Below are 55,409 nucleotides of genomic sequence, written 5' to 3' on the forward strand. Positions count from 1 at the left end.
ATGCCACCCATGAAATTATGTGATTTGCGTAAGGCGTCATCCTGCGGTCCTATGGCGGGAAACCGAACGAAGAGGCTTTGATGACCCGACTGCTCTATGCGCTTTCCGGTGCCGACCGGACCCGCCAGTTTTCGCCCCATGTCTGGAAGACGGTGATGTCGCTCGCCCACAAGGGCCTTGCCTATGAGACGGTGCCGGTCGGCTTTACCGAGATCCCGGCCATCGAGGGCGGCAGCACGGCGACGGTGCCGCTCCTGCGCGACGGTGACCGGCTGGTGCGCGACAGTTTCGACATCGCGCTCTATCTCGACGAAGCCTATCCCGACCGTCCGTCGCTGTTCGGCGGGGAGGGCGGAAAGGCGATGGCCCGCTTCATCGAGAGCTGGTCGCAATCGATCCTGCACATGGCCGTCACCCGCATCGCCATCCTTGACATCCACAATCTCCTGGAGCCGGCCGACCAGACCTATTTCCGCCGCAGCCGCGAGGAACGCCTCGGCGCCTCGCTTGAGGAGATCGCGGCGGCCGGCAAGGCGGAGGTCGAGGGCTTTTCCCGAAAACTGCAGCCGCTGCGCAACATGCTAAAGATCCAGCCCTTCATCGGCGGCGAAGGCCCGCTCTTTCCTGATTATATCGTCTTCGGCGCGCTGCAATGGCTACGCACGACGGCGGGCACGAAGGTGCTGGAGGAGGGCGATCCCGTTGCCGACTGGTTTGCCCGCTGCCTTGATCTGCATGGCGGCGTCGGCCACCGTGTGACGGCGGCGTGAAACTTTGCCGCTGGCGGCGCCAATCGCGGCGCCCCTCTTGTTTTGCCGGTCGTTGGCGGCTATGGAACCGGCCACTTTCACCGGAAAACCAAGGGAAACGGGAAAATGGCGATTGAACGCACCTTTTCGATGATCAAGCCGGACGCGACGAAGCGCAACCTGACCGGCGCGATCACCAAGATGCTCGAAGACGCGGGCCTGCGCGTCGTTGCTTCCAAGCGCGTCTGGATGAGCAAGCGCGAAGCCGAAGGCTTCTACGCCGTTCACAAGGAGCGTCCGTTCTTCGGCGAGCTCGTTGAAGGCATGACCTCCGGCCCGACGATCGTCCAGGTTCTGGAAGGCGAAAACGCCATCCTGAAGAACCGCGAAGTCATGGGCGCCACCAACCCGGCCAATGCCGACGAAGGCACGATCCGCAAGACGCACGCCCTGTCGATCGGCGAAAACTCGGTTCACGGTTCGGATGCTCCGGAAACCGCTGCCCAGGAAATCAAGTACTGGTTCTCCGACACCGAAATCGTCGGCTGAATCGGTTTCTCCGGCTCCGGCCGGAAACCTTTGACGGAACTTGAAAACCGGGGCCGAAAGGCCCCGGTTTTTATTGTGCCGGGTCGAACTTGAAGAGCGGCTGGCCGGCCAGGAGCAGTGCTTCGGCCGGGTGGTGCATGTAGCTCTGGCAGCCGCGATCGAGGCGCATTGCAAAATCGGTGGCGATGGCAAGCTTCGTTTCGGCTGGCTCGACGGCAAGGACGAAATCGGCAAGACGGGCATGATCGCCGGCGGCAAACAGCAGCTCTGCGACGATCGGCGCCTTTACAGGGTCTTTTGCAAGCGGCGTCAGCGGTACGGATGTCAGGGATTTTGAAAGCTCCGCCCACAACGGCCATTCCGCCTGGAATTTCAGGCTGACATCCGTCGGCGCCTCCGGGAGGACATCGGACTTGCCGGTGAGGTAGGGAGCAAGCGCGTCGATGGCCACGATCCGGTCGATGAGGTCCCGTATCGAGACATTGCTGGTCGGGGGAACGACGCGGCGCGTATTGATAGGCATGCTTTCGAGCGTCGTATCGACCACGGCGGGATCGGGCACGGCAGCGCGAAGGGTCCGATAGGCCAGCAGCCATGCAGGATCCAGAAGGCCTTCCGGCTTGATCCGCCCGGCCGTGATCTCGGCCAGAACCGCCGTCGCCGCCTTTTCCGCGGAGGCGACATCGCCGGTCTGGTTCAGATAGGTCATCAGGAAATCGCGCTCCGGCTCCTTCGCGGCCATAATCCAGATGGCATGCAGGCTTTTCTGCGTCGCCTGCATTGCGGCATCAGGCACCGGGATTCGCGGCAAGGCCGGGTTGCCGACCAGCGCCGGCGCCCAGCTCCACATGCGCGTCAGGTCCGCGAGCATCGCTGCCTCGGGAAAGCCGGCAACGAAGACCGGCCAGGCATTCGGGTCGCGCTGGCTCGCGACGAGCCCCGCCTGAAGGAAGAACAGCTTGTGGCGGCCTGCCGATGCGGCGAGCTTGGCCTTCTCCTCGTCGGGCCGGTCTGCAATGGCGGGCACGATCCGCCCGCTTATCGGGATCTGCCGTTCCGGCGGTAGGCTGGCGATGGCGGCCAGCAATTTGTCGCCATCGCCATGCACCAGGATTGCCCGCACGGTGGAGATCAGCCCGTTCAGTTGAACCGGATCGGCGTTGCCCAGCGCGTCGAACCCGTCTCGCGCTCCATCGATGGCGCCTGCAAGATCGATGGCTTCGCGCACGCCGGCATCGCGCAGTCCGTGGGCGAGCTTGGTCGCCTCGTCCATGGAAAGGCGGCCGTAGCGGATTTTCAGATAGGCGGCTTCCGCCCCGAAACCGCGCGCTTTCAATCGCGGCAGTTTTTCCCGGTCGGCCAGCACCGTATCAGAAAATGCAAGGATGACGGGCTTTGCTGGACAGGTCGCGGCTTCCTCGGCATAGGCCGCAGGAGAGAAAACGGACAGGCCGAGAACCAGGGCAGGCAGGAATCGCATCGGTCCGATCCTCCGGGAAGCAGCTTTGGAGGGAACGCACGAACCCTGGCGAATATTCGTCAGTCGGTGGGGCAGGTCGCCATTTCGAAATGCGCCGGCGCCTTGCCGTCCTTGAACACCTCCGGGTTCTTGTCGTAGCCGGGGCCGACGACCAGCGCCTTTGCCGGCAGGATGCTCTGGTCGACATTGGACGTAACCTGGGTTTCCAGGCTTTGCAGCACCGCGCCGTCTGGCCCGACGACCCGGATGGTCACCTTGTAGGGAACGCCCTTCTTCACGCAGGAGATGTCCGGACTCTCCAGCGCGACGCGGGTGAGGTTGGCAAACAGCTTGCGCTCCAGCGTCAGCGGCGCGCCGCCCGCCGGGTTTTCGAACTCGGCCCGGACCACGGAGCCTTCCGGCACCGGTTCTGTCCGGTCGAGCGTCACCATGTAGGTGGCGTAGGCGAGGCGGTAGTTGAAGACGAACATCTTGCCCGTCAGCTTGAGCGGATCCGGTCCCGTCTCGCGCTGGCAGGCGGCAAGCGAAAGCAGGAGCGGCAGAAGGATCAGCCAGGACGTTCTCATGGCCCTTTCTCCTCGCGGTTGCGGTGATAGTGGCGGCTGGCCTTTGCCCGGTTGCCGCAGACCGCCATGTCGCACCAGGCGCGCGAACGGTTGCGGCTGCGATCGAGGAAGAGCCAATGGCAGTTCGGGCAGATTTTCAGGCGCTCCGGCTCGGGCTGCGCGAGCAGGAGCAGGGCGGAGCGCGCCGTCGCGGTATCGAGCGCCTGCGGCCTTGTCCCCGAGCGACGCAGCGTGGCGGCGATGGCCTCCAGGAGACCGGCAAGCAGCGCCGGCGTTCCCTGGTCCAGCACTTCGGCACGAAAATGCCGGTCGATCGCCTCGCGCAGCTCTAACAGTCCCGCGCGTGCATCCTCGCGCACCGGTTCGAGCGGGCCGAAAAGCACGCGTTCCGCCCCGTGCCGGCCTGCTCCGGCGGGGAAGGCGTCCATGACGACAGGATCTGCGAAACGGTCGATCCGCCGCTCGGGATCACCGCGCAGCACGACCGAATTGGCGACATCGAGGGCGAGTGCGCCGCCGGAGAAACGATGCGGGGTCCAGGAAAAGGTCATGCGATATTCTAACTGGTAAAAGTATTTTTGCCAGTTATAATTCCGTATGGATCCAGGAGGACGGGGAGCGCCCTTCCGGGCGGCGTGCGTGACAATGCGGGAAACCTGGAACCGCCATGGCCTATTTCCTCCAGCAGATCGCCAATGCCGCGCCCGTGGCCGCGCTCTATGCGGCGCTCGCCTTCGGCTATTCGATCGCCTTTGCCGTAACGCGCCGGGCGGATATCGGCTATGGCGCGCTCTTCGCCTTCGCCGCGCAGATGTTCATCCTGTTTTCCGGGTACGGCTGGGATCGGCTCTGGCTGGTGTTGCCGGCAGCGCTCGGTTTCGGTGCGGTCGTCGCGCTGCTTTACGGTGTCGGAGCAGGCCTCGTCATCGGGCGCCATGTCATGCGCCCGCTCGCCTTCTCCTCGGACAACACGGTGGTGGTCGCCGCGCTCGGCATCGTTCTGGTGCTGATGGAGACGGCGCGGCTCGCCTCGGACACGCGCAGCCTCTGGCTGCCGCCCTTTCTCAACACGCCGGTCGTCCTGTGGAGTGATCCGGCCTTTCCCGTCGCGCTGACGGTGCTGCAAATGGCCAACACCCTTGCCATGGCCGCTATCGTTCTTGCCGGCCACGTCTTCCTCGCGTGGTCCGCCTGGGGCCGGCGCTGGCGGGCTGTTTCGCAGGATCGGCGGGCGGCGGAGCTCTGCGGCGTCGATGCTGCGGGCGTCTACCTTTCGGCCTATGCGCTGGCGGCGCTGATCGCCAGCCTCACCGGCATCCTTGCCGTCTCCTATTACGGCAACATGGATTTCGGCGGCGGCCTCGTCTTTGGGGTGAAGGTGCTGTTCATCGCCGCCATCGGCGGGGCGGGTACGCCGCTGCTCTCCGCCCTCGGCGGTGCGGCCATGGGCCTCGCCGAAACGCTCTGGAGCGCCTATGGCGATTTCCTGTGGCGGGATCTGGTGATCTTTTCCGCGCTGGTGCTGCTGCTGGTGATCTTCAGGCGCGAGCGGCCGTTGCCGTGAGGGACGTTACGACCACTTGTCCCGCGCCCGGTCGTCGCTTTCCTTGGCATCCACCCAGCCGCCCTCGCGGCCGTCGGCAAAGTGCTCCTTCTTCCAGAAGGGTGCGGAGGTCTTCAGATAGTCCATGACGAAGGAGGCGCCGTTGAAGGCGGCATGCCGGTGCGGGGCGAGCGCGATGACGAGCACGATGTTCTCGCCCGGTGCAATCTTGCCGACGCGGTGGATGGTGGTGATGCCGAGAAGCGCGAAGCGCTCGACGGCCTCGCGGCAGATGCGGCCGATTTCGGCTTCGGCCATGCCGGGATAATGTTCGAGCTCAAGGGCGGACAGTCTGCCGCCCTCGTCGCGACAGAGGCCGGTGAAGGTGACGATGGCACCGGTATCGCGCCGGCCGGCAGTCATGCGCGCAGCTTCCGCGGCGGCGTCGAAATCCGCCGGCTGGACGCGCACGGTGACCGGGACGCCGGCCACCGCTCAGCCTCCTGTCATCGGCGGGAAGAGGGCGATCTCGCGGGCGCCGAGAATGGGCTCGTCATGCTCGACATGCTCCTGGTTGATCGCGATTCGGATAACCGTCTCATGCTCCAGCGCGTGGGCATAATCCTCGCCGAGCGTCTTCAGATAGGCGAGCAGGTCGCCGCCGGTCCTGACGGAGGCGGGCAGGTCGATCTCTTCCTCACCCTTGCCGATCCGTTCGCGCACCCAGGCGAAGTAGACGAGCTTCGTCATCTCACTCGTCCACGATGTGCTTCAGGCCGACGCGGAAATAGTCGTAGCCGGTATACATGGTGATGAGGGCGGCGGCCCAGAGCAGGGTGATGCCGATCTCCGTCGTGTATGGCAGGATCTTGTCGCCGGCGGGGCCTGCCAGAAGGAAGGCGATGGCGAACATCTGGATCGCCGTCTTCCACTTGGCGATGCGCGTGACGGGTACGCTGACCTTGAGGTCGGCGAGATATTCGCGCAGGCCCGAGACGAGGATCTCGCGGCATAGGATGATGATCGCGGCCCAGATCGTCCAGCCGGCGATGGTGCCGTCGGCGGCCATCAGCAGCAGCACCGAGGCGACCAGCAGCTTGTCTGCGATCGGGTCCAGCATGCGGCCGATGTTCGACGTCTGGTTCCAGATGCGGGCGAGGTAGCCGTCAAGATAGTCGGTGATCGAGGCGACGACGAACAGCCAGAAGGCCGCCCAGCGTGCAAAGTCCGACGATTCCAGCCGCCCTTCGACGAAGAAGCAGAGAACGATCAGGGGCACGGCCACGATGCGGGCGTAGGTGAGGAGGTTCGGTATGCTGTATGCGCGGGAAGCCATGGATTCTTCAGTCTCGACAGGTTTGCGGCTAGATGAGGTCTTTGTGACATCGCCGTCAACCTTTGTTTCCGGCAATTCTTGGCGATTTTACGGAGCGTGGACGAATGTCGCAGCCATTGTCGCAAAACGCTGCGGATTCTCCTGTTCTGGCGGGTTCACGTCGGAGGTTTTCCGTCCGTCGTGAAGGCGGCGGAAAAGCGCTTGCCATCCGGTAGCGTGCCCTCGCAGGCAATCGTCGCCGGTCCCTTCATCGGGTTGCCGAAACCGCAGGTGCCCGTCGCCGAAAAGACGTCCGGCTGGTCCGGCGTGTCCTTGCGGCTGACGATCACCTTGTCGAGCTTGACCACGTCCGTCTCCGGTGTCGGATTGTCGCCGTCCATGCCGGTGAAGGTAATGATGCGGCTGTCGTCGAGAACGAAATAGAAGCCGACGCGGCCGTCCGGATAGGTAACGTTGAGCAGCTTTTGCGAACAGGCCTTGCTGAATTCCAGGTCGCCGACGATGAGTTCGCTACAGGTTCCGCTGACACCCAGCATCTGCGCATCGCCGACCTGCGTCTGCGCGGCGGCGGCTGTCGCGAGAAGACAGAGGCCGAAGGGCGTTATCCGGCGGAAGGCGGTCATGATGTCGCTCCGGGTGAAGGAATGCCGTGGAGGCACCCTAGCACCCACCGGCAGGGCGGGCCAGCTATCCCGCGGCGTCGTCGTGGAAATGGTTGTAGACGATACGGGCGACGCTTTCGGAAATGCCGGCGACCGCCATGAGGTCGGCCATCGCCGCGCGGGAAACGGCCTTGGCGGTGCCGAAATGCTGGAGCAGGGCACGCTTGCGCGTCGGGCCGATGCCGCCGATCTCGTCGAGCGGGTTCTTCACCATTTCCTTCTTGCGCCGTGCCCGGTGCGAGCCGATGGCGAAGCGGTGCGCCTCGTCGCGCAGGCGCTGCACGAAATAGAGCACGGGATCGCGCGGCGGCAGGGAGAAGTCGGCAAGGCCCTTCATGAAGAAGCGTTCGCGCCCGGCCTCGCGGTCGGCGCCCTTGGCGACGCCGATGGCGACGACCTGGTCGGTGATGCCAAGGTCTTCGAGGATGGCGCGCACCGCCGTCATCTGGCCCTGGCCGCCGTCGATGAGAATGACGTCGGGCCAGGCGGGGAAGGGCAGGTCCGCCGCGTCCGCACTCTGGTCGGCGGTGCGGTCCGGCAGTCCTTCTTCCTTGATGAGGCGGGAGAAGCGCCGGGTCATCACTTCCTTCATCATGCCGAAATCGTCGCCGGGCGTGATGTCGGTCGATTTGATGTTGAACTTGCGGTACTGCCCCTTCACGAAGCCTTCCGGCCCCGCCACCACCATGCCGCCGACGGCATTGGTGCCCATGATGTGCGAGTTGTCGTAGATCTCGATGCGGCGCGGTACGGAGGAAAGCTTAAACGTTGCGGCGAAGCCATCGAGCAGGCGGGACTGCGAGGCCGTCTCCGCCAGCTTGCGGCCATGGGCCTCGCGGGCATTGGCGACGACATGGTCGACGAGGTCCTTCTTCTCGCCGCGCTGCGGCACGGAGATGGCGACCTTGTAGTTCGAGCGTTCGGAAAGAGCCTGGCTGAGCAGGTCCATTTCCTCGACGGATTCGGAGAGAAGAATCTGCCGGGGACAGGGTTTGTCGTCGTAGAACTGGGCGAGAAACGCGTTCAGCACTTCGGCGCCTGAAAGCTGCGGGTCGGCCTTCGGGAAATAGGCGCGGTTGCCCCAGTTCTGCCCGGTGCGGAAGAAGAACACCTGGATGCAGGAGACGCCGCCCTCGTGGTGGATGGCGAAGATATCGGCTTCCTCGACGCCGGCCGGGTTGATGCCCTGGTGGCTCTGGACGTGGCTCAGCGCCGCCAGCCTGTCGCGATAGACGGCGGCGCGCTCGAAATCGAGGTCTTCGGCAGCGGCATTCATGGCCTCGGCCATGTGCGCCTTCACCTTCTGGCTCTTGCCGGAAAGAAAGTCCTTCGCCTCCTGCACCAGCTCCGCATAGTCGGCATCGCGGACCTCATGGGTACAGGGGCCGGAACAGCGCTTGATCTGGTAGAGCAGGCAGGGCCGCGTGCGCGTCTCGAAGACACTGTCCGTGCAGGTGCGCAGGAGGAAGGCGCGTTGCAGCGAGTTGATCGTGCGCCCCACCGCGCCGGCGGAAGCGAAGGGGCCGAAATAGTCCCCCTTCCGGCTGCGCGCACCGCGATGTTTGAAGATTGCCGGCGCACGCGTATCGCCCGTCACGAGAATGTAGGGGAAGGACTTGTCGTCACGCAGGAGCACGTTGAAGCGCGGGCGCAGGCGCTTGATGAGGTTCGCCTCCAGCAGCAGCGCCTCGGTTTCGGTGCGCGTGGTGACGAACTCCATGTTCGCCGTCTGGCGGATCATCTGGGTGATGCGGTTGGAATGGCCGCGGCCCTGCGCATAGTTCGTCACGCGCTTCTTCAGGCTGCGCGCCTTGCCGACATAGAGCACGTCGCCGGCCGTGTTGAACATGCGATAGACGCCGGGGCTGTTCGGCAGGCGCTTGACGAAGTGCTGGATCAGCTCGGCGCCGATGATGCCCTCGGGCGTATCACCGCCTTCGTTCCAATCGATTCCGGGAGTGGCGATGCCGGGCGTGACGGCGCCGGTCGCCGCGGGGGATTCCTGCAGCTCGTCCTCGTCGTCCGTCTCGTTCTCGTCATAGAGGATGCCGCCATCCTCCACCTTCCGGCCATTCATTCGGTTATTCCCCCGACATCGGGTGTTTCCCAGGCGAGATGCTGCCCGCCGTCGAGCGCTATCATTTGCCCCGTAATGGACGGCGTGTCGAACAAAAAGCGAACCGTGCGGCCAAATTCGTCAAGGCCGGGGCCGCGGCGCAGGAGCAGGCCCTCCACCTGCGCCTGGAAGGCGGCGTCGTCCTGCCGCTCGTTCGGCAGCGACGGGCCGGGGCCGATGGCATTGACGCGCACCCGCGGCGCAAAACCCTGCGCCATGGTGCGGGTCGCCATCCACAGCGCCGATTTGGAGAGCGTATAGGAATAGTAGCGCGGCGTCGGGTTCCAGACGCGCTGGTCGATGATGTTGACGATCGACCCCGCTGTGCCCTCGGGAAGCTGGCGAACGAAGTCGCGAGCAAGGATCGACGGCGCCTTCACATGCACGGCGAAATGCCGGTCCCACAAGGGATCGTCGAACGCCTCGACCGTGTCGGGCTTGAAGAGGGAGGCGTTGTTGACAAGGAGGTCGATGGGGCCGAGCGCCGCTGCCGCAGTGCCGATCAGTCGCCCGGTCGCCGCCCCGTCCGCGAGGTCGCATTGCACGGCGACGGCCCTTCCACTGCCGGCATTGACGGCACGGGCCATCGCCTCGGCGTCTTCCAGAGATGTGTTGGCATGGATGGCGACGGCGAAACCGTTCGCGATGAGGTCTTCCACGATGGCCTTGCCGATGCGTTTCGCGCCGCCCGTCACGAGGGCTGTCCTGAGGGGCTTGTTCACGAAAATCCATCCTGCCGATTCATTTGATTAACCGGCCCAAGATATAGACATCCCAGCGCAGGCTTAAACTCCCCCTGACAATTGGTTGCAGAAAAATTAACTGCAAAAGCGACTTCAAAGTAATTTGAAGTATATTTTATTGATTTTTCCGCTTACTGAAATCGTGGTTAACAAATACCCTGGTGCGCAAAAGTCACATCCCATTTGTGCCGCGCCGTTGCCACAATCATTTCACATTTTGGCTCTTTCAATTCCTCAATCTTTATTCAATTTCCGCTCAACCGGGCGGGACTGAATTGGAAATGACGATGCCCGATCGCCTCCCAGAGAGGGCGTCGTTTAGTAAAGGAGAATATCATGCGTACACTTATCGCCACCCTCATCGCTTCGACCGTTTCCATGGTCGCTTTCCAGGCTGCTCACGCTGCTGACGCCATCGACGAAATTCCGCAGGCTCCGGCCGCCGAATATTCCGAGCCGGTTGCCAGCGGCAACTGGGCTGGCGCTTATGCCGGTGGTACGGCAAGCTGGCAGCGCGGTGACTTCAACCGTCAGGGCGACGCCAAGGCGAACGGCCTCGGCGGCGGCGTCTACGGCGGCTACAACATGCAGAGCGGCCAGCTCGTTTACGGCGGTGAAACTGACCTGAACTACTCGGGCGTCGATGCCGAGCGCAACGGCCTCAAGGGCAAGCAGGGCGTCAACGGCTCGATCCGCGGCCGCGTCGGTATCGACCTGAACCCGGTCCTCGTCTACGGCACGGCCGGTATCGCCGGTACCAACGTCGAGATGAAGAACGCCAACGGCAAGGACGACCGCAACATGGTCGGCTGGACCGCCGGTGCCGGTGCCGAAGCCTTCGTGACCAACAACGTCACGGCGCGTATCGAGTACCGCTACAGCGACTACCAGAAGAAGAGCTTCAACCTCGGCGGCGACAAGGTCAAGTCGGGCTTCGAAGACCACAGCGTTCGCGTCGGTCTCGGCGTGAAGTTCTAAGCCTCACGGCTCCAGCAAGACGAAAAGGCCGGGCGAAAGCCCGGCCTTTTCTGTTTTGGAGGGATGGGATTGCCCCTCACCCTAACCCTCTCCCCGCAAGCGGGGAGAGGGGATGTGCCCTGCAAATGGTCATTGCCTGGGGAAATCGGCGCGGTATATCCCCTTCGCCCCGTTTACGGGGAGAAGGTGGCCGGCAGGCCGGATGAGGGGCCTTGCAATCGAGCCGTCAGTCTTTGAACTGCGCATAGTCAGGGAAAACCGCCTCGAAGCGGGAGAGGAAGCGCTTCAGCTTCGGCCGGCCACGCTGCCATTTGCCGGCAAAGCGCAGCTCGATGTAGCGCAGCATGGCGGCGAGCGCGAAATGGCCGGCATTCGGCTTCTTGCCGAGGCGCGGCATGTTCTCTTCGAGATGGTCGAGCGCACGCTCCACCTTCTGCCACTGCCGGTCGATCCAGGGCTGGTGGACCTTCTCTTCCGGTCGCGAGCGGCGCTCGTAGACGATGGCGAGCAGGCTGTCGCAGATACCGTCGGCCGTCGCCTCCAGTATATCCACTTCCGTGCGTTTTGCCGCATTGCGGGGGTAGAGCGTACCCTTCGTCTGGCGGTCGATGTAGTTCATGATCGCACGGCTGTCATAGACAGCAAGGCCCTCGTCGGTCACGAGCGTCGGGATCTTCCCGAGGGGATTGGCGGCCAGCAGCTCCGCCGGGTCGGCATTGGTGTCGGCTGCGACCGACTGCGCGGCAAGGCCTGCGAAATGCGCGGCCATGCGCACCTTGGTGGAATAGGGCGAGGCACTCGAATAGAAGATCTTCATCAGCGGCATCCTGTTCTAGCGAATGGGCGGTTGTTCGATGGATTTGGCGCGGCAGCCCGCGCGGTCGACGGCAGGGCAGGTGCGGAAGGAAAGGTCCGTCGTCATGCAGATGCGGATCTCCTCCAGCCGCCCGTCCTCGCAGGTCACGGCGATGCCCTTGCGATCAAGCCCGGGATTGGCCGCGATGAAGGCGGCCTCCGCCGCATCGGGGGAAAACCGGGCACCGCCGCGCTGTGGCGCGAGGTCGGCGGGAATGTCGATGCGCTCGAAGGCCGCGCGGGTCACGGCAAAATAGTCCTTCTGGCTGAGGCCAGAGCAGGAGCCGTGCTTGCGCCACTGGTGGCCGACCAGCCCCATGGAGGGAATGATGTCGAGCACGGTGCGGCCGAGCTTCTCCGGCACGCGGTCCGGCTGGCGCGTCGGGCAGAATTCCGGGTAGCCGCGGTCGTTCTGCGGCCAGAGCCCGTGCACGATGAAGCCGTTGTTCTCGCCGCGCCGGCACTGTTGCGTCCGGCCGCCTGCATCGTTGTCCGCGCACCAGGTCGGTGACCAGGAGAGCGACAGCACGTAGAAATCGAAGCCCGTGCCGAGCGGCACGGCCGCGCGCGTTTCCGGTGCCTTGCGGCTCGCCTCGGTCTTCTGTTTTTCGGCCGGCTTGTCCTCGCTGCAGCCGGCAAGCGCGGCCAGCCCGGCGAGGAGCAGACACAGGGGGCGGGCGAGGGGGAAGGAAGGCGGGCGGCTCATCGTTCGGCGGCGGCAGGCAAAGGCGTCATTGAGGTCTCCCGGTTCGGCGCGCGATTGTTGCCGCCGGACGGCAAAGGTCAAGAGGCCTTCGTCTCCCCGGCGATCCAGAAGGCGCGGGCCGAGGCGAAGCGGTCCTGCGCCAGCCGTTCCTTGAGGAAGGGCAGCAGAACGTCGAGTTCCTGCTTCAGCGTATAGGGTGGATTGACGACGATGAGGCCGGAGCCCGTCAGTCCCGTCGTCTCGCGGTCGCTCTTCACCGAAAGCTCCGCGCAGAGCATCTTGGGGATGCCTGTCTCCTTCAGCGCCTTGTGGAAGGCGGCGATGGGAGCGTTCTTTTTCAGAGGATACCACAGGCAATAGACCCCGCCGGGAAAGCGGCGCACGGCCTTTTGCAGCCCGTCGACCAGCCGCTCGTACTCGCCCTCGATCTCGAAGGGCGGATCGACCAGCACGATGCCGCGCTTTTCCTTCGGCGGCAGGTGCGCGCCGAGCGACAGCCAGCCGTCGAGCCGGGTGATGCGGCTCTGGAAGTCGCCATCGAACAGGCGATGCAGCGTCTCGTAGTCGTCCGGATGCAGTTCCATGGCGGAGAGCCGGTCCTGCGGGCGGAAGAGCAGGCGCGCCAGTTTTGGCGAGCCTGGATAATAGGTTAGCCCGCCTTGCGGATTCAACTCGTGAACAGCCTTCAGGTAGGGCGCGAGAATTTCCGCAACCGCCGCCGGCAGGTCGCCGTCGAGTAGCCGGCCGATGCCATCGCGCCATTCGCCTGTCTTCTGCGCTTCCCCGCTCGAAAGATCGTAGAGGCCGATGCCGGCATGGGTGTCGAGCACGCGGAACGCCTTGTCCTTGCCCTGCATGTAGAGGACGAGGCGAGCGAGCACGGCGTGTTTGAGCACATCCGCGAAATTGCCGGCGTGATAGATGTGGCGGTAGTTCATTTGAGGCCCCGTGCGACGCCCACGATCATCCGCGCTGATGCGACGATGAATTGTTGCAATGGTAGAATGATTTGCCTTTTGGCACTTCGTGCTCTGCAATATAGAAAAGCCATGAACGTTGCGACCCCCCATCTCGGAAAACCGCGTATCGGCCACTCGGCCTGTCCGCATGACTGTCCCTCCACCTGCGCTCTCGATGTCGAGATCGGCGCAGACGGACGCATCGGCCGCGTCAAGGGCAGCGCCGACAACAGCTACACGGCCGGCGTCATCTGCGCCAAGGTCGCCCGCTATGCCGATCGCCTCTACCATCCGGACCGGTTGATGAAGCCGCTGGTGCGCAGGGGCGAGAAGGGCGGCGGCGAATGGGCCGACATTTCCTGGGAGGCGGCGCTCGACGCCATTGCGGAAAGCTTCGTCAAGGCCGAGCAGGCCCATGGCAGCGAGGCGGTCTGGCCCTATTATTATGCCGGAACGATGGGTCTGGTGCAGCGCGATTCCATCGAGCGCCTGCGTCATGCGAAACGCTATTCCGGCTTCTTCGATTCGATTTGCACCAATCCCGCCTGGACCGGCTTTTCCATGGGCGCCGGAACGCTGCGCGGACCCGATCCGCGCGAGATGGCAAAATCGGACTGCGTGGTGATCTGGGGCACAAACGCCGTCTCCACCCAGGTCAACGTGATGACCCATGCGGTGAAGGCGCGCAAGGAGCGCGGAGCGAAGATCGTCGTTGTCGACATTTACGACAACCCCACGATGAAGCAGGCCGACCTTGCATTAAAACTTCGGCCCGGCACCGATGCCGCGCTCGCCTGCGCCGTCATGCATGTCGCCTTCCGCGACGGTTATGCCGACCGTGCCTATATGGAGGCATTCGCCGATGACCCGGCCGGTCTCGAAACGCATCTTGCCAGCCGCAATCCAGCCTGGGCGGCCGGAATCACCGGTCTGACGGTGGAAGAAATCGAGGCCTTCGCCGCTCTCGTTGGGCAAACAAAACGAAGTTTTTTCCGCCTCGGCTATGGTTTTACCCGCAGCCGCAACGGTGCCGTCTCCATGCATGCGGCGCTCTCCATCGCCACCGTGCTCGGTTCCTGGCAGTATGAGGGCGGCGGTGCGTTCCACAGCAATTCCGCGATCTTCCATCTGCGCAAGGGCGAGTTGACGGGCGCGAAGCTCGTCGATCCCGATATCCGCATGCTCGACCAGTCGCAGATCGGTCGCATCCTGACAGGCGATGCCGTCGCGTTGCGCGGGCGCGGCCCGGTCAACGCCATGCTGATCCAGAACACCAATCCGGCGAATGTCGCGCCGGAGCAACGCCTGGTGAAGCAGGGCTTTCTGCGTGACGACCTTTTCGTGGCGGTGCACGAGCATTTCATGACCGATACGGCGAAGCTTGCCGATATCGTGCTGCCGGCCACCATGTTCGTCGAGCATGACGACATCTATCGCGGCGGTGGCCACCAGCACATCCTGCTTGGGCCGAAGCTCGTCGAGCCGCCCGAAACGGTACGCACCAATCTTTTCGTCATCGAAGAGCTCGCCAGGCGTCTCGGCGTCGGCGACATGCCGGGCTTCGGGCTTTCCGAGCAGGAGCACATCACCCGCATGCTGCCCTACTATGAACGGGATTTCGACGGCCTGAAGGAGGAGAAGTGGATCGACTGTCAGCCGGATTTCGAAACCGCGCATTTTTCCAAGGGCTTCGGCTTTCCTGATGGCAAGTTCCGCTTCCGGCCGAACTGGACGAACACGCCCGCGCCCAACCGGCCGCCGAAGGTGCTTGGCGCCTTCGGTCCGCATGAGGCGCTGCCGACCTTCCCGGATCATGTGGCGATCATCGAGACGCCGGATGCGGATCACCCCTTCCGTCTCGCCACGTCGCCCGCCCGAACCTTCCTCAACTCGACCTTCACGGAGACAAAGGGCTCGCGCGAACGCGAGGGCCGGCCGGAGGTGATGATCCATCCTGAGGATGCGGCGGCGCGCGGTGTAGCCGAGGGCGATATCGTGCAGCTCGGCAATGTCCGCGGCGACATCCGCCTGCACGCCAAGGTGACAGACAGCGTGAAGCCGGGTGTACTGATCGCCGAAGGGATCTGGCCGAATTCCGCCCATCTCGACGGGGAGGGCATCAATGTCCTGACCGGCGCCGACCCGGTCGCGCCCTATGGCGGCGCTGCCTTCCACGACAACCGCGTCTGGCTGCGCAAGGCCTGAACGTCACGCAAGGATTTTTCATGACGTCCGACATGTCCTCCGCCGTCCGTATCGTCGATCAGCAGACGGTCTGGAAGCGCTTCATCCATCTTCGCACTGTCGTGGTCGAGCAGAGGCGGGCGGACGGCCGGGTGGAGCAGCTGGATCGCGAGGTGCACGACCATGGCCCGGCGGCCTGCGTGCTGCTGGTCGATCCGGTCCGCCAGTCGGTCATCCTGGTGCGGCAGTTCCGCCCCGGCGCCTTCTTCGGCGGCCATCCGGACGGTTTCCTTGCGGAAGTGCCGGCGGGTCTGCTCGACGACGATGCGCCCGAGGCGGCCGTCGCTCGCGAGGCGATGGAGGAGACCGGCTATGCGGTGCGCGACGTGCGCCATCTCTTCGACATCTATTCCAGCCCCGGCACGCTGACGGAGCGCGTCGGCTGCTTCGTTGCCCGTATCGACGCGACGGCGCGTGACGGCGAGGGCGGCGGCGTCGACGGGGAGGGCGAGGATATCGAGGTCGTCGAACTGCCGATCGACGAAGCCTACAGCCTCATCGCCACGGGTGGTATCCAGGATGCGAAGACCATCGTCATGCTGCAATGGCTGATGCTGCACCGTGGGGAGTTCGGCTGATTCTTCGCCGGGATTATGTTCGCGGTCGGGATGCAGAACGTTTCCGGGGCGCGGCTGGAAGCAAGGCGTAGCCCCTCACCCTGACCCTCTCCCCGCAAGCGGGGAGAGGGGACGTGCCCCACGAACCGGTGATGACGAAGGAAAACGGTGCGGCATATCCCCTTCGCCCCGCTTGCGGGGAGAAGGTGGCGGCAGCCGGATGAGGGGCGGGGACACGCGGCACCCTCCCGGCAAAAGACCCGCAAGCCTTGACAAACAGCGTCGGCCATGCGCTTTTCCGCGCGATTTTTCTTGGTCGCCGCGCCGGGTTCTTCCCGCGCGGCCTATCAGCATTTCAGGATACCACGATGCACCGTTACCGCAGCCACACCTGCGCCGCCCTCCGCAAGTCCGATGTCGGCCAGACCGTCCGTCTTTCCGGCTGGGTTCACCGCGTTCGAGATCATGGCGGCGTGCTCTTCATCGACCTGCGCGACCATTACGGCATCACCCAGGTCGTCGCCGATCCCGATTCGCCGGCCTTCAAGAAAGCCGAGACCGTGCGCGGCGAATGGGTGATCCGCATCGACGGTCTCGTCAAGGCGCGCACCGAGGATACCGTCAACAAGGGCATGCCGACCGGTGAGATCGAGCTCTACGCGCAGGACATCGAAGTCCTCTCGGCCGCCAAGGAACTGCCTCTGCCGGTCTTCGGCGAGCCGGACTATCCGGAAGACGTGCGCCTGAAGTACCGCTTCATCGACCTGCGCCGCGAGACGCTGCACAAGAACATCGTCAAGCGCACGCAGATCATTTCCTCCATGCGCAAGGGCATGGGTGAGGCGGGTTTTGCCGAATACACGACGCCGATCCTGACCGCCTCCTCGCCCGAGGGCGCGCGCGACTTCCTCGTGCCCTCGCGCATCCACGAAGGCAAGTTCTTCGCGCTGCCGCAGGCCCCACAGCAGTACAAGCAGCTGCTGATGGTTGCCGGTTTCGACCGCTACTTCCAGATCGCGCCGTGCTTCCGCGACGAAGATCCGCGTGCCGACCGCCTGCCGGGCGAATTCTATCAGCTCGACGTCGAGATGAGCTTCGTCACCCAGGAAGACGTCTGGGAAACGATGGAGCCGATGATGACGGCCGTCTTCGAAGAATTCGCCGAGGGCAAGCCCGTCACCAAGAAGTGGCCGCGCATCCCCTATGACGAGGCGATCCGCAAGTATGGCTCCGACAAGCCGGACCTTCGCAACCCGATCGTCATGCAGGCCGTCACCGATCATTTCGCCGGTTCCGGTTTCAAGGTCTTCGCGAACATGATCGCCTCCAACCCGAAGGTCCAGGTCTGGGCGATCCCGGCCAAGACCGGCGGTTCCCGTGCCTTCTGCGATCGCATGAACGCCTGGGCACAGTCGATGGGCCAGCCCGGCCTCGGCTACATCTTCTGGCGCAAGGAGGGCGAGAAGCTCGAAGGCGCCGGCCCGCTGGCGAAAAACATCGGCGAGGAGCGCACGGAAGCCATCCGCATGCAGCTCGGTCTCGATGACGGCGATGCCTGCTTCTTCGTCGCCGGCGATCCCGCGAAGTTCTACAAGTTCGCCGGCGAAGCCCGCACGCGCGCCGGCGAGGAGCTGAACCTCGTCGACCGCGATCGCTTCGAAATGTGCTGGATCGTCGACTTTCCGTTCTACGAATACAACGAAGACGAAAAGAAGATCGACTTCGCGCACAACCCCTTCTCCATGCCGCAGGGTGGCCTCGAGGCCTTCGACAGCAAGGATCCGCTGGAGCTGAAGGCCTACCAGTATGACGCGGTCTGCAACGGCTTCGAAATCGCCTCGGGCTCGATCCGTAACCAGTCGCCGGAACTGATGGTCAAGGCCTTCGAGAAGGTCGGCCTCTCGCAGGGCGACGTGGAAGAGCGCTTCGGCGGCCTCTACCGCGCCTTCCAGTACGGTGCTCCGCCGCATGGCGGTTGCGCCTTCGGCATCGACCGCGTGGTCATGCTGCTCGTCGGCGCGAAGAACCTGCGCGAGATCTCGCTGTTCCCGATGAACCAGCAGGCACAGGACCTCCTCATGAACGCCCCGTCGCCGGCCGCCCCGGCGCAGCTGCGGGAACTGGCGCTGCGCGTCGTTCCCTCGCAGAAGAAGGACTGAGCCTTCGCGGCTGTCTCCTGTGAAAGGGCCGGTGGAAACACCGGCCCTTTCCTTTTGCGCGGACGCCACAATGCCGTGAATTCGCCGCCAGTCGATCCCAATTCCGCGCACAATCAGTCGAAATGCACCCCTAGCGTGAAGATGCGCCCGAAAGAGGCGATTCACGACTGGAGGGACTTTTCATGACATCGACGGAAGCGGACGATCCCATTCCCGTATCGAGCACGCAGATGCCGCCCATCGAGCCGCGCGGCAATCTTGCCACGTTCCTGCGCTCGCCCGGCGTCAAGTTCATCATGATCGGCATCATTTCGGTGGCGCTGCTGGTGCCACTACTTCTGGTCTGGGGCCTGACGGAGGAGCGCGCACAGCGCGCGGCCGATGTCTCGCGGCGCATCGCCAACGGCTGGGGCGGCGACCAGGCGATCAACGGCCCCTATCTTGCGGTACCCTTCGAGGTCGAGCGCAGCCGCACGATGGATGCGCGCACGGTCGTCGAGCGGGTGACCGAATGGGTGCTCGTCATGCCGGAAACACTCGACGTGACGGCCGACCTGAAGGCGGAGGAGCGCAAGCTCTCCATCTACACGCTGCCGGTCTACAACGGCGCGCTGACTCTGAAGGGCCGCTTTGCCGGCAACATCCTGCAGGACCTTGCGCAATTCGACGGCGCGCCGCAGCTCGACCGGGCGGTTCTGGTGCTCAACATCAACGACATCACCGGCATCCGCTCCGATGCCGGTGTGAGGATCGACAACGGGGTCGCGCGTCCGTTCGATCCCGGCATGCGGCAGATTTCCGCGATGGCGAGCACGGGCGTGGAGGGCTATGCCACACCGCAAACGAGTCCAGGCGTGCACCGGTTCATCGAACGCTCGCTCATCGAAAACGGTTTCGTCTTCGAGATCGCCCTGTCGCTCAACGGTTCGCGCAGCTTCGCCGTCGCGCCCGCCGGCCAGACGACGACCTTTTCGGCCAAGGCGAACTGGCCGCATCCCGGTTTCGAAGGCCTCTTCCTGCCGGAGGAGAAGACCGTCACCGCGTCGGATTTTTCGGCCAAGTGGACGATCCCCTATCTCGCCCGTGGCATCGATCGCGTCGCTGCCGGCCCGACCCTGCCGTTGTCGGGCAGCATGATGAGCATCAACCTCGTGGAGCCCGTGCAGTTCTATCAGGTGGTGTCGCGGACGCTGAAATACTCGATCGGCTTCATTTCGCTCGTCTTTCTCGCCGTCTTCGTCGTGGAGCTGAAGGGCGGGCGCATGGTGCACTGGATCCAGTATGTGCTGACGGGGCTTGCGCTCATCGTGTTCTACGTGCTGCTTCTGGCGCTTGCCGAACACACCGGTTTCACCATCGCGTATGCCGCAGCCTCGCTCGCCACGACCCTGTTGATCGCCGCCTATCTCGGCAGCGCGACGGGCAGCCGCAGGAACGGCCTGTCGCTCGGCGCGGTGCTGCTCTCGGCCTATGGCGTCATGTATCTGGTGCTGCGCGAGGACGAATACGCGCTGCTCGCCGGCGCGCTGATCTCCTTCGTCACCATCGCAGCGACGATGTACGCGACGCGCCGCGTCGAATGGTCGGTGCCGCAGGCGGCCCCGGCTCACTGAGGCAAGTCTCTCAACGCAAAAGGCCCGGAGCGTCAGCTCCGGGCCTTTCCTTTTCGGTCGATCAACCGAATGTCTTACATCTCGTCGTTGGCCGTAACCGTGACGCCGAGAACCTGCGGGATGGTCTGCGGTGCACCCATGGCGGCGCCCATGATCATCGGGAACGGTACCGGCTCCTTCGGCTCGGCGCTGATCGTGATGCTCTTGGGATCGTCGAGATAGGCGTTGGCGGCTTCCGCGATCTGGTTCTGCAGATCCGGCATGTTCAGCTGGGCGAGCATGATCGGGATGAGGCCCTTCAGCGACTGGGCCATCTGGTCGCCGGAAACGCCCTGCTCGCTGCCGGCATAGTCAAGCAGCTTCTTGGTGATCGAGGCGTCTTCGAAGGAGATGGAGGCGCTGTTGAAGGTCAGCTGCTGCACGAGGCCCATCATGGACATGCCCATGGCGGCGTTGGCCTCTTCCTTGTTCGGATTGGCTTCGGCGGCCTTGATGGCCTCCTGCATGCTCTTCAGGAAGTCGAGCGTGTAGCCGGAGAACTCCAGCGCCAGGTTGAGACGGCCGACATCCTTGAAGTCGAAGGCGTATTCGTCGACGGCGAGCTTGCCGCTGGCAAGTTCCCAGCTGCCCGACATCGAGACCTTGCCTTCCAGTGTCTGCATGTTCAGCTTGGCGAGCGTGTCCTTGGCCTTCGGGTCTTCGACCGAGGTGAGGTCGGCCTTCAGGTCCGACAGCGTGGCGTCGAATTCGAGGCCGGCATCGGCGTCCATGCGCTTGATGTTCGCCTCCATGCCGGACATGGAGAAGACTTCCTTGCCCTTGGAGGTGACGGAGACCGGGCCGGCGGTGGCCGATTCGTACATCAGCAGCGATTCCAGCGTGCCGGGAACGACCGTGCCGGGAATGATGACGCCGTTGATGGCGATGTCCTTGGCCGAAACCGTGGCATCCGCTTCGGTGACGTTGATGTCCTGGAACGAAACGGTCTCGACGGTGTAGCCGCCTTCGCCGTCTTCCTCGACGCCATCCATGGTGATGGTGCCGAGCTTGACCGGGGCTTCCGAGCCGGTGGCCTTCAGTTCGGCGCTGTCCAGCGTCACGGTCGAGCCGTCGACGGCGACGTTCGAGGAGCTGATGGTGACGCCGCTCGTGGCATAGGTGGCATTCAGCTTGGCCAGCAGATCCGCGCCATCGAGCGCGAAGGCGGGGCTTGCCAGGGAGGCGAGCGCGGCGCCGGCGAGGAGGGTGCGGAAATGGGAGGTGCGCATCATGTTAGGCTCTCTTTCTGGATTTTTGGACGGCTGCCTTGCCGTTACCGCATCTATACGTGCGGCGCGGCGACTATATTCGGGCCGTTGGAACTTTCCATGGAAATCTCTGCCGCCGGCCGGATTTCCGACTTAGGCTTTACAAAGCGCTATCCACAGGCTGAACGCCCGGTTTCCTTGCCGCGAATCGGCAGGAACGCTAGTCAAGACCCATGGGACAGAACACTTTGCCGCCGGATGGCGGAGACGACAATATCCTGCCGGTCGACCTCAAGGCGGCGCTGGAAGAGCGCTACCTTGCCTATGCGTTGTCGACCATCACGCAGCGCGCGCTGCCGGATGTGCGCGACGGCCTGAAGCCGGTACACCGCCGCATCATCCATGCGATGAGCGAAATGGGCCTCAGGTCCAATTCCTCGTTCAAGAAATGCGCGCGTATCGTCGGCGACGTCATCGGTAAGTTCCACCCGCACGGCGACCAGTCGGTCTATGACGCGCTGGTGCGCCTCGCGCAGGATTTTTCGCAGCGCTACCCGATCGTCGACGGCCAGGGGAATTTCGGCAATATCGACGGCGACAACGCCGCCGCCTACCGATACACAGAAGCGCGTATGACCGAGGTCGCGACGCTGCTGCTCGAAGGCATCGACCAGGACGCCGTCGATTTCCGCAAGACCTACAACGAGGAGGACGAGGAGCCGATCGTCCTGCCGGGCGCCTTCCCGAACCTGCTTGCAAACGGTTCCTCCGGCATCGCCGTCGGCATGGCGACGTCGATCCCTTCGCACAACGTGCATGAACTGTGCGACGCGGCGCTGCATCTCATCCGTCATCCGGATGCCGATGTCGAAAAGCTCACCGAGTTCGTGCTCGGCCCCGATCTCCCGACCGGCGGCATCATCATCGACAGCCGCGAAAGCATCATCGAGGCCTACAAGACGGGACGCGGCGGTTTTCGTGTGCGTTCGAAGTGGGAGACGGAAGATCTCGGCCGCGGCGGCTACCAGATCGTCGTCACCGAAATTCCCTACCAGGTGCAGAAGTCGCGGCTGATCGAGAAGATCGCCGAGCTGCTCATCGCCCGCAAGCTGCCGCTGCTCGAGGATATCAGGGACGAATCGGCCGAAGACGTGCGCATCGTGCTGGTGCCGAAGAGCCGCACCGTCGATCCGACGATCCTGATGGAATCGCTCTTCAAGCTGTCGGAGCTGGAAAACCGCATTCCGCTCAACATGAACGTGCTCTCGATGGGACGCGTGCCGAAGGTCATGGGCCTGAAGGACGTGCTCGTCGAGTGGCTCGCCCATCGGCGCGAGGTGCTCCAGCGCCGTTCGCGCCATCGTCTTGCCGCCATCGACCGCCGCCTCGAAATCCTCGGCGGTTACCTCGTTGCCTATCTCAACCTCGACGAGGTGATCCGCATCATCCGCGAGGAGGACGAGCCGAAGACCTCCCTGATGGAGACCTTCTCGCTCACCGACGTGCAGGCCGAGGCGATCCTCAACATGCGCCTGCGCTCGCTGCGCAAGCTGGAAGAATTCGAGATCCGCACCGAATTCGACACGCTGTCGAAGGAGAAGGCGGAGATCGAGGCGCTGCTTGCCTCCGACGAGAAGCAGTGGCAGACCGTCGCCTGGGAAATCGGCGAGGTCCGCAAGAAATTCGCCAAGGCCACCGAGATCGGCCGCCGCCGCACCCAGTTCGCCAGCGCTCCGGAGGCCGATGTCGAGGCCATCCAGCAGGCGATGATCGAGAAGGAGCCGGTTACGGTCGTCATCTCGGAAAAGGGCTGGATCCGCGCGTTGAAGGGACATATCGCCGATACGTCCGGCCTCCAGTTCAAGGAGGGCGACGCCCTGAAGGTGGCTTTCCCGGCGCAGACGACCGACAAGGTGCTGATCATGACGACGGGCGGCAAGGTCTTCACGCTCGGCGCGGACAAGTTGCCCGGCGGTCGCGGCCATGGCGAGCCCTTGCGCATCATGGTCGACATGGAGAACGACCAGGACGTGCTGACCGCCTTTGTGCATGACGCCTCGCGCAAGGTCATCGTCGCCTCGCAGGCCGGCAACGGTTTTGTCGTCGCCGAAACCGAGATGGTCGCCAACACCCGCAAGGGCAAGCAGGTGATGAATGTGGGCATGCCCGACGAGGCCAAGCTGGTTGTGCCGGTGCGCGGCGATCACGTCGCCGTCGTCGGCGAGAACCGCAAGATGCTGGTCTTCCCGCTGGCGCAGCTTCCCGAGATGTCGCGCGGCAAGGGCGTCCGCCTGCAGCGCTACAAGGACGGCGGCGTGTCGGATCTGCGTTGCTTCGCCATCGCCGACGGCCTCACCTGGGACGACAGCGCCGGCCGCAACTTCGTGCGCAGCAAGGACGAACTCGCCGAGTGGCTCGCCGACCGCGCCGGCGCCGGCCGCACTGTTCCCAAGGGTTTCCCGCGCAGCGGAAAGTTCAGTGGCTGATCAAACGGAATAGGGAAGGCTGACGTCGCGCAGGAAGCGCGTCGCGCCTTCCTCATCGATCTCGCCGGCTGCGACGGCGAGGACGAACGCGATGACATCGGCTTGTGATGTTTCGATCAAGAAACCGTTCAGCATCAGAAATGTGAACGCGGCGAGGAAGCCGGTTCGCTTGTTCCCGTCTGAAAATGGACGGTTTTGTACAATACCGTACAGGTAGGCCGCGGCGAGTTCAAAAACATCGGGCTGACTATAGATGGCCTTGTTGATCGGGCAAGCTAACGCGGCTTCGAGGGCGTTCTCGTCCTTGAGGCCAGCCAGCCCGCCATGCTCGCGAAGCTGCTCATCACGCATGACCTCGACGGTTTGGCGCGAAAGCCATTTGATGTCCCTCATTTGGCGAGTTCGCGCAGGGCGACGCGATATTTCTCCATGCCAAGGCGAGCGGCCTTCAACTGTTCCGCAAGGTCGGTATTTTGCGGGACCAGCTTGATCTTGCCGTCCTCCTCAGAAAGGATCAGTTCATCGCCAGCCTTGACACCCATACGGTCAAGGACGTCTTTCGGGATGATTATGCCCTCGGAATTGCCGATCTTGCGAATAGTGATGTTCATGGTGCACCTTGTTATAACCGAGTTATAACACGGCTCGCCCCTCACTTCAATTTACCCCGCAGACGGAAGCTCAACCGCGGCATCCCTCTCCGCAGCGCGGGCCCTGGAGCGCAGCTGCCACAGCGAGTGGGCGAGCAGTGCGAGGATGAGGATCGAGCCGCCGATCAGGGTTTGCGTGGTGGGGGTTTCGGCAAAGGCGACCCAGACCCAGATGGGGGCGAGCACCGTTTCGACGAGATAGAACATGCCGACTTCCGGGGCGGAAAGGTAGCGCGGGCCGGTTGCAAGACACCAGAAGGCGAGGGGGAGGAGCACGAGGCCGTTGAGGAGGATATAGACCGGCTCGGCGATCGAAAGGCCGCCGGGCGGCAGAAAGAACAGCGCAACGACGCCCGAGAGCACGGCGGCAACGAGCGGAACGAAGCCCATGTCGGCCTTGCTCCTGCGGCTGAGTGTCAAGGAGGTCGCCAGCACCAGCGCCGAGCAGAGGGCCATGGCGTCGCCGAAGAGGTTTCCGCTCGAAAGCCCGTCATGCACGATCAAAAGCACGCCCGCGACCATGGCGGCCATGGTGAGCAGCGTGGCGTTGCTCGGGCGCTCGCCGAGGAAGATCCAGGAGAGGATGGCGGCGAACATCGACGTGAAGGCGAGGATGAAGACGACATTGGCCGTCGTCGTGTTGAACACCGCCAGCATGAAGGTCAGCCCGTTGATGCCGTAGCACAGGCCGATCAGCAGGCCGATGCGCCCGGGAACGAGCACCGTCCTGCGGCGCAGGACGAAGTTCAGACCGGCCCAGAGCGCGATCGCCACAACAAAAACCGAGATGTTCCGCACGGCGACCATTGACCAGACGTCGCCGCCGGCAGCGCGGATCAGCGGAATGTCGAAGGAGAGGGCGAGGCCGCCGATGGCGGTGATGAGAAGACCCTTGCGGTGAAGGGCGGGATCGCTTGTCGAGGGCACGGCGGAACCGGTTTTGGAAGCTGGAAAGGCGTTGAATACAATGTTTCTGGAGCAGGTCGGGCTCTCGCCGATATGGCTTCAGGTATCGTTGGTCTCGCCGTCATAGCGCTCCCAGCCGCGTGGCATCAGGTGTTCCTGCGGCAGAAACTTCGTCTTGTAGTCCATCTTGCGCGATCCCTTGACCCAGTAGCCGAGATAGACATGCGGCAGGCCGAGCATTCTGGCGCGGCGGATGTGGTCGAGAATCATGAAGGTGCCGAGGGAGCGGTCTGCCACCTCGGGATTGTAGAAGGAATAGACCATGGACAGGCCGTCGCCCATGCGGTCCGTCAGCGCCACGGCGAGCAATTCGCCCTGCGGCCGTTCCTTCAGACCCGAGCCTTCCTCGCGCAGGCGGTATTCGATGATCTTGGTGTGCACATGGGTGTCTTCCACCATCATCGCATAATCGAGCACCGACATGTCGGACATGCCGCCCTTCTGGTGGCGGGCATCGAGATAATGACGGAAGAGGGAGTATTGCTCGCTGGAGGGCTCGGCCGGATATTCGTGCGAAATGAGATCGGCGTTGGCGGCCAGCACCTTGCGCATCGAGCGGCGCGGTTCGAACTCATTGACGAGGATGCGCACGGAAATACAGGCGCGGCAGGTCTCGCAGGCAGGTCTATAGGCGATGTTCTGCGAGCGGCGGAACCCGCCCTGCGTCAGGAGGTCGTTCAGTTCCGGCGCACGCTCGCCCACCAGATGGGTAAACACCTTCCTCTCCATCTCCTGCGGCAGATAGGGACAGGCCGCCGGCGCGGTGAGATAGAATTGCGGAGAGGGTGTTGCCTGCGTATTCATCGGCCGTGGGGCGACTCCGTCGCTGTGTGACACTTCTATGCCAATACCATGGCCTAGTTCAAAAAAAGGTCAACTGGGGCGCGACCCTTCCGGCCGGAATCGACCGGGACAACGGATCGCGCGCGCGGTGAGGGCGCCCCGTCCTCAGTAACGGTCCCGGCGCACCACCACGGTGCCAAGCAGGAGGTCGTGCAACAGGCGGCCACGGTCGGTGAAGAGGCCGACGAGCACGATGAACGGCGTCAGAAGCGCGTTGCCGATCCAGAACAGCACGAGATGCACGATCGCCGTCAGGAAGTCGATTGGGCGCCCATCCACACGGGCAAGTGCGAGGCCCATCACGTTCATGCCGGCGCTCGCCTGGCTCGGGCCGCCCATCGTCAGGCCGAAATAGAGCATGGCGACAATGGCGAAGAGCGCCGGATAGAGGAAGAAGCCCAGGCCGAGTGTCAGGATGCCGAGGAAGAACACGATCACGGCGGCCGGGATCCAGAGCAGGGCGACGATCGCATAGTCGATCAGAAACGCAAAAATCCGGCGCGACAGCACGCCGCGATAGGCCTGCCAGTCCGTCGTCGGAACCCGCGTTTCGTTGAAGTCGGCGCTCATCTCATTGTCTCCCGAATGGAACATGCCTGTTATATGGGGAGGCTCTTGGGGGAAAACAACGGTGATTGGGGTTGGGGGCGTATGCCCTTCATCCGGCCTGCCGGCCACCTTCTGCCCGCAAGCGGGGCGAGGGGGGTATGCCGCGCCGTTTTCCGAACTCTCTGCCGTAGAGTTGGGCACGCCCCTCTCCCCGCTTGCGGGGAGGGAGCTAGGGGGAGGGGCAAATCGGATTTCAGCCCTTGCGGGCGAGATGCCGCGCCACGTCCATCGCAAAGTACGTCAGGATGCCGTCACACCCCGCGCGCTTGAACGCCAGGAGGGTCTCCAGCATCACGCGTTCGCCGTCGATCCAGCCGTTCATCGCGGCGGCCTTGATCTGGCTGTACTCGCCCGAGACCTGATAGGCGAAGACCGGAAGACCGAAGGCCTCCTTCATGCGCCAACAGATATCGAGATAGGGAAGGCCGGGCTTGACCATCAGCATGTCGGCGCCTTCCTCCACGTCGAGCGCCGCATCGCGGATCGCCTCCGTGCCGTTGGCCGGGTCGATATAGTAGGTCTTCTTGTCGCCCTTCAGGAGGCCGCCGGTGCCGATCGCGTCGCGGTACGGGCCGTAGAAGGCGGAAGCGAACTTCGTTGCATAGGACATGACGCCGACATCCTGGTGGCCGGCGGCGTCGAGCGCCTGGCGGATGACGCCGATGCGGCCGTCCATCATTTCCGACGGCGCGATGATGTCGGAGCCCGCATCGGCCTGGATGACCGCGGCGCGCGCCACAAGTTCGACCGTCTCGTCGTTGACGATGACGTCGCCGCGCAGCACGCCGTCATGGCCGTGGCTGGTGAAGGGGTCGAGCGCGACGTCGGTGATGACGCCGATATTGGGCACGGCCTTCTTGATGGCGCGCGTCGCGGCGTTGATGAGGTTGTCGGCCGCAAGGCTGTTCGAGCCGGTCTCGTCGCGCAGGTGCATCTCGATGTTCGGGAAGGTGGCGATGGCGGGAATGCCGAGATCTGCGGCTTCCTTTGCCGCTTCCACCAGCCTGTCGACGCTCATGCGGTTGACGCCGGGCATGGCGGTGACGGGGTCGATGACATTCTCGCCGGGTACCACGAAGACCGGCCAGATGAGGTCGTCGACCGTCAGACGGTTTTCCTGGACCAGCCGGCGCGTCCAGTCGGCCTTCCGGTTGCGCCGCATGCGGCGGTGGCCGGTGATCTCGTCGACGATGTTCCTGCTGCCGGTCATGATGCCATTTCCTTGCGTGGGCCCGTTTTCGCCTCCTTATCATGCTGCATGCGTCAATCAAATCGCCAGCGATACGGGGACGTGCGGCATATGGCCGTGCATGATCGCGGTTACGGGCTTTATGCCGGCCGGCCTTGCCCTTACTGTCCGCGCCATGGTTGCTGATTCTGCAAAGGGCCCGAGGCCCAGCCTGACCGAGACGCTGTTCGCGCTGTTCCTGCGGCTGGTGGCGGTCGGCTCGTTGTGGTTCGCGCTGCAGTACTGGGCGATGCTGACGGGCTTCTCCTTCGGCGGGCAGGGGCGTTTCGACCTGCTGCCGCCGGCCTGGAAGGCGGCCTATACGGCGCTCGCCGTGCTGTTTCCCGTCGCGGCCGTCGGCCTCTGGCTCCTCGTCTCCTGGGGGCCGGTGATCTGGCTCATCGCGGCCGCCACCGAGATCGCCATGCACGAGGTCTATCCCTCGACCTTCGGCGTCAACCGGCTGCTGGTTCTGACCCACGGTGCCATCGCGCTTGTCTTCGTTCTTTTCCGCGTCGCGCTCTTCGTCCAGCGCCGCCGGCAGGCCCGCACGGTAAGAACTGATTCACCCTGAGACAGAGTCGCCTTCCGGTAAGGCGCTGTTAAGGCTGCGGTTTAAGTAGAATTTTAGATGCATTCGTTAGGTTCTCACTCAAGGCGGGAAAACAAACCACACCGCCAAACAAAACAGTGAGGCAGAAACCATGAACACCAAGATGAAGCCGCAGCAGGCCCCCGTCGTCGACCCGCAGGAAGACGCGATCCGCAATCTCTACCTGGAATCCCTCCACCTCGTCGAGCGTCTGCACCGTCGTCTGCTCGACGTCATCAAGGACGAGTTCGACCGCGCCGGCCGCTCGGATGTCAACGCCGTCCAGGCGCTGCTCCTCTTCAACATCGGCAATTCGGAACTGACGGCAGGCGAGCTGCGCAGCCGCGGCTATTATCTCGGCTCGAACGTTTCCTACAACGTCAAGAAGCTGGTCGACCTCGGCTTCATCAATCACCAGCGTTCGCGCATCGATCGTCGCTCCGTCCGTATCAGCCTGACGGAAAGCGGCCAGGAAATCGCCGAGACCGTGGCAAAGCTCTATGAGCGCCATATCGGTTCGATCCAGAAGGTCGGCGGTATCGGCGAAGGCGAGTTCAACCAGATGAACAAGCTGCTCCAGCGCCTCGATCGCTTCTGGAACGACTCGATCCTCTATCGCCTGTAAGTCCGGGCGCCGTTTTCGACCTCCTCCATAAAAGCCGGCCGCGTCCCCTGCGCGTCCGGCTTTTCACGTTTTCGTGCGGGGGGTTAGGGTGACGTGTGCCTGCCGAGACACGAATTGGCCATATTGCTGTGACACCCGGAAACTGGGCTAAGGTATGCGCGGGCGGCAGGGCCGGTTTGCGTTTGTTAACCCTGTTCGTGATAGCTGCATCGGGTATGGACCCTTGAGGTCACCGTGCCGCGTGCACCTCGCCGCCTTCAGCGGCGCTCAGGAGATGGTAGGATAAATGTCTCGCAAAACCGGATTTGATGTGTTCTCGCGCCGCGCATTCCTGCGCTCTGCCGCAACCTTCGGCGCCGCCGCCGTGGCCGGTCAGGCGCTCGCCCAGACAGCGCTCGACGACATCCTCAATGCTCCGCGCCGCGGCAACTGGGACGACCAGTTTGACGCAGAGGCATCGCGCACCGCGACCGCCGTCGTCTCCAACAATCCGATCTTCGGCTCCGGCACCACGGGCTATCTCCAGCAGGCGATCGTCGATTACCAGAACATCGTCTCGAACGGCGGCTGGCCGACGGTCAACACGCAGCAGAAGATGGAGATGGGCGTCGCCGATCCCGCCGTGCAGCAGTTGCGTCAGCGCCTGATCATCTCCGGCGACCTGCCGCGTTCCGCCGGCACGAACGGTGCATTCGATTCCTATGTGGACGGCGCCGTCAAGCGCTTCCAGGCGCGCCATGGCCTGCCGGCCGACGGTGCCGTCGGCGAGTACACGCTGAAGGCACTGAATGTCCCGGCCGTCACGCGCCTCGGCCAGCTTCAGACCAACCTCGTGCGCCTGCAGGCCATGTCGGGCGACCTCGGCCGCCGCTATGTCATGGTCAATATCCCGGCCGCCTATATCGAGGCTGTCGAAAACGGCCGCGTTGCCTCGCGCCACACCGCCATCGTCGGCAAGATCGACCGCCAGTCGCCGGTGCTGAACTCCAAGATCTATGAAGTGATCCTCAACCCCTACTGGACCGCGCCGCGCTCGATCATCCAGAAGGATATCATGCCGCTGATGCGCAAGGATCCGACGTACCTCTCGCGCAACTCGATCCGCCTCTTCGACGGCAATGGCGGCGAAGTCTCGCCGGAAACGGTCGACTGGAACGCCGAGAAGGCGCCGAACCTGATGTTCCGTCAGGACCCGGGCAAGATCAACGCGATGTCCTCGACGAAGATCAATTTCCACAACGAGCATCAGGTCTACATGCACGACACGCCGCAGCAGGGGCTGTTCAACAAGCTGATGCGCTTCGAATCGTCGGGCTGCGTGCGCGTGCAGAACGTGCGTGACCTTTCTGTCTGGCTGCTCAAGGATACGCCCGGCTGGTCGCGCTCGCAGATGGAGGCGACGATCAAGAGCGGCGTCAACACGCCGATCAAGCTGGCGGAAGAAGTGCCTGTCTTCTTCACCTACATCACCGCCTGGTCGGCCAAGGACCGTGTCGTGCAGTTCCGCGACGACATCTACCAGAAGGACGGCGCCACCGAGCTTGCCCTCCAGACCAACTACAACCAGGAAGGCGGCCAGGCCGTCGACAGCGACCTTCTGCCGCAATAAGGCAATTTGTCTGACTTTTGCGAGGCCCCGTTTCCCTTTGGAATGCGGGGCCTTTCTGTTTTGCGGCTTTTTGCGTCTGTCGTTTTTATCGCAGAACACGCGCGGAAATGGCGCAAACCGTGGAGCGGATATTGCCCTTGCCATGCGAGGACGTTAAACACCGTGCCACCCACCCTTAAGGAGCCTCGAGGATGAGCAATTCTTCCGCTACCGACGTTTTCTTCACGCGTTCCCTTGCCGACACCGACCCGGAGATTTTCGGCTCGATCCAGAAGGAACTCGGTCGCCAGCGCCATGAGATCGAACTGATCGCCTCGGAAAACATCGTTTCGCGCGCCGTGCTCGAAGCCCAGGGCTCGATCATGACGAACAAGTATGCCGAAGGCTATCCGGGCAAGCGCTACTACGGTGGCTGCCAGTTCGTCGACATTGCCGAAGAACTCGCCATCGAGCGCGCGAAGAAACTGTTCGGCGTCGACTTCGCCAACGTGCAGCCGAATTCCGGTTCGCAGATGAACCAGGCCGTCTTCCTCGCGCTGCTCCAGCCGGGCGACACCTTCATGGGCCTCGACCTCAACTCGGGCGGCCACCTGACGCACGGCTCGCCGGTCAACATGTCCGGCAAGTGGTTCAACGTCGTCTCCTACGGCGTGCGTGAAGAAGACCACCTGCTCGACATGGACGACGTCGCCGAAAAGGCCCGCGCCAACAAGCCGAAGCTGATCATTGCCGGCGGTACCGCCTATTCCCGCATCTGGGACTGGAAGCGCTTCCGCGAGATTGCCGATGAAGTCGGCGCCTATCTCATGGTCGACATGGCGCACATTGCCGGCCTCGTTGCCGGCGGCCAGCACCCGTCGCCGTTCCCGCATTGCCATGTTGCCACGACCACCACGCACAAGTCGCTGCGCGGCCCGCGCGGCGGCATCGTGCTTACCAATGACGAGACGATCGCCAAGAAGGTCAACTCGGCGGTCTTCCCGGGCCTGCAGGGCGGTCCGCTGATGCACATCATCGCCGCCAAGGCGGTCGCCTTCGGCGAGGCGCTGCAGCCGGAGTTCAAGGACTATGCCGCGCAGATCGTCAAGAACGCCAAGGCGCTTGCCGAGACGCTGAAGGCCGGCGGCCTCGATATCGTCTCGGGCGGCACCGACAACCATCTGATGCTGGTCGACCTGCGCAAGAAGAACGCCACCGGCAAGCGTGCGGAAGCCGCTCTCGGCCGCGCCTATGTCACCTGCAACAAGAACGGCATCCCGTTCGACCCCGAAAAGCCGTTCGTCACCTCGGGCGTCCGCCTCGGTACCCCGGCAGGCACGACCCGCGGCTTCAAGGAAGCCGAGTTCAAGGAAATCGGCAACCTGATCGTCGAGGTTCTCGACGGCCTGAAGATCGCCAATTCCGACGAGGGCAATGCGGCTGTCGAAGCTGGCGTTCGGGAGAAGGTCGTCGCGCTGACGGACCGCTTCCCGATGTACTCGTATATGTAAGACAGCAGTACCAGGAAAAGTGCCGCGCGGTTTTCCGTCCGGAACCGCGTAAAGCAAGGAGACTTCATGCGCTGCCCCTATTGCGGTTCGGAAGATTCGCAGGTGAAGGATTCCCGTCCTGCAGAGGACGGGGCCGCCATTCGCCGCCGGCGCATCTGCCCGGATTGCGGTGGCCGGTTCACGACCTTCGAACGGGTGCAGCTGCGTGAGCTGATGGTCGCCAAGAAGACGGGCCGCAAGGCCCCCTTCGACCGCGACAAGCTCCTTCGCTCCTTCGAGATCGCGCTTCGCAAGCGACCCGTCGACCGGGACCGCATCGAACGCGCGGTCTCGGGCATCGTCCGCCGGCTTGAAAGTTCCGGCGAGACGGAAATATCTTCCGAGGAAATCGGCCTCCAGGTGCTGGAGGCGCTGAAGGCGCTCGATGACGTCGGCTTCGTGCGCTACGCCTCGGTCTACCGTGATTTCTCCCATGTCGATGATTTCGAGAAGATCCTTTCCGAAGTCGCCGCCAAGATCGCCCGGGATCCGGGCGCCGACGGCTAGATGTCCGGCGCGGCGACAGACGACGCACGCTTCATGGCAGCGGCCATCCGCCTCTGCCGCCGTCATCTCGGCCTGACTGCCACAAACCCCTCCGTTGCCTGCCTGATCGTCAAGCACGGTGTGGTCCTCGCCGCCGCCGTGACCGCGCGCGGCGGGCGGCCGCATGCCGAAACGCAGGCGCTCGCCGAGGCGGGGGAAGCCGCGCGCGGCGCGACGGCCTATGTCACGCTCGAACCGTGCTCGCACCACGGCAAGACGCCGCCCTGCGCCGATGCGCTGATCGCCGCTGGCATCGCCCGCGTCGTGGTCTCGGTGACGGATCCGGACGAGCGCGTGGCGGGCAGGGGGCTTTCGATGCTGCGCGATGCCGGCATCGTGGTCGAGACGGGCGTTCTGGAAGCGGAAGGCCGCGCGGCGCTCGCTGCCTATCTCACACGCCAGATGAAGAAGCGCCCCTATGTGACTCTCAAGCTTGCCGTTTCCGCCGATGGCATGCTTGGCCGCCTCGGTGCGGGGCAGGTGGCGATCACGGGGCCGGTTTCGCGCGGGCAGGTGCATGGTCTGCGTGCCGAGACAGATGCGATCCTCATTGGCATCGGCACGGCGCTGGCCGATGATCCGGAGCTGACCTGCCGTCTTCCGGGGCTCGAAGCCCGCTCGCCCGTGCGCATCGTGCTCGATCCTCGGCTGGAACTGTCGCCGGCCTCGAAGCTGGCGCGGACGGCGAAGGATGTGCCTGTTATCGTTGTGACGACCAAGGGGACGGAGATACCCCCCTCTGGCCTGCCGGCCGACGACGCGCGCGCCGGCGCCCTCGAAGCCGCGGGCGTCGAAATCCTGACCTGCGACCCGCGCCGGCTCGACGATCTCCTGACGGCGCTCGCCACCCGCGGCGTCTCCTCGCTGCTCGTCGAAGGCGGCGCGCGCACGGCGCAATCCTTCATCGAAGCCGGCCTCGTCGATCGCATCCTGCTGTTTGCGGGCACCGGTACCATTGGCAAAGACGGGGTCGCATCCCCATGTGTGTCCGGGCGCATGCCGGATGGCTTTTCGCTCCGGAACACGGCGCGCCTCGGCGCGGACAGTTTGCACGAATACGAAAGAGACGATTGATGTTTACCGGCATTGTCACTGACATCGGAACGGTCGAGAAGGTCGAGCCCATGAACGAGGGCGTACGCCTGCGCGTGCGCACGGCCTACGACCCGGCCACCATCGACATGGGGGCCTCCATCGCCCATTCCGGCACCTGCCTCACCGTCACGGCGCTGCCCGAAGAGGGCTCGAACGCCCGTTGGTTCGAGGTTGAAGCCTGGGAAGAGGCGCTGCGGCTGACGACCATCGCCGGCTGGACGGCCGGCACCCGCATCAACCTCGAACGCTCGTTGAAGATCGGCGACGAGCTCGGCGGCCACATCGTTTCCGGCCATGTCGACGGCAAGGCCGAGATCCTCTCCGTCGAGGCCGAGGGCGACGCGACGCGTTTCCGCATCCGCGCGCCCGCGGGGCTGGAGCGCTTCGTGGCGCCAAAAGGATCGGTCGCGCTCGACGGCACATCCCTCACCGTCAACGCCGTCGATGGCGCCGTCTTCGACGTGCTTCTCATCCGCCACACGCTCGACGTCACCACCTGGGGCGAGCGCAAGGCGGGCGACTTCGTCAACTTCGAGGTCGACACCATGGCACGGTATGCGGCGCGGCTTGCCGAGTTTCCCGCCCGCAAGGCGTGACGGCAGCGTGACTTTCGCGGGCACCGTCACGGATCGGCACAAACCGGCGTGACGGCCAGCCTGCAAGGTAACGATATCGATACTTCTTGCTCCCTAGTGTGCGCGCATCGGACCGCTGGAGACCGTTGCCGCATGGCGCCTGATTACCAAACCCTTCTGCTGGCGATCGGGCTCGCGGGTTTTTGCCTGTCGGCCACGCTGTTCGCCTCGTGGATGTCCGCCCGCGTCGAGCGCTTCCTTCTCAGCTGGTCCATCGGTATCGGCTGCATCGTGCCCGCGGTTGCGGTCTACAGCCTCTATATCGATCAGGCGAATGTCGCGATCGGGTGCCTCGCCTTCACGCTGCAGTTCCTCGGCTTCGCCTTCATCTATGGCGCAGCCTACAGGTTCCGCTCCGGCGCCTCCGCCCGCCGGCGCATCGCCATCGTCTTTGCGGCCTGCCTCGCCATCGCTCTGCCGCCGCTGGTCGCCGGCTATGACGGCATCGCCTTCATTGCGCTCAACCTGCTTATCACGGCCTGCCTCGCCGCGACGGCCCGAGAGTACTGGCGCGGCCGCGCGGAAGCGCCGCTGCCGCTGACCGGCATCGTCACCCTCTACCTCCTGACCGCCGTTTCCTTCCTGCTCTGCGCCGGCGTGCTGATTCACGACGGCCGCTGGGTGATGGGACACGCGCCGGACAACTGGGCGGAAAATCTCAATCTGGTCGCGGCAATCATGGGCATCACCGGTATCGGGGCCATGTCGCTCGCGCTCAACCAGTGGCGCGTTGCCGGCAGCCACCGCCACGCCGCCATGACCGATGCCCTGACCGGCTTACTCAACCGTCGCGCCCTTTTCGATCGCTACGGGGCGTTTCCCGTCGGTGAGCACCAGGCGGCAATCGCCTTCGACCTCGACAACTTCAAGGCGGTCAACGACAGGCACGGTCATGCGGCGGGCGACGCGGTGCTCATGGTCTTCGCCGATATCCTGCGCGATTCCTGCGGGGTGGCGGCCTGCCTCGCCCGCCTTGGCGGCGAAGAGTTCGTCGTCGTTCTGGAGCGAACCTTGCCGGAACGCGCGCAGCGCATCGCCGAACGCGTCCGCGAAGATTTCGCTGCCAAACTCATCCCGATCGGGGGCCGGTCCATCACGTGCACCGTCAGTGCCGGCATCGCTCTTGCCGGAGAAAACGGCACGAGTTTCGATTCCCTCCTCAGCAATGCCGACGAGGCGCTCTACATGTCCAAGCGCAACGGCCGCAACCGTGTGTCGCTCGCCGCCTGAGGGGATGTCAGGCGCCGGGCTCGCCCTCCCAATAGTCGACGGTCTCGCCCGCGCGGCCGATGGTGCGGAACTCCGTCCGCCCGCCCGTGGCAAGGCGCGTCTTGGCGAGGAATTTTCCGGAATCCGGATATTCGCAGATCTCGGTCGCCGCCATGGACGAAATGGACAGGTATTTCAGCGGCACGGTGCCGGTGTTGAGGATCTGGTGCGCCGTCTCCGGTCCGCCGGCCGGCGCGCCCAGCACGTCGCCGGGACCAACGAGATGCCGTTCGCTGCCGTAGCGATAGGTGCCGTGGCCCTCCAGGATGACGAAGAGCTCGTCTTCGACATGGTGGCTGTGGAAGGGACAGCCGGACTTGCCGGGCGGCACCTCGCCATAGCCGATGCCGAGATCCTTCAGGCCGAGGCGGGCGCCGAAGGATGTGTCGCGGGATTCGTAGAGCGTTCCCTGCGTCCAGTGCTCCAGCGCCAGCCTCGCGAGATTGACGATCGGCGGTTTCTGGGCGTCCATTCGCATCTCCTTTATGACTCTTGACATATTGTTCGCACTTTGTTCCATTGTGTCAATCCCGTTCGGTCGAAGCGGCTCCCGCCGGGGCGCCGAAATCGACGCGGGGGGTGGAAAATGCTTGCCAAGCTTCGCCCGTCGTGGTTTGACCGCCGCCTCTGCCCGCTGATGCGTGGCCTGCCTCCAATGTTCAGGTGATTTATGGCCAACACCGATAATCCCCATCTCCTCATCGTCGAGGCGCGCTTCTACGACGACATGGCCGACGCGATGCTCGACGGCGCCAAGCATGCGCTCGATGCCGCGGGCGCAACCTACGACATCGTGACCGTCATGGGCGCGCTCGAAATTCCCGCCGCCATCTCCATGGCCCTCGACGGCATGGAAAATGCCGGCACCTGGTATGACGGCTTCGTCGCCCTCGGCATGGTCATCCGCGGCGAGACCTACCATTTCGATATCGTCGCCAACGAATCGAGCCGTGCGCTGATGGACCTTTCGGTCAGCGAAGGCCTGCCGATCGGCAACGGCATCCTGACCGTCGAGAACGATGCGCAGGGCTGGGCCCGCGCCCGCCGTTCGGAAGGCGACAAGGGCGGCTTTGCGGCCCGCGCGGCGCTCACCATGATTGATCTGAAGAAGAAACTGGGCGGCGAACAGTGACGACGGACAGGGATCAGCAGCCGGTGAAACCGGCCAACCAGCGCGGCGCGGCGCGCCTTGCCGCCGTTCAGGCGCTTTATCAGATGGATATCGGCGGCAGCGGTGTTCTCGAAGTCGTCGCCGAATACGAAGCGCATCGTCTCGGCCAGGAGGTCGACGGCGATACTTATCTCAAGGCGGATGCCTCCTGGTTCCGTTCCATCGTCTCGGGCGTCGTGCGCGATCAGCGCCTGCTCGACCCGATGATCGGCGCGGCGCTGCAGGACGACTGGGCCTTGTCCAGGGTCGATTCCACCGTGCGTGCCATCCTGCGTGCCGGTACCTTCGAGCTGAAGGAGCGCAGGGACGTGCCGGTCGCCGTGATCGTCACGGAATATGTCGAGATCGCCAAGGCGTTCTTCGAGGACGAGGAGCCGAAGCTGGTGAATGCGGTGCTTGACCGCATCGCCAAGCAGCTTCGGCCGGACACACGCAAGTAAACGGTAGGCGACATGAGCACGGGTACGGTCGAAGGTCTTGAACAGGAACTTTCGGCCGCGCGCCGCAATGTCTTCCTCCTGACGATTGCACAGGCCCTGCTCGCCTCGGCCGGGCCGATTGTCTTCTCTGTCGGTGGCCTTGCCGGCTACAACCTGCTCGGCGCGGACAAGTCGCTCGCCACCGCGCCGCTGACCGGCTTCAATGTCGGCGTGGCGCTCGGCGCCGTGCTCGTCGCCATCGCGGCCCGCATGCTCGGTCGCACCTACGGCTTTATCGTCGGGGCGCTCATTGGCGCCGGGGGCGGCCTTCTGGCTGCCATTGCGCTGTTCCGCGGCGATTTCTGGCTCTTTGCCCTCGGCTTCGTGCTCGTCGGCATTTCCAGCGGCTTTGCCCAGAAGATCCGCTTTGCCGCGGCCGATGCCTCGCCGTCCTTCTACAAGCCGCGCGCCATTTCCTGGATCCTTGCTGGCGGCGTCATTTCCGCCGTGCTCGGCCCCCAGGTGGTCATCCTCACCAAGGACCTGTTCGAGCCGGTGCTGTTTGCCGGTGCCTTCGTGGCGCTCGCGCCGCTTTGCCTTGCCGCCATCGGGCTCTTCCTCTTCCTGCGTCTGCCTGACCACAAGGCGGCGGCTGTCGCGACGGGGGAGGCGGCGCGGCCGCTCCGCGAGATCGTGCTGACCCAGCGGTTCATGACGGGCATGATCTGCGGCATCTCCTCCTACGCCCTGATGACCTTCATGATGACCGGCGCGCCGCTGGCCATGGTCATCGGCTGCGGTTTCTCGCCGGAGATGGCGACGCTCGGCATCCAGTGGCACGTGCTCGCCATGTTCGCGCCGAGCTTCTTCACGGGCATGCTGATCCAGCGCTTCGGCACGGAAAGGGTCGTCGCTGCCGGTCTCCTCATCCTCATGGCCTGCGCCGCGGTCGCCCATGCCGGCATCGCGCTGTGGAATTTCTGGGGCGCGCTGATCCTGCTCGGCGTCGGCTGGAATTTCGGCTTCATCGGAGCAACCGCCATCGTCGCCTCCAGCTACAAGCCGCATGAGGCGGACAAGGTGCAGGGCTTCCACGACATCATCCTGTTCGGCACGGTGGCACTTGCCTCCTTCTCCTCGGGCAAGGTGTTCAACACCTATGGCTGGCAGGCGATCAACCTCCTGTTCTGGCCGATCACCGGGGTGAGCCTCGTTCTCGTTCTCCTCCTGCTTTTGCGCGGCCGCCGACCGGCTGCCTGAGCCCGCCCGCAGACCGACGTCGAAAAATCCAGCGCAGCGCACGGCTTGCCGCAGTGCGGCGGCTTGACGCAACCGATTCGCAAACGCACTCTGGCCCCGCGCCGGCCCCCGTCTTGTGAGGAGGCAAACGGGAGCGGGCGCGTATCGGCTGCGGGGAGAGGACCCCGCGGCCTCCAAGGAGGACAGAGCGAAATGACCATATTGTTGGGCGTTATCGCATGCGGGTTGCTTTCGGTGGTCTATGCCATCTGGGCGACACGGTCGGTGCTTGCCGCCGATCAGGGGAATGCCCGCATGCAGGAAATTGCAGGTTATATCCGGGAAGGGGCGCAGGCCTATCTCACCCGGCAGTACAAGACCATTGCCATCGTTGGGGTCGTCGTCTTCGTCGGCACCTGGCTACTGCTTTCCGCGACGGCTGCCATCGGGTTCCTGATCGGCGCCGTCCTGTCGGGTGCTGCCGGTTTTATCGGCATGTATGTGTCCGTCCGCGCCAATGTGCGCACGGCACAGGCCGCATCCGTCAGCCTGTCCTCCGGCCTCGACATCGCTTTCAAGTCGGGTGCGATCACCGGCATGCTTGTCGCCGGCCTCGCATTGCTCGGCGTCTCGATCTACTACTGGATTCTCACCGGCCTGCTCGGTCAGGAGCCGGCCTCTCGTGAGGTCATCGACGCGCTCGTCGCGCTCGGTTTCGGTGCCTCGCTGATTTCCATCTTTGCCCGCCTCGGCGGCGGCATCTTCACCAAGGGTGCGGATGTCGGCGGCGATCTTGTCGGCAAGGTGGAAGCCGGCATTCCTGAAGACGATCCGCGCAATCCGGCCACCATCGCCGACAATGTCGGCGACAATGTCGGCGACTGCGCCGGCATGGCCGCCGATCTCTTCGAGACCTATGCGGTGACCGTCGTCGCCACCATGGTGCTCGCGGCGATCTTCTTTGCCGGCACGCCGGTTCTCTCCAGCGTGATGATCTATCCGCTCGCGATCTGCGGCGCCTGCATCATCACTTCGATCGTCGGCGCGTTCTTCGTCAAGCTCGGCACGAACGGCTCCATCATGGGCGCCCTCTACAAGGGCCTTATCGTCACGGGCCTGTTGTCGATCGTCGGCCTCGCTGTCGCCACGTCGCTCACCATCGGCTGGGGCGTTGTCGGCACCGTCGCGGGCAGGGAGATCACCGGGACGAACCTGTTCATCTGCGGCCTGCTGGGGCTTGTGGTGACAGCGCTCATCGTGGTGATCACCGAGTATTACACCGGCACCAACAAGCGCCCGGTGAACTCCATCGCCCAGGCATCCGTCACCGGTCACGGCACCAACGTCATCCAGGGCCTTGCGGTCTCGCTGGAATCGACCGCGCTGCCGGCCATCGTCATCGTCGGCGGCATCATCGCGACCTACCAGCTTGCCGGCCTGTTCGGCACCGGTATCGCGGTCACTGCCATGCTCGGCATTGCCGGCATGATCGTGGCGCTCGACGCGTTCGGCCCGGTCACCGACAATGCCGGTGGCATCGCCGAGATGTCGCACCTGCCGCCGGAAGTGCGCAAGTCGACGGACGCGCTCGACGCGGTCGGCAACACGACCAAGGCCGTCACCAAGGGGTATGCGATCGGTTCGGCGGGCCTCGGCGCGCTGGTGCTCTTCGCCGCTTACTCGAACGACCTTGCCTATTTCGCGGCGAACGGGGACAAGTATCCCTATTTCGCCGGCATCGGCACGATCTCCTTCGACCTCTCCAACCCCTACGTCGTGGCCGGCCTCATCTTCGGCGGCCTCATCCCCTATCTCTTCGGTGGCATCGCCATGACGGCCGTCGGCCGTGCAGCGGGCTCCATCGTCGAGGAAGTGCGCAAGCAGTTCCGCGACAAGCCGGGCATCATGGCGGGCACCGAGCGACCGGACTACGGGCGCGCGGTGGACATTCTTACCAAGGCGGCAATCCGCGAAATGGTCGTGCCCTCGCTGTTGCCGGTGCTGGCGCCGCTCGTCGTCTATTTCGGCGTGCTGCTCCTCTCCGGCTCCAAGGCCTCGGCCTTTGCGGCGCTCGGCGCCTCGCTGCTCGGCGTCATCGTCAACGGCCTCTTCGTGGCGATTTCCATGACGTCGGGTGGCGGCGCATGGGACAATGCCAAGAAGAGCTTTGAAGATGGCTTCGTCGACAAGGACGGCACGCGCCACCTGAAGGGATCGGAAGCGCACAAGGCCTCCGTCACCGGCGACACGGTCGGCGACCCCTACAAGGATACGGCAGGCCCGGCGGTCAATCCGGCGATCAAGATCACCAACATCGTGGCGCTCCTGCTGCTGGCCGTTCTCGCCTGACCGGCATCGCCGTTCATGCTGCAAAAAAAAGAAACCGCGGGGAGCGATCCCCGCGGTTTCTTGATTCCCGGAAGGGCCGAAGCGTCTTACTTCGGGCCGCCGCCGCCAAAGATGTTCTGGATCGCCGCGCCCGGTGCACCGCCGGTGCCGCGCAGCAGCTGGCCGAGGAAGGTGAGCTCGACGCCGCCGGTCGGTGTGACGCGCGAGATCATGTCGAAGACGCGACCGTCCTTCAGCGTATAGTGGGCGAGGCGCTCGACCACGCCCTCCTTGTCGAAATAGATGGCGAGCACGCTCTGCTCGACGACCTTCGGCTTCATGAAGGCAACGGGGCGCGTGCGCTTCTGCGAAACGTAGTAGAAGACCTCGTTGTCGAAGGTCGCTGTCGCGGACGGCGAGCCGAGCGAGAGCATGACCTGCTCGCGCGAGGAGCCGGCCGGGGCCAGCGCCAGCGTCTCCTGGTCGACGACGTAGCCCTGGTGCAGCACTTCGCCGGGACCCTGGCAGCCTGCGAGAACGGACGAGGAAAGCGCGATGGCAATGGCGGCGTTACGCAACAGCTTCATGTTCAGAGCATCTCTCTTCAACAACATCCCCGGGACTGTGATGGCCGCGCAGCCATTGCAATTCATGCCTGCTTCGGTAAACCAGCTTCGACCGTCATGCAACATGACTTGCGACGGCTCCATGGTTTGAATCGGGCAAAACTAGGCTTTATGATGATTTTCGGCCTGTTCGGCAAAAAAAACGGCAACCGGCGTATCGTTGAAAAGCAGTACGCAACGCTGACAAAGGCGGCGCGCCATCCCTATCTCTATGAAGTGCTTGATGTTCCCGACACGGTTATGGGCCGTTTCGAGATGCTCTCGGCCATGCTGATCCTTTACTTCCGGCGCACCCGTGCAAGCGGCACGTCGGGCCAGGAGATCGCCCAGGAGATCGTCGATGCCTTCTTCGAGGATGTCGATCATTCGATTCGCGAGCTCGGAGTCGGCGATGTCGGCGTGCCCAAGCGCATGAAGAAGTTCGCCGGCATGTTCTACGGCCGGCTGGAATCCTACGCCGGGGCGCTCGATTCCGACGATCATGACGGTCTTGCTGCTGCGCTACGGCGCAACATCCATCCGGAGGCGGGCGAGGGCGCGCCGTCGATGGCGGGGCTCGCCCTCTATCTCTTTGCGGCTGAAAGGGCGATGATGGCCGTCAGCGAGGACGATATCAGGGTCGGTGCGCTCGGCGTTGTGGAGCCGGGCCCGCAAGGACATGCCGCCTGAAGGCGGCCCAAAGGGAATAGAATGAAGACAGACGACGACACGCCGTTCTCCTACCTGGTCAAGGTGGGGCACATTTCCGCCAACCCGGTCGAGGTGACGATCAGCGCCAATGCCGAGGAGTGCGCCGGCCTTGCCGAGCTCTGGTCCGTGCTGGAGGTGAAGGCGCTTTCCGCCACCTTCCAGCTGCAGCGCTGGAAGCGCGACGGCGTGCGCCTCAAGGGCCGCGTCGTGGCGGATGTCGTGCAGGCCTGCGTCGTCACGCTCGACCCCGTCGAGGCGCATATCGACGAGCCGGTCGAGGTGGTCTTCGTGCCCGAGGGCTCGAAGCTGGCGCGGCTTCCGGTTGCAAGCGAGACCGGCGAAATGCTGCTTGATCCCGATGGGCCGGATGCTCCGGAAATCTTCACGGGCGATACGATCGATGCCGGCGTGGTCGCTGCCGAACATGCCGCGCTTGCCATCGATCCTTATCCGCGCAAGTCCGACGTGGACTTTTCCGGCCATATCGAGAGCACGGACAAGGATGACAAAAAACCGTCGCCTTTTGCCGTTCTGAAGGACTGGAAAAAAGACTGAACGGCTCCTGAGGCGCCTGATAATTCAGTTGTGCCCCCGGCGAAAAGCGGTATTTTGACCGAATTCCGCCGCGGCAGCCCTCTGTCCCTGGAAAACAAGAATTAAGGCAAGACACGCGTGGTCAGAATTTCCGTCGACGTCATGGGTGGCGATTTCGGCCCCAAGGTCGCTATCCCGGGCGCAGCCAAGGCTCTCGAGCGCCATCCCGAGATCCGTTTCGTGCTTTTCGGCAATGCCGCCGAATGTGAGCCCCTTCTGGCGCAGCATCCCAAGCTGAAGGCCGCCAGTACCTTCCACCATTGCGACGTCGCCGTTGCCATGGACGAGAAGCCGAGCCAGGCGCTGCGCCGTGGCCGCGGAAAGTCCTCCATGTGGCAGGCGATCGATGCCGTTGCCAAGAACGAGGCCGATGTTGCGGTCTCCGCCGGCAATACCGGCGCGCTGATGGCCATGTCGAAGTTCTGCCTGCGCATGATGGCCAATATCGAGCGCCCGGCGATCGCCGGCATCTGGCCGACCCTGAAGGGTGAGAGCATCGTTCTCGACATCGGCGCGACGATCGGCGCCGATGCGAACCAGCTTTTCGATTTCGCGCTGATGGGCGGCGCCATGGCGCGCGCGCTGTTCGGGATCGACAAGCCGACGCTGGGCCTGCTCAATGTCGGCGTCGAGGAGATCAAGGGACAGGAAGAGGTGAAGGCTGCCGGCCAACTCATCCGCGAGGCCAATTTCGACACGATTGACTATTACGGCTTTGTGGAAGGCGACGATATCGGTCGCGGCACGGTGGACGTGGTGGTCACGGAAGGTTTTGCCGGCAACATTGCGCTGAAGGCGGCCGAGGGCACGGCGCGGCAGATCGCCGAGTATCTACGCGCGGCCATGTCGCGCACCTGGATGGCCAAACTCGGTTATATCCTCGCCAAGAGCGCCTTCGACCGGGTGCGCGAGAAGATGGACCCGCGCAAGGTGAATGGCGGCGTGTTCCTCGGTCTCAACGGCATCGTCATCAAGAGCCATGGCGGCACGGACGCCGAGGGCTTTGCCGCGGCTGTCGATGTCGGCTACGACATGGCCCGCAACGGCCTGAAGGACAAGATCGAAAAAGATTTGCAGAAGTATCATGCCGGCCGCCCCGTCGAAGGTGCCGCCCAGAGCATGAGCGACGAGGTATAGAATGATTCGTTCAGTGGTCCGCGGTTTCGGAACGGCGCTTCCGAAGCGGGTACTTACCAATGCCGAGCTGGAAAGCATGGTCGACACGTCCGATGACTGGATCGTGCAGCGCACCGGCATTCGCCAGCGCTACATCGCCGGCGAGGGCGAGACGACGGCGTCGCTCGGCGAAGGTGCCGCGCGTGCCGCTCTCGACAAGGCAGGCCTGACGGCGGCCGACATCGACCTCATCATCGTCGCCACCTCGACGCCGGACAACACGTTTCCCGCCACCGCCGTCAACATCCAGAACCGCCTCGGCATGCACCATGGCTTTGCCTTCGACGTGCAGGCCGTCTGTTCCGGCTTCGTCTATGCGGTGACGACCGCCGATGCCTATATCCGCGGCGGCCTTGCAAAACGCGTGCTTGTCATCGGTGCGGAGACCTTCTCGCGCATCCTCGACTGGACGGACCGCACGACCTGCGTGCTCTTCGGCGACGGCGCCGGCGCCATCGTGCTGGAGGCTGCGGAAGGGACGGGCACCAACCAGGACCGCGGCGTCCTGACGACGCAGCTGCGCTCCGACGGCGCGCACCGTGAGAAGCTTTATGTCGATGGCGGCCCGTCCACCACGGGTACGGTCGGGCATCTGCGCATGGAGGGCCGCGAGGTCTTCAAGCATGCGGTCGGCATGATCACCGACGTGGTCATCTCGTCCTTCGACGCGACGGGCTTTACCGCCGAGGATATCGACTGGCTGGTGCCGCATCAGGCAAACAAGCGCATCATCGATGGTTCGGCCAAGAAACTCGGCATTCCCCTCGAAAAGGTCGTCGTCACCGTCGACCTGCACGGCAACACCTCTGCCGCCTCGATCCCGCTGGCACTGGCTGCAGCGGCGAGCGACGGACGAATCAAGGACGGCGACCTCGTGCTGCTGGAAGCCATGGGCGGCGGCTTTACCTGGGGTGCAGTGCTGCTGCGCTGGTAGCTGTTTCCAGCCGCCTTTCCCATGGAAGGGCGGCTTCCCGGCAAACGGACAGGGGCAATCTGCGGGCTTCGGCCTTCCTTTGTCGTGCCGAAGCGCCGGTTGGTGGCCGGGGAAACAGCCTCTCCCGCATCAGGGCGCAGGGCCGCTTGACCCGCGGGGGCAAGGACAATACTCTTCCGCCACGTAACCATAGGCTTTCAATGGGAAATCGGTGAGGAACGATGAGCGGCAAGACGGTGACACGCGCAGATTTGGCCGAATCGGTTTTCCGGAAGGTCGGCCTTTCCAGGACCGAATCCGCAGAGCTCGTCGAAACCGTGATCGACGAGATCTGCAATGCCATCGTGCGGGGCGAGAGCGTGAAACTCTCCTCCTTCGCGACCTTCCAGGTGCGCGACAAGAACGAGCGCATCGGCCGTAACCCGAAGACCGGCGAGGAAGTGCCGATCTCGCCGCGCCGGGTGATGACCTTCAAGGCATCCAACGTGCTCAAGCAGCGGGTGCTGAAGTCCCATCTCTCGCGCAAGGCGAAACAGAAGCCGGCTTCGCCCGCTTCCTGAGCGATTTTCTGCCGATTGCCGGCGGTTCGGCAATTTGAAACTTGAATATCGTCCGGCAACCCGCTGAAATGCATACGATTCGGCAACGCTTTCGTTTGCCGTGCCACGCGCTTTCATCGAGGGTAGAATGGACAAGAGTCCGGACGCGTTCCGCACCATCAGCGAGGTCGCCGACGATCTCGACCTGCCGCAGCATGTTTTGCGCTTCTGGGAGACGCGGTTCACGCAGATCAAGCCGATGAAGCGCGGCGGCGGGCGGCGCTACTATCGCCCCGAGGACGTTGATCTTCTCAAGGGCATCCGCCATCTCCTCTACGACCACGGCTACACGATCAAGGGCGTCCAGAAGCTCCTGAAGGTCAATGGCAACCGCTTCGTCGCCGCCATTGCCAGCGGGGACCTCGCGACCGTCGAGGCGCTCGCCGCGGCCAGCCACGAAGAGCCCACCCCGCCCAAGGCGGGCAATGACGAGGATCAGATCGTCGGCCGCGCCAAGGCACCGGCCAGCCGCCGCTTCTTCTCCTTCGTCGGCGGCGGGGACGATACGCCGGAAATCTCGATCGGCAAGACCAGCGTCGGCAAGGAAGACCGCGCGCTCCTGCAGGAAGCGCTTTACGATCTTCTGGAGTGCAAGCGCCTGCTCGATCAGGTGCGCTGAGCGCCGTTTCTCTACCGCGGGCCGTTGCAAGGTGGGGCGTTCCGCGTCCTGCTGCTGACAGCAGGCCTGTGTGCACCGAGGCATGCACGCAGCCGAGTCGTCGTCCTTGGAATCCGCTCCTTTCACGTCGGGTTTGTAGCGGCGCCCATAGTCGTATCGAAAGAGGCGTGGCGCGCGGGTATGCATCGGCTTGTCATTGCTACGGGCACGAACCGCGCTGCTCACACGCCTCAGCACCAGTCACTGATCGACGAGAGGCCGCATCAATCCCGCTGCTGCACGGGCTCCCAGCCGCGCACGAAGCCGCGGCCCATCGCCGAACGGGTCAGTGCGAGCTGGCGCCGGAGATGCGCGCAGTCGGCAAGCAGCGTCGCGATCGTCGCATGTGCATCGCCATCATGCCAGGCGAGGGCGGCGCATACGGCGTCATCCCCGCTTTCCGGCGGTTCCATTGGTGCTTCGTACTCGGGAAGCGGTCGCACGTCGGTATTCTCCTGTGGTGACACAGCAAGTCGGGGACTTTTGGGGTCGGGTGAAGGTTCTTCCGTTCGTTCCTATTATGTTCTCATGCGCTGCAGAGTCAAGCGCACAAACACGAGAGGCCGCAAAAGGAAAAGGCCCCGCACAGTGGCGGGGCAAACAAGCGTCACGCTTGGCTCTCAGTGACGCGGGGGAGTGCTCGCAAATGACAAGCGAGCAAGGGCACCATAAGACTTTCGTCTAATGTCGGGGAAGGTCTGATTCGGCGTTTCCGGTACGGTTGTGAAAAAAATTGCACTTCTCAGTGTTTAGCTCGGCGACAAGCCAACAGTGGGAAGGGCGCGGCTGATCGTCTTCGCGGGCCGCCGTCTCGGCACGGGCCGGGAATGCATGGCATTTTCCGCGGAGTTTTCTGACCGTGTGGTTCCTGCTGCGAGACATTTGTCCACTTTCGTCCCTGCCACCTATTTTTTGGCTTGCATCCAAGTGCCCGAGACTATAGGGGTTCCCGCGGTCCGGAATGTAGCGCAGCCCGGTAGCGCACTTGACTGGGGGTCAAGGGGTCGTGGGTTCGAATCCCGCCATTCCGACCATTTTTCCTTCCTCCTCTACACTTTACGCAGTTCCGTACGGAACCTTGCGCGTTCACCCGCGTTCTCGACGGCCGGCGTCGTTTGCCGGTGATATCGGCAGCGCGAGGAGACGGAAATGGAAGATGCAGGTGTCGGCTGGATTGCGGCCATCATCATCGGCGGCATTGCGGGATGGCTCGCCGAAATGTTCATGAAAAGCAATATGGGCGTGCTGATGAACATCGTGCTCGGGATCGTCGGCGCGATGGTTGCGAACCTTTTGCTCGGCCTGATCGGCGTCTCGCTCGGCGGCTGGATCGGCTATCTGATCGCGGGCTTCATCGGCGCCTGCATTCTCATTGCGCTGGCACGGGCGATCAGGCGGTAACATGCCGCGCCAGGAAGACGTGTTCGATCGTCAGGAACCGCCGCTCCGAAGGGGCGGCGGTTTTTCGTTTCATGCGATCAGGCTGCGATAGATGGCTTCCGTTTCGCAGACCATGCGGTCGAGGCGGTATTCAGGGCTGCGGGCGCGGGTGAGGGCGGCGGCGGTGTGGCGGGCGAGGTGGCCGGGCTCGCTGAGGCGCAACATGGCATCGGCGAGGGCCTCTGGATCATCGGCGTTCTTCAGGAGAATACCGTTCTCGCCGTCCTTCAGCACCGTGGAGACGCCGCCGACATCGGTGAGAATCAACGGCTTGCCGGCAGCCGCGCCCTCCAGCATCACATAGGACATGGCCTCGTAGCGGCTCGGCATGGTCAGCACGTCGATGGCCGCCATCGCCTCGACGCCGGTAAAGCCCGTGGTGAGGTGGATGCGTGTGCCTTGGCCGCTTGTCGCGACCTGCCGGCGCACCTCCGCTTCCATATCGCCTGTGCCGATCATCAGGAGATGGGCGTGCGGCACGCGTTCGGCAACGCGCACGAAGGCCGCCACCAGCCGCTCGGGCGCCTTCTGGTGGCAGAGGCGGCCGACGAAGCCGAAGAGCAGCGCATCCATGGGGATGCCGAGGGCCTGCCGGACGGTGGCGCGGGAATCGGCGGGCGGCGTTTCGACGCCGTTGACGACGATCGACAGCTTTTTGCGCGGCATGCCGAGTGCGCGGGCATGGGCATATTCATCTGCGGAAACGCAGATGACCCGGTCGGTGAGGGTGCGGGCGAGCAGCTTCTCGATTGAGCCGTAGACCCTGCGGCCGAGCGTGCCGAGGCCGGGGTCCATCGTGTAGAAGGCGTGCGGCGTATAGACCCGCGGGACATGACGGCCGGGCAGGCGCAGGCGCGCCAGCGCACCCGCCTTCGAGCTGTGGGCATGGATGACGTCGAAGGGTCCGGCGTTGCGCATGACGGCGCGGATTGCCCGCCAGGCACGGAGGTCCGATGGACCGGGGGCGCGCGTCATGGCGACGGTGTGCAGCCCGGCAAGGCCCAGCGCCTGCAGTTCCTCGACGAAACGCGTTTCCGCCCGCAATGGCGAATAGATGGCATGCACGGCATGTCCATGGGCCGTCAGGCCGCGGCACAGGTCGATGAAATGCCGGCCGGATCCGCCGCCGCCGGTCTCCAGCACCTGCAGGAGGCGCATCTGCCGTGGAACCCTGTCCTGTTTTCTGCTCATGGTGCGGTCAGTCCGGGGCGATCTGCCTGTTGTGGCGCTTCTCGAGGGCAAGGCATCCCCAGACGACCCCGAGCAGCAGATAGAAATGCCGCCAGTGATCCGTGTCGATGACGAAGCCGATCGCGGTGTGGCCGACGATGGTGATGTAGGAGATCATCAGGAAGGGTTGCCAGGGCCGGTCGCGCAGGAGCGCCTTGAAGCCGGCGGCGAGCGTCCAGACGATCAGGGTGAGGTAGGAGACGAAGCCGAGCCAGCCGTAGGTGGTCAGCGATTTCAGCCAGATATTGTGCTCGTCCTCGGGAAACATCTTGCTGAATTCCATCGGGCCGATGCCGAGCGGTTTTTCCATCGCCATGAGGAAGCCGATGCGGTGGCGCTCGAAACGCCCGAGATGGCCGCCGTCATATTCCTGCACGAGCTGGGTACGGCTGGAAAAGAGGTTCGCGACCTTGTCGAATTGCAGCGCGAAGACGAGCGCCATGACCATCAGGCCGGCTGCCGAAAGGCTGAGGATCAGGATCTTCAGCCGGAAGGCGCCGGTGCGCTCCTTCAGCAGCATGACGAAGACGAGTGCCCCGACGCAAAGGAGATAGAGCCCCCAGGCCGCGCGCGAGAAAGAGAGGAAGATGCCGAGCGCCAGGATCAGCACGCCGACAACCTTCAGGGGCGCGCCGAGGATGCGCCCGGAAAGCAGGCCGTAGAGCAGGTAGAGCGAGGGACCGACAAGGAACGGGCCGAAGACGTTCGGATCCTGGAAGGCGCCCTTGGCGCGGTCGTAGAGCGTGAAGGCCTCGGAGCCGGGAAAGGCGTGGAAGTAGCCGAGAATGCCGAGCGAGGCGGTGATGAGCGCGCTGGCCACCCAGGCGCGGAAGATCAGCTCAAGCCGCGCCGGCTTCGCCTCGATGATGGCGGCGAAGAATACGCTGGAGAGCGCCAGGAACAGCGAGACGGCGATGTAGAGCGGACCGACCGAGAGGTCATCGACCATCGTCAGCGACAGCATGCCGCCGATGTTGAACAGGACGAGCAGCACGAGCAGCGGCGTGATGGCCCGTGAGATGCGCAGCCCGACGATCGCCCAGAGGGTGATCAGCCCGGCCATGAAGAGCTCATAGGGGGCCGGCTCGCTGATGACGAAGCCGGAGAGGAACACCCCGAACACCACCAGCAGCGAGCCGATGATGCCAAGGGCTGCACGCTGCGGCTGGAACGGTGGAGCGTAGGGGAGGACCGCGTCGCTCAATAGGCGTTTTCCGTGTTGAGCAGACGGAAGGGGGTCATGAACAGGATCTTCAGGTCCAGCCAGAGCGACCAGTTCTCGATGTAATAGAGGTCGAATTCGGTGCGGAAGCGGATCTTGTCGTCATGGTCGATCTCGCCGCGCCAGCCGTTGATCTGCGCCCAGCCGGTGACGCCGGGCTTGACGCGGTGACGGGCGAAATAGCTTTCGACAACATCGACATATTTGCGGTCGTTCGACTGCGCCTGGATGGCATGCGGCCGCGGGCCGACCAGCGACAGGTCGCCCTTGAGGACGTTGAAGAACTGCGGCAGCTCGTCGATCGAGGATTTGCGCAGGAACCGTCCGACGCGGGTGACGCGCGGGTCGCCCTTCGTCACGGCGGCCTTTGCCGTCGGGTCGGCAAGGTGCGTGTACATCGAGCGGAACTTGTAGACCTCGATGACCTCGTTGTTGAAGCCGTGCCGCTTCTGCTTGAAGATGATCGGGCCGGGCGAGGACAGCTTGACGGCGATGGCTGCGCCGAGCATCACCGGCCAGAGCAGAAGCAGTGCGACCACGCTGAAGAAGACGTCGAAGATTCGCTTGGCGACATTGTCCCAGTCGGCGATCGGCTTGTCGAAGATGTCGAGCATCGGCAGGCTGCCGATCTGGGAGTAGCTGCGCGGGCGGAAGCGCAGGCCCTTGGAATGGGCGGCTAGGCGAATGTCGACCGGCAGAACCCAGAGTTTCTTGAGAAGCGAGAGGATGCGCGCCTCGGCCGAAAGCGGCAGCGAGATGATCAGCATGTCGATCCGCGCAAGCCGGGCGAATTCGACGAGTTCGGCGACATTGCCGAGTTTCGGATAGCCGGCGATGATCGCCGGCGAGCGGCGCTCGTCGCGGTCGTCGAAGATGCCGCAGATGCGGATGTCGTTCTCCGGCTGGTGTTCGAGCGTACGGATGAGCTCCTTGGCCGGTTCGCCGCCGCCGACGATGACGGCGCGGCGCTCCATCGTGCCGTTGCGTGCCCAGCGGCGGATCGAATAGGCGATCATCTGCCGCTCGATGACGAGGTAGACGGCACCTGCCACGAACCAGGAGGCGAACCAGACGCGGGAATATTCCTCACCCGACTTGAAGAAGAAGACGATGAGCGCCATCGCGCCGAAGGCGAGCGCCCAGGCGGCGAGGATGCGCGGCGTCATGCGCCAGGGCGAGCGCAGTGCCGGAACCTGATAGGCATCGGCCAGCTGGAGCATCAGGACGCCGATCGCCGCGCCGCCGCCGAGAACGAAAAGGTAGAAGACGGACAGGCTCATCCCGCTGACATAAAGCACATGAATGCCATAGCCGAGCGCCAGCAGCGCACCGAATTCGAAAAGGCGCAGGAGGCCGGTGATCATGCTCGGCGAATAGGTGTCGACGCGGAACTGTGCGGCGATCTTCCGGGCGAGCGGGTTGAGCTCGACAGGGCTGTTGGCATCCTGGTTCTCGCCGGGTGCGGCGACCGATATTTCGGATACCTTGCGCCTCAGCGCTTCCGGATCGAAGGAGACGGGTTTGTCGACATGGTTCATGGCACGCACCTGCAGGGAGCTCTGTCCCGGAAATAGCACGAAGCCCCTAAGAAACGTTTACGTTGCGGTTGCCGCAGCGTCAGGTGCTGTGCCGATTTCCGCCGGTCTGCCGGGTGAGGATGTCACGATAGAGGTCGAGCAGGGCGCCGGACATGGTGGAGGCGGAGAAGGACGCTTTGAACCCCGTCGGTTCGGGCATCACTCTGCGCGGCCAGTCCGCATCGGTGATGGCCCGGGCCATCAGGGCGGCGAGGCCGTCTGGATCGCCCGGTTCCGTGAGGGCAATGCTGTCGCGACCGAGCACTTCAGGAATACCGCCAACGCGGGTGGCGATGACCGGCTTTCGTGCGGCGAGCGCTTCCAGCACGATATAGGGCATGGCCTCGGCGCGTGAAGGCACGATGACGTTGCGCGTGAGCGCGAAGGCGTCATGCGCCTTCATGGCCGGCAGCATGCCGATGCGCCGGCCGAGGCCCATGCGCAGCATCATGTCCTCGTATTTCGCCTTGTCCGGTCCGTCGCCGATCATCAGGGCGGAAAGCGGACGGCCGATCCGGCGCTCCGTGCGGGCGAAGGCCTCGACGAAGACATCGGGGCCCTTCAGGTCGCGCAGCATGCCAATATAGAGGAAGTCGACGGCGTCCTCCCGGGAATAGACGGGCTCGAAGTCGCGGTCGTGGATGCCGTTGTAGATGCGCTCCGCCCTGACGCGCGGTCGGCCGACACGGGCGGCATAGGCCTCCCGCTCGTAGTCGCAGACAAAGACGAGCGCATCGCCGAGCCTTTCCAGGAGGCGCTCGGCGGTGAGAATCGCCATGCCGGTAGCCGTGCGGCGATTGTAGTGCAGACTGCCGCCATGCGGCGAATAGAGGCGGGCTACGCGATACCTGTTGACCCGCAGGGCTGAGCCGATGAGCCGGGCAATGGCGCCACCCTTGGCGCCGTGCCCGTGCAGGACATCCGGCTGCAAACTTTTTATTTCGTGATAGCTGCTCCAGAACGCGCCGATGTCGCGCGGGCTGATCGACCGGCTGATCGGCAGGCGTGTGAGGCCGAGCGAGAGATAGGGGCGGATTTCATCGAAGAGGCCGTCCTCGTAGGAGCTGCCGGTGAGACTGTCGCAGACGATTCCGACGTCATGGCCTGCCTTCGCGTGGAACTCGGCGAGATCGCGCACATGGCGAAAGATCCCGCCGATAGGGGAGCGAAAGCAGTGAATGATGCGCAGGGGCCCATCGTCCGCCATTGTGCTTAGAACAGCCGTTCGCGGACATAGATCGTGTCGCCGGCCAGCACCGGATCGGAGATGGACACACGGCCTGTGAGAATCTTGCCGTTGATCTTGCGGGTAACGTCGACATCGCCCTGGTTGGCGCGCGGAGAGAAGCCGCCGGCCACGGCAATGGCGTTCTGGATCGTCATGCCGGCGACATAGCTGTACTGCCCGGCCTGGCCGACTTCACCCATGACATAGATCGAGCGGTAGCGGTCGACCTCGATGGAGACGTCCGGGTCGCGCAGATATCCCTGCTTGAGCTTCGTTGCGATGACGCGTTCCAGCTCCTGGATCGTCTGGCCGCGTGCCGGCACTGCGCCGATGAGCGGGAAGGCGACATAACCGGCCTGATCGATCGAATAGGTGTTGCTGAGGCCCGCCTGCTCGAAGACGGTGATGCGCAGCCTGTCGCCGCTGTCGAGGCGGTAGGGCTGAATGGTTGCCTCGTGGAATGCCTTTGGGGCGGGGCGGTAGCCGCTGCAGCCGGCGACGGCCGGCACGATGAGCGCCAGCGCAAGCAGCATGCCCTTATTGATCGTTGCGAATGTCATTCGCTTTACCCAATCCCGGAATCAGAAGTCTGGAGCCCGTTATCGATCCGTTAGGGTTAATGGCTGGTAAAGGCGCAGCAAGGATGGGCAGGAGGACACGGATTTTTTTCGCAAGGGTGGTGAGAGGGAAGGGCAAGACAACCGCCGATAATTAACCCTTGCGTTACCATGTTTGTTTACCTTGCGCGGAAATCGTGGTGTTTGGAGTTGGGATATGTCGGGCGCAAACAGCCAGCAGGATGTCGATATCGATCTTGGCGGCCTTTTCGGCGCGATCTGGCGCAACCGCATGCGCGTGCTGCTGGCCACGGTCGCCTGCGCCGGCATTGCCTTTGCCGGCGCCAGCCTGGTCACGCCTCGCTACAAGAGCGAGGCACGCCTTCTCATCGAAACGCGCGAACCGGCCTTCACGACCGGCTCCGACCGCACGCAGGGCCGCGATCCGCAGCCGGCGCTCGACGAACTCGGCATCGCCAGCCAGGTCCAGCTCCTCAGATCCGCCGACCTCATCAAGCAGGTCGCGCGCAACATGAAGCTCTATGAACTGGAAGAGTTCGACCCGGCGGCAAAACCCTCTGCCATTTCCGACCTGCTCGTTCTTTCGGGCTTGAAGAAAAGCCCGCTCGACATCGAACCGGAAGAGCGCGTGTTGAAGGAATTCACCGACAAGCTCGCCGTCTATCAGGTGGAGCGCTCGCGCGTCATCGGCATCGAGTTCTCCTCGAAAGACCCGCGCCTGGCCGCTGAAATCCCCAACGAGATGGCAAAGGTTTACCTCTCGCTGCAGAGCGGGGCGAAACTCGACACCAATTCCGAGGCGACGCGCTGGCTGGAGCCGGAAATCGCCAACCTGCGCGAGAAGGTGCGCGAGGCCGAGCAGAAGGTTGCCGAGTATCGCTCGCAGTCCGATCTCCTGCCGACCGGCGAGAATTCCAACTTCGCCGCGCGCCAGCTCACCGACATCTCGACGGAACTTGCCCGCGTGCGCGGCGAGCGCGCCAATGCGGAGGCACGGGCCGAAAGCGTGCGCGCCGTGCTCAAGACCGGCGGCGCACCCGACACGCTGAGCGATGTCGTCGGCTCGCAGATGATCCAGCGCCTGAAGGAAAGCGAAGCGCAGATCCAGGGGCAGATCTCCGACCTTTCCACCTCGCTGCTCGAAGGCCATCCGCGTCTGAAGGGGCTGCGCTCGCAGCTCGTCGGCATCCGCGGACAGATCAAGTCGGAAACGCAGAAGATCCTGTCGAGCCTCGAAAACGAGGCCAAGACCGCCCAGCTGCGCGAAACCCAGCTCCTGCAGCAGCTCAACACGGTGAAGGCGAACAGCGCGCGCGCCGGCGAGGACGAAGTCGGCCTCAAGGCGCTGGAGCGCGAGGCGACCGCCCAGCGCCAGCTGCTCGAAACCTATCTCGCCCGCTACCGCGAGGCGACCTCGCGCACCGACAGCAGTTCCACGCCAGCCGATGCCCGCATCATCTCGGCCGCTGTCGAGCCGACGGAGGTGGCCTTCCCGAAGATGGTGCCGATCACCGTCGTCGGCGGCGTTGCGGGCTTCATGCTGAGCGCGATCGCCATTCTCCTCGCCGAACTTTTCAGCGGCCGCGCGCTGAAGCCGGTCGGTGCTGCCGCGGCGGTGCCGCTGCGGCGCGAGGAAGAGGTTGTCGAGGATGCGCTCGAGCCGGAGGCTGCAGCGGAAGAGCCCGTGGTCCAGAAGACGCCCGTCGTGCGCCGCGATCCGGTTGCCCGCTTCGACCATGTTCCGGTCCGTGATGCCGTAGCCCCCACGAAATCGCTGCTGGCCGATATCGAGCCGGACGAGGAGGAGCTGCTGGCCGATGAGAGCGAAGACGATCTGCTGCTCGACGAGCCGGAGCCTGAGGAAGAGGAAGTCGAGTTCTCGATTGCCGCCGTCGCCCGCTATATGATCGAGAACAACATTTCCGTCGCGATCTCCGTCTCGCCTTCCGGCGACCG

The 55,409-nt window shown here is 64.0% G+C and carries 56 protein-coding genes and 1 tRNA gene (1 of these 57 only partly in view); 30 read left to right on the forward strand and 27 right to left on the reverse strand.

Features of this window, described 5'->3' with window-relative positions; genetic code table 11:
- Positions 1-80: 80 nt before the first annotated feature.
- Positions 81-770 carry a glutathione S-transferase family protein gene (locus P9A16_RS10360; protein WP_023515478.1) on the forward strand — a complete coding sequence of 230 codons (690 nt, stop codon included), beginning with the start codon at positions 81-83 and terminating at the stop codon, positions 768-770.
- A 105-nt stretch (positions 771-875) separates the two neighbouring features.
- Positions 876-1,298, forward strand: a complete 423-nt coding sequence (gene ndk / locus P9A16_RS10365; RefSeq protein ID WP_050742909.1) for a nucleoside-diphosphate kinase — start codon at positions 876-878, stop codon at positions 1,296-1,298.
- A 70-nt stretch (positions 1,299-1,368) separates the two neighbouring features.
- On the opposite strand, the gene P9A16_RS10370 is transcribed toward ndk, so the two are convergent.
- From P9A16_RS10370 to P9A16_RS10380, 3 genes are read right to left on the reverse strand one after another with little or no spacing between them, the layout of a single operon-like run.
- Positions 1,369-2,778 carry a hypothetical protein gene (locus tag P9A16_RS10370; RefSeq protein ID WP_023515480.1) on the reverse strand — a complete coding sequence of 470 codons (1,410 nt, stop codon included), beginning with the start codon at positions 2,776-2,778 and terminating at the stop codon, positions 1,369-1,371.
- Between the two features lie 59 nt (positions 2,779-2,837).
- The gene (locus P9A16_RS10375; protein WP_023515481.1) at positions 2,838-3,344 is read right to left on the reverse strand and encodes a hypothetical protein; all 507 of its coding nucleotides are present in this window, start codon (positions 3,342-3,344) and stop codon (positions 2,838-2,840) included.
- The gene (locus P9A16_RS10380; protein ID WP_023515482.1) at positions 3,341-3,895 is read right to left on the reverse strand and encodes a CGNR zinc finger domain-containing protein; all 555 of its coding nucleotides are present in this window, start codon (positions 3,893-3,895) and stop codon (positions 3,341-3,343) included. The genes P9A16_RS10375 and P9A16_RS10380 overlap by 4 nt, the downstream gene beginning before the upstream one ends.
- A 116-nt stretch (positions 3,896-4,011) precedes the next feature.
- On the opposite strand from P9A16_RS10380, the gene P9A16_RS10385 reads away from it, so the two are divergent.
- Positions 4,012-4,908, forward strand: coding sequence for a branched-chain amino acid ABC transporter permease (locus P9A16_RS10385; RefSeq protein WP_023515483.1), 897 nt, complete (start codon positions 4,012-4,014; stop codon positions 4,906-4,908).
- A gap of 6 nt (positions 4,909-4,914) precedes the next feature.
- On the opposite strand, the gene P9A16_RS10390 is transcribed toward P9A16_RS10385, so the two are convergent.
- The 6 genes from P9A16_RS10390 to P9A16_RS10415 all read right to left on the reverse strand — a co-directional run bounded on the left by P9A16_RS10390 (position 4,915) and on the right by P9A16_RS10415 (position 9,723).
- Positions 4,915-5,379: a molybdenum cofactor biosynthesis protein MoaE gene (locus tag P9A16_RS10390; RefSeq protein WP_023515484.1), complete on the reverse strand. Its 465-nt coding sequence runs from the start codon at positions 5,377-5,379 to the stop codon at positions 4,915-4,917.
- A gap of 3 nt (positions 5,380-5,382) precedes the next feature.
- Entirely contained in the window at positions 5,383-5,637 is a 255-nt protein-coding gene (gene moaD / locus P9A16_RS10395; RefSeq protein WP_023515485.1) for a molybdopterin converting factor subunit 1, read from the reverse strand.
- A 1-nt stretch (position 5,638) separates the two neighbouring features.
- Positions 5,639-6,223: a CDP-diacylglycerol--glycerol-3-phosphate 3-phosphatidyltransferase gene (gene pgsA / locus P9A16_RS10400; protein ID WP_023515486.1), complete on the reverse strand. Its 585-nt coding sequence runs from the start codon at positions 6,221-6,223 to the stop codon at positions 5,639-5,641.
- 155 nt (positions 6,224-6,378) lie between these two features.
- Positions 6,379-6,846, reverse strand: a complete 468-nt coding sequence (locus tag P9A16_RS10405; RefSeq protein ID WP_023515487.1) for a hypothetical protein — start codon at positions 6,844-6,846, stop codon at positions 6,379-6,381.
- A gap of 64 nt (positions 6,847-6,910) precedes the next feature.
- The gene (uvrC, locus tag P9A16_RS10410; protein ID WP_023515488.1) at positions 6,911-8,962 is read right to left on the reverse strand and encodes an excinuclease ABC subunit UvrC; all 2,052 of its coding nucleotides are present in this window, start codon (positions 8,960-8,962) and stop codon (positions 6,911-6,913) included.
- Positions 8,959-9,723 carry an SDR family oxidoreductase gene (locus P9A16_RS10415; RefSeq protein ID WP_024271290.1) on the reverse strand — a complete coding sequence of 255 codons (765 nt, stop codon included), beginning with the start codon at positions 9,721-9,723 and terminating at the stop codon, positions 8,959-8,961. Before P9A16_RS10415 ends, uvrC begins: the two co-directional genes overlap by 4 nt.
- Positions 9,724-10,080: 357 nt before the next feature.
- On the opposite strand from P9A16_RS10415, the gene P9A16_RS10420 reads away from it, so the two are divergent.
- Complete coding sequence (locus P9A16_RS10420) at positions 10,081-10,722, forward strand: outer membrane protein (protein WP_024271289.1); 642 nt, start codon at positions 10,081-10,083, stop codon at positions 10,720-10,722.
- 226 nt (positions 10,723-10,948) lie between these two features.
- On the opposite strand, the gene P9A16_RS10425 is transcribed toward P9A16_RS10420, so the two are convergent.
- From P9A16_RS10425 to P9A16_RS10435, 3 genes are read right to left on the reverse strand one after another with little or no spacing between them, the layout of a single operon-like run.
- Entirely contained in the window at positions 10,949-11,542 is a 594-nt protein-coding gene (locus P9A16_RS10425; RefSeq protein WP_197032903.1) for a glutathione S-transferase, read from the reverse strand.
- Positions 11,543-11,554: 12 nt separating this feature from the next.
- Complete coding sequence (locus P9A16_RS10430; RefSeq protein WP_371687642.1) at positions 11,555-12,364, reverse strand: ribonuclease T2 family protein; 810 nt, start codon at positions 12,362-12,364, stop codon at positions 11,555-11,557.
- On the reverse strand, positions 12,361-13,221 hold the full coding sequence (locus tag P9A16_RS10435; RefSeq protein ID WP_023512793.1) for a 23S rRNA (adenine(2030)-N(6))-methyltransferase RlmJ: 861 nt from the start codon (positions 13,219-13,221) through the stop codon (positions 12,361-12,363). The genes P9A16_RS10430 and P9A16_RS10435 overlap by 4 nt, the downstream gene beginning before the upstream one ends.
- Before the next feature lie 66 nt (positions 13,222-13,287).
- Here P9A16_RS10435 and P9A16_RS10440 point away from each other — a divergent pair, with 66 nt between their 5' ends.
- From P9A16_RS10440 to creD, 4 genes are all read left to right on the forward strand, one after another.
- Positions 13,288-15,447, forward strand: a complete 2,160-nt coding sequence (locus P9A16_RS10440; RefSeq protein ID WP_439603892.1) for a molybdopterin-containing oxidoreductase family protein — start codon at positions 13,288-13,290, stop codon at positions 15,445-15,447.
- A gap of 20 nt (positions 15,448-15,467) precedes the next feature.
- The gene (locus P9A16_RS10445; RefSeq protein WP_023512795.1) at positions 15,468-16,064 is read left to right on the forward strand and encodes an NUDIX domain-containing protein; all 597 of its coding nucleotides are present in this window, start codon (positions 15,468-15,470) and stop codon (positions 16,062-16,064) included.
- A gap of 347 nt (positions 16,065-16,411) precedes the next feature.
- Positions 16,412-18,202 carry an aspartate--tRNA ligase gene (aspS, locus tag P9A16_RS10450; RefSeq protein ID WP_023512796.1) on the forward strand — a complete coding sequence of 597 codons (1,791 nt, stop codon included), beginning with the start codon at positions 16,412-16,414 and terminating at the stop codon, positions 18,200-18,202.
- A gap of 182 nt (positions 18,203-18,384) precedes the next feature.
- A complete protein-coding gene (gene creD, locus P9A16_RS10455) occupies positions 18,385-19,815 on the forward strand; it encodes a cell envelope integrity protein CreD (protein WP_023512797.1) in 1,431 nt (476 codons plus the stop codon).
- A gap of 74 nt (positions 19,816-19,889) precedes the next feature.
- Here the strand turns inward: creD and P9A16_RS10460 are convergent, their stop codons facing one another.
- A complete protein-coding gene (locus tag P9A16_RS10460) occupies positions 19,890-21,086 on the reverse strand; it encodes a hypothetical protein (protein ID WP_023512798.1) in 1,197 nt (398 codons plus the stop codon).
- Positions 21,087-21,295: 209 nt separating this feature from the next.
- Between P9A16_RS10460 and parC the strand changes: the two genes are divergently transcribed.
- The gene (gene parC, locus P9A16_RS10465; protein ID WP_023512799.1) at positions 21,296-23,548 is read left to right on the forward strand and encodes a DNA topoisomerase IV subunit A; all 2,253 of its coding nucleotides are present in this window, start codon (positions 21,296-21,298) and stop codon (positions 23,546-23,548) included.
- On the opposite strand, the gene P9A16_RS10470 is transcribed toward parC, so the two are convergent.
- The 6 genes from P9A16_RS10470 to hemB all read right to left on the reverse strand — a co-directional run bounded on the left by P9A16_RS10470 (position 23,549) and on the right by hemB (position 27,826).
- Positions 23,549-23,941 carry a type II toxin-antitoxin system death-on-curing family toxin gene (locus P9A16_RS10470; RefSeq protein WP_024270877.1) on the reverse strand — a complete coding sequence of 131 codons (393 nt, stop codon included), beginning with the start codon at positions 23,939-23,941 and terminating at the stop codon, positions 23,549-23,551.
- Positions 23,938-24,159 (reverse strand): AbrB/MazE/SpoVT family DNA-binding domain-containing protein, encoded by a 222-nt coding sequence (locus P9A16_RS10475; protein ID WP_024270876.1) that lies wholly within the window; start codon positions 24,157-24,159, stop codon positions 23,938-23,940. The genes P9A16_RS10470 and P9A16_RS10475 overlap by 4 nt, the downstream gene beginning before the upstream one ends.
- A gap of 51 nt (positions 24,160-24,210) precedes the next feature.
- Entirely contained in the window at positions 24,211-25,125 is a 915-nt protein-coding gene (locus tag P9A16_RS10480) for a DMT family transporter (RefSeq protein ID WP_023516920.1), read from the reverse strand.
- A 78-nt stretch (positions 25,126-25,203) separates the two neighbouring features.
- Entirely contained in the window at positions 25,204-25,968 is a 765-nt protein-coding gene (locus P9A16_RS10485) for an arginyltransferase (protein WP_023516919.1), read from the reverse strand.
- Positions 25,969-26,112: 144 nt separating this feature from the next.
- Positions 26,113-26,577 carry an RDD family protein gene (locus P9A16_RS10490; RefSeq protein WP_023516918.1) on the reverse strand — a complete coding sequence of 155 codons (465 nt, stop codon included), beginning with the start codon at positions 26,575-26,577 and terminating at the stop codon, positions 26,113-26,115.
- Positions 26,578-26,809: 232 nt separating this feature from the next.
- Positions 26,810-27,826: a porphobilinogen synthase gene (hemB, locus tag P9A16_RS10495; RefSeq protein WP_023513588.1), complete on the reverse strand. Its 1,017-nt coding sequence runs from the start codon at positions 27,824-27,826 to the stop codon at positions 26,810-26,812.
- Positions 27,827-27,980: 154 nt separating this feature from the next.
- Between hemB and P9A16_RS10500 the strand changes: the two genes are divergently transcribed.
- The 8 genes from P9A16_RS10500 (at position 27,981) to P9A16_RS10535 (ending at position 35,705) form a co-directional block, all read left to right on the forward strand.
- The gene (locus P9A16_RS10500) at positions 27,981-28,418 is read left to right on the forward strand and encodes a DUF6163 family protein (protein WP_037407643.1); all 438 of its coding nucleotides are present in this window, start codon (positions 27,981-27,983) and stop codon (positions 28,416-28,418) included.
- Positions 28,419-28,548: 130 nt separating this feature from the next.
- Positions 28,549-29,061, forward strand: coding sequence for a transcriptional regulator LdtR (gene ldtR, locus P9A16_RS10505; RefSeq protein ID WP_024270688.1), 513 nt, complete (start codon positions 28,549-28,551; stop codon positions 29,059-29,061).
- A gap of 286 nt (positions 29,062-29,347) precedes the next feature.
- Entirely contained in the window at positions 29,348-30,670 is a 1,323-nt protein-coding gene (locus P9A16_RS10510; protein WP_023515612.1) for a L,D-transpeptidase family protein, read from the forward strand.
- Positions 30,671-30,861: 191 nt separating this feature from the next.
- Positions 30,862-32,160 carry a serine hydroxymethyltransferase gene (glyA, locus tag P9A16_RS10515; RefSeq protein WP_023515611.1) on the forward strand — a complete coding sequence of 433 codons (1,299 nt, stop codon included), beginning with the start codon at positions 30,862-30,864 and terminating at the stop codon, positions 32,158-32,160.
- A gap of 66 nt (positions 32,161-32,226) precedes the next feature.
- Complete coding sequence (gene nrdR, locus P9A16_RS10520; RefSeq protein ID WP_023515610.1) at positions 32,227-32,706, forward strand: transcriptional regulator NrdR; 480 nt, start codon at positions 32,227-32,229, stop codon at positions 32,704-32,706.
- Entirely contained in the window at positions 32,707-33,819 is a 1,113-nt protein-coding gene (ribD, locus tag P9A16_RS10525; protein ID WP_024270687.1) for a bifunctional diaminohydroxyphosphoribosylaminopyrimidine deaminase/5-amino-6-(5-phosphoribosylamino)uracil reductase RibD, read from the forward strand.
- Positions 33,819-34,436 (forward strand): riboflavin synthase, encoded by a 618-nt coding sequence (locus tag P9A16_RS10530; protein ID WP_023513383.1) that lies wholly within the window; start codon positions 33,819-33,821, stop codon positions 34,434-34,436. The genes ribD and P9A16_RS10530 overlap by 1 nt, the downstream gene beginning before the upstream one ends.
- Before the next feature lie 132 nt (positions 34,437-34,568).
- Positions 34,569-35,705, forward strand: coding sequence for a GGDEF domain-containing protein (locus P9A16_RS10535; protein WP_023513384.1), 1,137 nt, complete (start codon positions 34,569-34,571; stop codon positions 35,703-35,705).
- Positions 35,706-35,712: 7 nt separating this feature from the next.
- Here P9A16_RS10535 and P9A16_RS10540 read toward each other — a convergent pair whose 3' ends face one another.
- Positions 35,713-36,216, reverse strand: a complete 504-nt coding sequence (locus tag P9A16_RS10540) for a cupin domain-containing protein (RefSeq protein ID WP_050742929.1) — start codon at positions 36,214-36,216, stop codon at positions 35,713-35,715.
- A 198-nt stretch (positions 36,217-36,414) separates the two neighbouring features.
- Here P9A16_RS10540 and ribH point away from each other — a divergent pair, with 198 nt between their 5' ends.
- From ribH to P9A16_RS10560, 4 genes are all read left to right on the forward strand, one after another.
- The gene (ribH, locus tag P9A16_RS10545; RefSeq protein ID WP_023513387.1) at positions 36,415-36,876 is read left to right on the forward strand and encodes a 6,7-dimethyl-8-ribityllumazine synthase; all 462 of its coding nucleotides are present in this window, start codon (positions 36,415-36,417) and stop codon (positions 36,874-36,876) included.
- Positions 36,873-37,355, forward strand: coding sequence for a transcription antitermination factor NusB (gene nusB, locus P9A16_RS10550; protein WP_023513388.1), 483 nt, complete (start codon positions 36,873-36,875; stop codon positions 37,353-37,355). Before ribH ends, nusB begins: the two co-directional genes overlap by 4 nt.
- A 12-nt stretch (positions 37,356-37,367) precedes the next feature.
- Positions 37,368-38,594 (forward strand): MFS transporter, encoded by a 1,227-nt coding sequence (locus P9A16_RS10555; protein ID WP_023513389.1) that lies wholly within the window; start codon positions 37,368-37,370, stop codon positions 38,592-38,594.
- A gap of 192 nt (positions 38,595-38,786) precedes the next feature.
- Positions 38,787-40,922, forward strand: a complete 2,136-nt coding sequence (locus P9A16_RS10560) for a sodium-translocating pyrophosphatase (RefSeq protein WP_023513390.1) — start codon at positions 38,787-38,789, stop codon at positions 40,920-40,922.
- An 86-nt stretch (positions 40,923-41,008) separates the two neighbouring features.
- Here the strand turns inward: P9A16_RS10560 and P9A16_RS10565 are convergent, their stop codons facing one another.
- Complete coding sequence (locus P9A16_RS10565; protein WP_156032013.1) at positions 41,009-41,488, reverse strand: outer membrane protein assembly factor BamE; 480 nt, start codon at positions 41,486-41,488, stop codon at positions 41,009-41,011.
- A gap of 153 nt (positions 41,489-41,641) precedes the next feature.
- Here P9A16_RS10565 and P9A16_RS10570 point away from each other — a divergent pair, with 153 nt between their 5' ends.
- From P9A16_RS10570 to P9A16_RS10595, 6 genes are all read left to right on the forward strand, one after another.
- The gene (locus P9A16_RS10570; protein ID WP_023513392.1) at positions 41,642-42,196 is read left to right on the forward strand and encodes a ubiquinol-cytochrome C chaperone family protein; all 555 of its coding nucleotides are present in this window, start codon (positions 41,642-41,644) and stop codon (positions 42,194-42,196) included.
- 21 nt (positions 42,197-42,217) lie between these two features.
- Positions 42,218-42,772, forward strand: a complete 555-nt coding sequence (locus tag P9A16_RS10575; protein WP_024270686.1) for a YceD family protein — start codon at positions 42,218-42,220, stop codon at positions 42,770-42,772.
- Positions 42,773-42,889: 117 nt separating this feature from the next.
- Positions 42,890-43,948, forward strand: a complete 1,059-nt coding sequence (gene plsX, locus P9A16_RS10580; protein ID WP_023513394.1) for a phosphate acyltransferase PlsX — start codon at positions 42,890-42,892, stop codon at positions 43,946-43,948.
- 1 nt (position 43,949) lies between these two features.
- Entirely contained in the window at positions 43,950-44,921 is a 972-nt protein-coding gene (locus tag P9A16_RS10585; RefSeq protein WP_278025657.1) for a beta-ketoacyl-ACP synthase III, read from the forward strand.
- Between the two features lie 221 nt (positions 44,922-45,142).
- On the forward strand, positions 45,143-45,481 hold the full coding sequence (locus P9A16_RS10590) for an integration host factor subunit alpha (protein ID WP_023513396.1): 339 nt from the start codon (positions 45,143-45,145) through the stop codon (positions 45,479-45,481).
- 127 nt (positions 45,482-45,608) lie between these two features.
- Positions 45,609-46,139 (forward strand): MerR family transcriptional regulator, encoded by a 531-nt coding sequence (locus P9A16_RS10595; protein WP_024270685.1) that lies wholly within the window; start codon positions 45,609-45,611, stop codon positions 46,137-46,139.
- 263 nt (positions 46,140-46,402) lie between these two features.
- On the opposite strand, the gene P9A16_RS10600 is transcribed toward P9A16_RS10595, so the two are convergent.
- Complete coding sequence (locus P9A16_RS10600; RefSeq protein WP_024270684.1) at positions 46,403-46,621, reverse strand: hypothetical protein; 219 nt, start codon at positions 46,619-46,621, stop codon at positions 46,403-46,405.
- A gap of 514 nt (positions 46,622-47,135) precedes the next feature.
- Between P9A16_RS10600 and P9A16_RS10605 the strand changes: the two genes are divergently transcribed.
- Together P9A16_RS10605 and P9A16_RS10610 are read left to right on the forward strand one after the other, a co-directional pair.
- Positions 47,136-47,212, forward strand: a tRNA-Pro gene (locus P9A16_RS10605).
- A 115-nt stretch (positions 47,213-47,327) separates the two neighbouring features.
- Entirely contained in the window at positions 47,328-47,579 is a 252-nt protein-coding gene (locus P9A16_RS10610) for a GlsB/YeaQ/YmgE family stress response membrane protein (RefSeq protein ID WP_050743002.1), read from the forward strand.
- Between the two features lie 69 nt (positions 47,580-47,648).
- Here the strand turns inward: P9A16_RS10610 and P9A16_RS10615 are convergent, their stop codons facing one another.
- The 5 genes from P9A16_RS10615 to P9A16_RS10635 all read right to left on the reverse strand — a co-directional run bounded on the left by P9A16_RS10615 (position 47,649) and on the right by P9A16_RS10635 (position 53,408).
- Positions 47,649-48,809, reverse strand: a complete 1,161-nt coding sequence (locus P9A16_RS10615; protein ID WP_037407552.1) for a glycosyltransferase family 4 protein — start codon at positions 48,807-48,809, stop codon at positions 47,649-47,651.
- A gap of 7 nt (positions 48,810-48,816) precedes the next feature.
- Positions 48,817-50,052 carry an O-antigen ligase family protein gene (locus P9A16_RS10620; protein WP_023513716.1) on the reverse strand — a complete coding sequence of 412 codons (1,236 nt, stop codon included), beginning with the start codon at positions 50,050-50,052 and terminating at the stop codon, positions 48,817-48,819.
- A complete protein-coding gene (locus tag P9A16_RS10625) occupies positions 50,049-51,608 on the reverse strand; it encodes an undecaprenyl-phosphate glucose phosphotransferase (protein WP_023513717.1) in 1,560 nt (519 codons plus the stop codon). Before P9A16_RS10625 ends, P9A16_RS10620 begins: the two co-directional genes overlap by 4 nt.
- A 79-nt stretch (positions 51,609-51,687) precedes the next feature.
- On the reverse strand, positions 51,688-52,854 hold the full coding sequence (locus P9A16_RS10630; RefSeq protein ID WP_023513718.1) for a glycosyltransferase family 4 protein: 1,167 nt from the start codon (positions 52,852-52,854) through the stop codon (positions 51,688-51,690).
- A 5-nt stretch (positions 52,855-52,859) separates the two neighbouring features.
- Positions 52,860-53,408, reverse strand: coding sequence for a polysaccharide biosynthesis/export family protein (locus P9A16_RS10635; RefSeq protein WP_371260038.1), 549 nt, complete (start codon positions 53,406-53,408; stop codon positions 52,860-52,862).
- Between the two features lie 241 nt (positions 53,409-53,649).
- Between P9A16_RS10635 and P9A16_RS10640 the strand changes: the two genes are divergently transcribed.
- Positions 53,650-55,409, forward strand: the 5' portion of a protein-coding gene (locus tag P9A16_RS10640; protein WP_278025658.1) for a Wzz/FepE/Etk N-terminal domain-containing protein. It continues 508 nt past the right edge of the window; only the first 1,760 of its 2,268 coding nucleotides appear in the window; the start codon lies at positions 53,650-53,652; the stop codon falls past the right edge of the window.

Origin of the sequence: Shinella sp. 838 (assembly GCF_029623935.1) — a bacterium.
Lineage (GTDB): Bacteria > Pseudomonadota > Alphaproteobacteria > Rhizobiales > Rhizobiaceae > Shinella.

Excerpts from the sequence above, each read along its gene's own strand:
- P9A16_RS10360 (WP_023515478.1), top strand. The coding sequence starts at position 81 with ATGACCCGACTGCTCTATGCGCTTTCCGGTGCCGACCGGACCCGCCAG.
- ndk (WP_050742909.1), top strand. The coding sequence starts at position 876 with ATGGCGATTGAACGCACCTTTTCGATGATCAAGCCGGACGCGACGAAG.
- P9A16_RS10370 (WP_023515480.1), bottom strand. The coding sequence starts at position 2,778 with ATGCGATTCCTGCCTGCCCTGGTTCTCGGCCTGTCCGTTTTCTCTCCT.
- P9A16_RS10375 (WP_023515481.1), bottom strand. The coding sequence starts at position 3,344 with ATGAGAACGTCCTGGCTGATCCTTCTGCCGCTCCTGCTTTCGCTTGCC.
- P9A16_RS10380 (WP_023515482.1), bottom strand. The coding sequence starts at position 3,895 with ATGACCTTTTCCTGGACCCCGCATCGTTTCTCCGGCGGCGCACTCGCC.
- P9A16_RS10385 (WP_023515483.1), top strand. The coding sequence starts at position 4,012 with ATGGCCTATTTCCTCCAGCAGATCGCCAATGCCGCGCCCGTGGCCGCG.
- moaD (WP_023515485.1), bottom strand. The coding sequence starts at position 5,637 with ATGACGAAGCTCGTCTACTTCGCCTGGGTGCGCGAACGGATCGGCAAG.
- pgsA (WP_023515486.1), bottom strand. The coding sequence starts at position 6,223 with ATGGCTTCCCGCGCATACAGCATACCGAACCTCCTCACCTACGCCCGC.
- P9A16_RS10405 (WP_023515487.1), bottom strand. The coding sequence starts at position 6,846 with ATGACCGCCTTCCGCCGGATAACGCCCTTCGGCCTCTGTCTTCTCGCG.
- uvrC (WP_023515488.1), bottom strand. The coding sequence starts at position 8,962 with ATGAATGGCCGGAAGGTGGAGGATGGCGGCATCCTCTATGACGAGAAC.
- P9A16_RS10420 (WP_024271289.1), top strand. The coding sequence starts at position 10,081 with ATGCGTACACTTATCGCCACCCTCATCGCTTCGACCGTTTCCATGGTC.
- P9A16_RS10435 (WP_023512793.1), bottom strand. The coding sequence starts at position 13,221 with ATGAACTACCGCCACATCTATCACGCCGGCAATTTCGCGGATGTGCTC.
- P9A16_RS10440 (WP_439603892.1), top strand. The coding sequence starts at position 13,288 with ATGATTTGCCTTTTGGCACTTCGTGCTCTGCAATATAGAAAAGCCATG.
- P9A16_RS10445 (WP_023512795.1), top strand. The coding sequence starts at position 15,468 with ATGACGTCCGACATGTCCTCCGCCGTCCGTATCGTCGATCAGCAGACG.
- aspS (WP_023512796.1), top strand. The coding sequence starts at position 16,412 with ATGCACCGTTACCGCAGCCACACCTGCGCCGCCCTCCGCAAGTCCGAT.
- creD (WP_023512797.1), top strand. The coding sequence starts at position 18,385 with ATGACATCGACGGAAGCGGACGATCCCATTCCCGTATCGAGCACGCAG.
- P9A16_RS10460 (WP_023512798.1), bottom strand. The coding sequence starts at position 21,086 with ATGATGCGCACCTCCCATTTCCGCACCCTCCTCGCCGGCGCCGCGCTC.
- parC (WP_023512799.1), top strand. The coding sequence starts at position 21,296 with ATGGGACAGAACACTTTGCCGCCGGATGGCGGAGACGACAATATCCTG.
- P9A16_RS10470 (WP_024270877.1), bottom strand. The coding sequence starts at position 23,941 with ATGAGGGACATCAAATGGCTTTCGCGCCAAACCGTCGAGGTCATGCGT.
- P9A16_RS10475 (WP_024270876.1), bottom strand. The coding sequence starts at position 24,159 with ATGAACATCACTATTCGCAAGATCGGCAATTCCGAGGGCATAATCATC.
- P9A16_RS10485 (WP_023516919.1), bottom strand. The coding sequence starts at position 25,968 with ATGAATACGCAGGCAACACCCTCTCCGCAATTCTATCTCACCGCGCCG.
- P9A16_RS10490 (WP_023516918.1), bottom strand. The coding sequence starts at position 26,577 with ATGAGCGCCGACTTCAACGAAACGCGGGTTCCGACGACGGACTGGCAG.
- hemB (WP_023513588.1), bottom strand. The coding sequence starts at position 27,826 with ATGACCGGCAGCAGGAACATCGTCGACGAGATCACCGGCCACCGCCGC.
- P9A16_RS10500 (WP_037407643.1), top strand. The coding sequence starts at position 27,981 with ATGGTTGCTGATTCTGCAAAGGGCCCGAGGCCCAGCCTGACCGAGACG.
- ldtR (WP_024270688.1), top strand. The coding sequence starts at position 28,549 with ATGAACACCAAGATGAAGCCGCAGCAGGCCCCCGTCGTCGACCCGCAG.
- P9A16_RS10510 (WP_023515612.1), top strand. The coding sequence starts at position 29,348 with ATGTCTCGCAAAACCGGATTTGATGTGTTCTCGCGCCGCGCATTCCTG.
- glyA (WP_023515611.1), top strand. The coding sequence starts at position 30,862 with ATGAGCAATTCTTCCGCTACCGACGTTTTCTTCACGCGTTCCCTTGCC.
- nrdR (WP_023515610.1), top strand. The coding sequence starts at position 32,227 with ATGCGCTGCCCCTATTGCGGTTCGGAAGATTCGCAGGTGAAGGATTCC.
- ribD (WP_024270687.1), top strand. The coding sequence starts at position 32,707 with ATGTCCGGCGCGGCGACAGACGACGCACGCTTCATGGCAGCGGCCATC.
- P9A16_RS10530 (WP_023513383.1), top strand. The coding sequence starts at position 33,819 with ATGTTTACCGGCATTGTCACTGACATCGGAACGGTCGAGAAGGTCGAG.
- P9A16_RS10535 (WP_023513384.1), top strand. The coding sequence starts at position 34,569 with ATGGCGCCTGATTACCAAACCCTTCTGCTGGCGATCGGGCTCGCGGGT.
- P9A16_RS10540 (WP_050742929.1), bottom strand. The coding sequence starts at position 36,216 with ATGGACGCCCAGAAACCGCCGATCGTCAATCTCGCGAGGCTGGCGCTG.
- ribH (WP_023513387.1), top strand. The coding sequence starts at position 36,415 with ATGGCCAACACCGATAATCCCCATCTCCTCATCGTCGAGGCGCGCTTC.
- P9A16_RS10555 (WP_023513389.1), top strand. The coding sequence starts at position 37,368 with ATGAGCACGGGTACGGTCGAAGGTCTTGAACAGGAACTTTCGGCCGCG.
- P9A16_RS10560 (WP_023513390.1), top strand. The coding sequence starts at position 38,787 with ATGACCATATTGTTGGGCGTTATCGCATGCGGGTTGCTTTCGGTGGTC.
- P9A16_RS10565 (WP_156032013.1), bottom strand. The coding sequence starts at position 41,488 with ATGAAGCTGTTGCGTAACGCCGCCATTGCCATCGCGCTTTCCTCGTCC.
- P9A16_RS10570 (WP_023513392.1), top strand. The coding sequence starts at position 41,642 with ATGATTTTCGGCCTGTTCGGCAAAAAAAACGGCAACCGGCGTATCGTT.
- P9A16_RS10575 (WP_024270686.1), top strand. The coding sequence starts at position 42,218 with ATGAAGACAGACGACGACACGCCGTTCTCCTACCTGGTCAAGGTGGGG.
- P9A16_RS10585 (WP_278025657.1), top strand. The coding sequence starts at position 43,950 with ATGATTCGTTCAGTGGTCCGCGGTTTCGGAACGGCGCTTCCGAAGCGG.
- P9A16_RS10590 (WP_023513396.1), top strand. The coding sequence starts at position 45,143 with ATGAGCGGCAAGACGGTGACACGCGCAGATTTGGCCGAATCGGTTTTC.
- P9A16_RS10595 (WP_024270685.1), top strand. The coding sequence starts at position 45,609 with ATGGACAAGAGTCCGGACGCGTTCCGCACCATCAGCGAGGTCGCCGAC.
- P9A16_RS10610 (WP_050743002.1), top strand. The coding sequence starts at position 47,328 with ATGGAAGATGCAGGTGTCGGCTGGATTGCGGCCATCATCATCGGCGGC.
- P9A16_RS10615 (WP_037407552.1), bottom strand. The coding sequence starts at position 48,809 with ATGAGCAGAAAACAGGACAGGGTTCCACGGCAGATGCGCCTCCTGCAG.
- P9A16_RS10625 (WP_023513717.1), bottom strand. The coding sequence starts at position 51,608 with ATGAACCATGTCGACAAACCCGTCTCCTTCGATCCGGAAGCGCTGAGG.
- P9A16_RS10630 (WP_023513718.1), bottom strand. The coding sequence starts at position 52,854 with ATGGCGGACGATGGGCCCCTGCGCATCATTCACTGCTTTCGCTCCCCT.
- P9A16_RS10635 (WP_371260038.1), bottom strand. The coding sequence starts at position 53,408 with ATGCTGCTTGCGCTGGCGCTCATCGTGCCGGCCGTCGCCGGCTGCAGC.